The organism is Paenibacillus sp. OK060 (genome assembly GCF_900101205.1).
In the GTDB taxonomy this organism is placed as follows: domain Bacteria; phylum Bacillota; class Bacilli; order Paenibacillales; family Paenibacillaceae; genus Paenibacillus; species Paenibacillus marchantiae.
The window spans coordinates 230,685-288,355 of record NZ_FNFR01000008.1 but is presented as its reverse complement, the minus strand read 5'-3'; the positions used below and the strand labels follow the sequence as shown (position 1 = coordinate 288,355).

Below are 57,671 nucleotides of genomic sequence, written 5' to 3'. Positions count from 1 at the left end.
TGCTGGAGCTAAATATTCGTGCTCGTTTCGGGTGTAACGTGATGGCGATCCGCAGTGGGAATTCGATGAATATCTCTCCGTATGCGGAAGATCGGATTGCGGACGGGGATGTGCTGATCATTGTTGGTCACAAAGACCATTTGACGAAAATGGAGCTTGCGTATCCAAAGTGATAAGTATAATGATGGGATGATGGAACATTCTTTGGTCGGATAATTTCAATTCGTCATGTAACATGTTGATAAAAAATCCCGCAGACGGGAAGGATGGAAAGATGGATATTGTATCACCGCAAAATACACGTGTGAAGGAATGGGCACAGCTGCTGGAGAAAAAGCACCGTACCCGTCAACATAAATATATTATTGAAGGTATTCATCTCGTACAGGAAGCGCTGCGTGCGGGGGCAGATCTGGAATGTATCGTTTACGATGGGGAGCAGGGTGTACCCAAGGAACTGGCTGGACAGGAGGCTCCACTTCAGCGTGTGGAATGGATCAGTGTATCCCCTGCGGTTATCGCCAAGTGTACGGATACGATGACCCCCCAACCTGTTTTTGCCGTTGTACATAAAGGTCGTGAGCCGCTTCAAAGCTTGTTATCTTCCTCCAAGGGGCTGGTCGTTGTATTGGACAATGTTCAGGACCCTGGTAATGTGGGAACGATCATTCGCAGTGCGGATGCAGCGGGAGCGGCAGGAGTTGTGCTCGGTGCGGGTTGTGCGGATGTCTATAATCCGAAAACGATCCGTTCAACGATGGGGTCATTGTTTCATTTGCCAATTGTAGAAGGTCAGCTGGAGTCGTTGCTGCCTGAAGCGAAGGCTGCGGGTGTAAAGTTGGTTAGTACGTCTTTACAGGCGGAGTATTCGTGCTACAGTTATGATTTTACACAATCGGTGTGGCTTGTGATCGGTAATGAAGGCAAGGGCATATCGGAGTCTACTGCACAACTGGTGGACGATGCAATTACAATTCCGATGCAGGGACAGGCAGAGTCACTTAATGCCGCGATGGCGGCGACGATCTTGTTGTTCGAGGCGATGAGGCAGCGGATGGTTTAGCCCATGAATAATATACTTCATGTTCATATGAAGTAAGAAATATAAGCTTATTCCTACTCGACCGATGAGTGAGGAATAGGCTTTTTTTGTATAGTCGGAGAAGTTGAAATAAATAAATCGAACGATATGGAGCTGGTATGCCAATATATAGTGTAAGGAGGAAGGGGATGGATAATGAGTGAGGCAGAAAAGTACATAAAACTTGTGGAATTAACCCGGGCTGGAGATTACGAAGCATACGGGGAGTTATATGAGCAAACGGTGAAGGATGTGTATCGCACTGTGCGTTTTCTGATTCGTGACTCATCTGACGCGGAAGATCTGGTACAGGAAATTTATATTCAGGCCTACCGGTCCTTAGAGGGATACGATTCGGAGAGAGCGTTTCGTCCCTGGTTAATGGGTGTGACGATGCGGCAGGTTCGAAGTTACCGGCGCAGACGATTGACTCAATTTCGTTTTAGCAAGCGGATGGAGAAGTCTGATACGGGGCTGGAATATGATTTTTCCGGTGACTTAATCAACAAACTGGCAAATCGCCCTCTGCTTGAACAAGTGCACCGATTGCCGTACAAGCTCCAGCAGGCCATCACTCTTCACTATTTGAACGAGTACACACAAGAAGAGATTTCATGCATATTAGAAATTCCACTAGGAACGGTGAAATCGCGTATTCATGCGGCATTAACCAAGCTGAGGCAGAATCAGAAGTTGGACCTAGGTACTCGGGGAAAGGTGGAGGATTTACATGAATCTCGATGAACAGCTGCGAACAGCCTACCAGAAAGAGACTAAAGACTGGACAATTCCTGAGAGAACAAAACATAAAATCATGAATGCTATACGAAGTGAATCACATCTCAAAAGACATCGGAAAAAATGGCTGGTTACTGTGCTGCTGGCTGCTGTGCTCATCATTCCTACGGGAGCCTATGCGGGGTATACTTATTTGGCTAACGAAATGTATGGTTCACAGGAAAATATATCAGCGGTGGGTGGAACATCGGAGGATTATATGAGACTGGAAGAGAAGCTCCAGACAGCCAAAGCACATTTAAGTGAAGAGGAATTCATTCAATTTATGGATCTGATGAAGCAAATGGGGCAAATGGCTTTGAAGTATGCGGATCAACAGGGAGAGATGCATCCTGAGCAATGGGGTGTCACAGAACAGACGGAATTTAATCGTCTTACTGCAGAACTGGAACCATTTTTTAAAAAGCTGGAAGCAGCAAGTGTAGACTCTCCAAAAGAACCTTTGGACCAGGAGCAATTTTGGAAGGAACAGCTAGCAATGGCAGAGACGAAGTTTTCCAAGGAGCAGTTTACCGAGTTCAAATCGTTATATGAACAGATGAAGCAATATGAAGCCATGGTGATGGATCAGGATGGGAACATGCATGAAGAACGATTGTCTGCGGAGCAGAAAGAAGAACTGAAGCAGGTACGTGAGCAGATTTTTCCCTTCTTGGAGAAGTTGGGACTGGATGTACGCAAACCGGGTGAGTAGCTTAGGTAGTGTTAGGGGCAGAGGAACGAAAGGGATTTTATTCCTTTTTCTCCTTTTTTATTTTGTAGAAATGATTTTGTAGATAATCTTCTTATCTGCGTTGCATATTCAGCCGATATTGATGCGGCGTAGTGCCTGTTGCATTGCGGAAGACTTTGCAAAAATAAGATGGGCTGGATATGCCTACACGGTGGCCAATTTCCGGAACAGTATGTGTGGTACTTGTGAGTAACACACAAGCATGACGAATACGTGTAGCTTGGGCGTAAGCAACGATGGTGGTACCGGTAGCTTTTTTAAATATATGGGACAAATGATAAGGCGAGAGATGCAGTGTATCTGCGATATCCTCCAGACGAAACGGTTCATTGTAGTGCTCTTCAATCCACTGCATGACAGCCTCAGCATGAGGATGCAGAGCGGGAGGACTCGTTGGGAGCGTAGTAGAGCTGGGATACTGCCTGTCTTTCCAAAGGTAGCGAAGTTGTGCGAGCAGTCCAAGTAAAAAGACTCGTGTATCCTCCTCCGCTTCATGTGGAAGCAATGTAGGCAGAATATCGGCAAATTGCTCAATCATTTGAACCAGTGGTGATGAAGTGGAAAGACAGATCGGTTGAATTGGAGATGTATGTCCCAGAAGGTCCATTGTAAAACGATTTGATACGGCAAATTGCCGAGAGTGGGGGTTCAGCAGGTGCTGCTCATACATTAGTACGCTGCGGATAAAGGGATGTTCTTTCGTGACTTGAATCTGGATCTGATGCAGCTGAAAAGGGCGGAATATCATCAGCATACCCGGTTCAAGGGAGAATGCCTGACCCTCGGTTATTAGCTGTCCATATCCATCATGGATATACGTGATTTCCATCTGTGAATGAGCGTGAAAAACCTCTCGGAACGCAGTGGTGGAGGTGCGACGGCATGCCAGATTAAATTGATCCTCAGTGATGATGGCCATTAGGAATGCCTCCCCTTCAAGAGCGCAATATAGTTTCATTTTATCACAAGATGAACGCATAAAAGCGCTTTATTATTGTGTATTGTGAAGGGAATAAGGGAGGTATGCATTCATGTTAAAAGTAGCCATTATTGGAGCAGGCGCGATCAGTGCAGCGCATATTACAGCGTATTTGGCATTTCCTGAACGATGTCAGATCGTAGCTGTGGTGGATATGTACACGGAAAAAGCACAGAAACAAATTAACGAATATGGATTGAAAGGAGCACGAGCTTTTACCGATTATCATGAATTGCTGGATCAAAACATTGACTTGGTTTCGGTATGTACCCCTCCGTATACCCATGCACCGATCACATGTGATTTTCTGCATGCAAGTACACATGTGCTTGTCGAAAAACCAATGGCCTCTTCTTTGCAAGAGGCGGATATGATGCTGGAAGCGGCGCAAAAGAGTGGTAAGCTGCTATCGGTTGTGGCGCAGAATCGTTTTACGACACCGATGATGAAACTAAAAGATGTGTTGGATAGCAAACTTATGGGTCCCATTGTCCACGTACAGGTCGATTCGTTCTGGTGGCGGGGCCATAATTATTATGATCTGTGGTGGCGTGGTACATGGGAAAAGGAAGGTGGAGGCTGTACTCTTAATCATGCGGTACATCATATTGATGCGATGCTTTGGATGATGGGTCCTCCGGTGGAATTGCAGGCCATGATGGCGAATACGGCGCATGATAATGCCGAAGTAGAGGATATTTCCATGGCGATGCTTCGATTCCAAGAAGGAGCACTTGGTATGATCACCAGTTCCGTGGTACACCACGGAGAGGAGCAGCAGTTGATTTTTCAGGGTAAAGAGGCCAGGGTATCTGCGCCTTGGAAGGTCGTTGCTTCTACGGCACGAACGAATGGATTCCCAGAATCCGATCCAGATCTGGAACAACAGATTCAGAAACTCGCTGACGAATTACCAGATGTTACTCATGTGGGGCATACCGGGCAAGTAGAGAATGTGCTAAACGCCATTGAGACAGAATCACCGCTTCTGGTGGATGGGAAGAGTGGTCGGAATACACTGGAACTCATTGTTGGTATCTATAAATCGGCTAGTACGGGAGAGAAGGTTACTTTTCCACTAGAGGCAGAGGATGCTTTCTATACAAGGGAAGGGATTATGGAAAATGCGGTGCATTTTTATGAAAAAAAGACAGCCGTGGAGAACTTCGAGGATGTGGATATTACGTTAGGGAGAAAGTTGGAGTCGTAGTTAAATAAACATGGAAAAGAGGCCAGTCCCACAGATATTGTGAGATCTGGCTTCATTTTATTGGAGTCCTACTCACAAAACAAAATCAATACACCCGATGTTTCCATCCATTCAACTTCGCGATGGCCTCCAGATAATAATAATCTCCATAGATCAGGGAGACATCGATGAAGGAATTGCCGCTGCCTGTGGCATGCAGCAGAATCGATTCATGCTCTGGCTGATCCCAGACCGCATAGTTCTCTGTTAAGGAACGTAGGATTCGTTCAGCTGCATCGGCATAGAGTCGTTTCTCACCTTCAGGAACGGTGGCGGCCAGTTCCAGCAGACCGGATGCAGCGATTGCTGCGGCAGAGCTGTCCCGGGATTGATCATCCAGGGTAGGAAGTCTGAAATCCCAGTAAGGTACATGATCCTCTGGAAGTGCAGCAATAAAGTAATGGGCGATTCGTTTCGCTGTGTTCAGGAAACGCTCATCCTGGGTATAACGATACGTATTGGCAAACCCATATAATCCCCATGAGGTACCACGACTCCATGAGGATTCAGGAGCATATCCCTGTCCGCCAAAACATTCAATATAACGACCATCCTCCGGGTCAAAGGAAAGGATATGTTTGGTCGATCCGTCTTCACGAACACCATACTGCATGGTCGTCTCGGCATGGCTAATGGCAATATGTTTGTAGCGGGGATCTCCCGTCACTTCTGAAGCCCAGAACAACAAAGAGATATTCAGCATGCAATCAATGATGGCCCAGCCATATTTGTCTTCATTCCACGCACGAATGAATTTGCCTGCCGGGTTATAGCGTCCTGCAAGGAAATTGGCTGCCTCCAGACCACGTCTGAGAGCGTCTTCATCACCTGTAATTTTATGTTTGATAACAGCAGTAGAGAGAAACTGGAAGCCAACATCGTGATGAAGCTCTCCTGTTGGTCTTATAAACCATTGCTCCAAAGTTTCATCCCACGACCATGCCGCATCCCGGTAGCTTTCCTCTCCTGTCATATCATACATAATCCACAGCATACCCGGCCAGAAACCTGAAACCCACCAATCGGTATTGATGTTATCATACTTCCCATCATCACCGACAAAATGAGGACATTTATCCCCAATGTTTTTTTTCATCTCTGGCAATTTATTTTCGAGCTTCTGCATGACTTCCTGCCAATAAGTCGTAGTTACGGCGGATTCTACCTTGGCCATGAGATAACCTCCTTAGGGTTAATTAGAAATAAAGATAACGCTTTCCTATAAGGAGATTATATCTTTTTAAAAACCTTAAAAGTTGTGTTAGGATATGAAGAAATGTTGCTCTGTTGTCATTTGTGAAGAAGGGGGAACGAGAGTGTTTGAACCTGTGAACTTTGAGGGAAATACTTTGGTATGGGATTATCAAATTAAATCGGTAAACGAATTCAAAGGATATTATCATTGGCATCAATGCGGGGAAATTCTCTATGTCCATGAAGGGCAAGGCATTGTGGTATTGAATAATCATACCTATCCCATTCATAAAGGCATGTTCTTCTTTTTTCAGCCATATCAGCTGCATCACGTCTATGCCGAGGTTCATCCAGATACACCATATGAAAGGAACATTTTCTATGTAGAGCCCATTGTAATGGACCGATATTTGGGAGCGTTCCCACATCGCCGTGCTTTTTTTTCGAGGTTATGGAAAGGAAGAAATCAACAGCAGGTTTTTGATCTAAGTTCATCTATGGATCAGGTGGATTGGATATACAAAAGTTATCACCAGTCACGCAGTCGGGTTGGGGGAGAATGGGAGGAATCGGTGCTGTTTTTGCTACAACTATTGAATATTTTGGATCAACAAAATGACGGGGAACAGGCGAGTCAACCACACTTGGTCGAATCACGTCAATTAAGGCATGCGGAGAAGATGATGCATTGGATTGAAGAGCACTACATAGATGAAATCAGACTGGATCATATGGCGAATGATATTCATTTATCCAAGTCTTATGCTTCCCGTATCTTTCAGCAAGAAACAGGAAGCAGTATTACGGACTACGTCACCGCCCGAAGACTCAAGCAGGCATATCTTCTGCTGGAAACGACAACTCTTTCCGTTGAAGAGATTGGCAGACGAGTTGGATTTCCCAATGGATCTTATTTCATTCAATTATTTCGCAAGTCGGCAGGAACCACTCCGCTACAGTATCGGCAGCATTTTGAACGCAGCAGCAGACATTAAATTACATGAGTGTAACTGCTGATGTTATTAAAAGTAGCGTCAGCACATTATCGTAATGAAATTTAAAGCGTTATTTTAAAATTCTCAATATGTCGTAAGTAAAAGTGAAATAAGTTCCTTCTCTAAAATAGAATGAGACACCTATACTTTCCTCAAAAGTACGTGCTACAGCCACTTATCGGCCCATCGTTCTACGGAGCTTAATGCGCGCCCCAGCTCTGTGCCTTTGCGGGACAACATATATTCTGTCCGAACAGGGCGTTCCGTAACCACATGACGCACGACAAGTCCCTCTTCCTCCAGTTCCTTCATCCGTTCATTAAGTACCCGTTTGCTCAGGTCCGGGATATAAGCGTGAATTTCACTGAATCGTTTGGGTTCTTCCATCAAAGTATGAATAATGAGGGCTACCCATTTCCGGCCAATGATCTGATAAGACTGTTCCACCTTTTCGCATATTTGCTTGGCATTCTCATCATCGCTCATAATAGTACTCCTTTGATTTAGTTATGCTTATTATAGCATTAGTATACTTATTGTAACCTGAGTGTCCACAAGCCCTATGTGTAAAATGTCACATACCAATTGTTCTTAATGTTACCACATAAAGCGTTAACATTAAATAAAAACCCTATAAACACTGGTGTTCACAGGTTGGACACGATTGTTGACGAATTGTGACGACAGGTGTAAGATGGGTAACGTCAATTCAATTGGTTACAATTTATAACCTTGATTAAGGTTGTGGAGAGAAGGAATGTTCCATGTTTAATTCAGGTCAGATACACAAGCGGAGGTAAGGCGGGGAACTCCCCCACTAATTCCGTCTTTTGTCATGCTTGGATTTGAACATTTTGTATCATCATATACTATACTGCACAGATCACAGGAGGCACTCCAATGGACGCAATGACATTTGTCCTCTTCGGGGCAACAGGCGATTTAGCCAAACGTAAGATTTACCCTGCATTATATAATTTGTACATTGATTCGAAAATGCCGAAATCCTTCTCCGTTATTGGTCTTGGACGGCGTGAATTGTCGGATGCTGACTTCCAGGCGAATGTCGAAAAGTCATTGCATACCTTCTCCCGTCAAACACCGGAAGAAGAAGCTCAGGTTCGCGACTTTATTGGTGCTTTCCGTTATTGTTCTTTAAATAATACGAAGCTTGAAGATTACACCAAATTGCTGGAACTGGTTCAGAAACGTGAACAAGAGCTCAATATTCCCGAGAATCGCATGTTCTACATGTCGGTTGCACCGGAATTCTTTGAGCCAATCGCACTGAACATTCAAGAAAGCGGCTTGGGTAACACCAAAGGCTGGAAGAAACTCATCATCGAAAAACCATTCGGACACGATTTGCAATCTGCTCGTGATCTGAACGAAAAATTGAGCAATACTTTTGCGGAAGAAGAAATTTACCGTATTGACCATTTCCTTGGTAAACCGATGGTTCAAAATATTGAAACCCTCACTTACGCGAATCCGGTTATTCAGGCTTTGTGGTCCAATCGTTACATTGCAAATGTACAGATTACAGCAAGTGAAACGGTTGGTGTCGAAGAGCGTGCCGCGTATTATGACCAAAGCGGTGCCCTTCGTGACATGTTCCAAAACCATATGCTTCAGTTGCTGATGATGATTGGTTTGCATTTGCCAAAACGCTGCACACCAGAAGAAATTCAATTCAAAAAGCAGAAGATCGCTGAAGCTCTTCGTCCATTGACGAAAGAGAATATCGCTTCCGAAGTCGTTCGTGCCCAATATGGAGCAGGCGAACTGCAAGGTACTTCTGTTGTTGGATATCTGGACGAGCCTGACATTCCAGCTGCTTCTCAGAATGAAACATATGTTGCGGCGAGACTGTGGATCGATGATCCATTCTGGAGTGAAGTTCCATTTTATATTCGTACAGGCAAACGCCTGGCTGAGAAATCAACCAGAATTGTTGTTGAATTCAAGGCTCCACTTAAAACAGGTCATGAATCCGAAAATACAACAGAGCCTAACTTGCTGACGATTGAAATTGGTCCGAAAGAAAGCATCTCGCTTCAATTAAATGCGAAAAACCCACTCAACCAAGGCGAAGTGGAACCTATGCATATGAGCTTCAACTCAGGTGAACGCAACATTCCGGAAGCTTATGAAAACCTGATCTTTGACGCGATGCGTGGCGATTCTACATTCTTTGCTCACTGGAACGAAGTTGAACTGGCTTGGCAATGGGTACAGCCGATCTTGGAAGCATTCCAGGAGGGCAGTGTGCCACTTGATACGTACAGCGCAGGTTCGCAAGGACCGGAGTCAGCAGAGCGTCTGATTGCAGAGAACGGCTACCGTTGGTGGTAAAAGTATTGTAAGAGCAGCATCAGAGAAGAGAACACTACTATCTATTTGCTCGATAATATACAAATTTTTATGAATTACACCGTTCCAATTTTGCATAAGTCCTTCCGGTAATACCCGGAAGGCTGTGAAAATTTTTGATATAGATTAGTTGGCTCAATCTAAATCAGTTCGTAACAATTACGCGCGAGTAGTGTAGGGGACGAGATCGATTCTGAAGAAGCGAAGCTAAAAGCTTTCTGAAAGAAAGCTACTTCGGAAGCATATGCCTCGCCTTTGTCTCCATATTTTAACCATAAACATTATTAATCAAGGAAATTTGGAGACAACAGCGATCGAAAGAACGATTCGTAACCGGAACGGTTACTGCGCCACATGGTTAAGCACTATTTTGGAATTGGCCAGATAAAAATTAGAAATGTTCATAACAGGAGGAACTTAGCAATGAAACTTGGACTTATTGGATTAGGTAAAATGGGATTGAACCTGGGTAGAAACCTGATTGACCACAAACATGAAGTGGTTGCTTTTGACCTGAACGCTGAAGCTGTTAATGAAATGAAAGAATACGGCGCAGCAGGCGTATCTTCTTATGCAGAAATGGTCGCTTCTCTTGAATCCCCACGTGTATTGTGGATCATGGTTCCTCACAACGTGGTTGACGCTGTACTGGCTGAAGTAAGCCCACTGTTGTCCAAAGGCGACATCATCATCGAAGCGGGTAACTCGCACTACAAAGAGTCCATCCGTCGTTACGAAGAAATGAAACCTAAAGGCATTCACTACATGGATGCTGGTACATCCGGCGGTATGGAAGGCGCACGTAATGGCGCATGTTACATGATCGGTGGCGATCCTGAAGCTTGGGCAGTAGTTGAGCCTGCGTTCAAGGATACTTCCGTTGAAAATGGTTACCTGTATGCAGGTAAAGCAGGTAGCGGTCACTTCCTGAAAATGGTTCACAACGGTATCGAGTACGGTATGATGGCTTCCATCGGTGAAGGCTTCGACGTATTGGAGAAAAGCGGCTTCGATTTCGACTTCGAACAAGTTGCTCGCGTATGGAACAACGGTTCCGTTATTCGTTCTTGGTTGATGGAATTGACAGAGCGTGCATTCTCCAAAGATGCTAACCTGGACGAAATTAAAGGGGTTATGCATTCTTCCGGTGAAGGACGTTGGACAGTTGAAACAGCATTTGATCTGCAAACTGCTACGCCAGTTATCGCGTTGTCCCTGTTGATGCGTTACCGCTCCCTGGAAACAGACACGTTCACAGGTAAAGTTGTTGCAGCATTGCGTAATGAATTTGGCGGTCACGCTGTAGAAAAAAATTAATTCATATATAACTGTTAACATATACGGATAATCGGGTAATGATGAGTATAGTTGTTTATAAAATTCATCAAGTGGAGGGAACATATCATGAAATTTTTCTTAGATACAGGTAATGTTGAAGAAATCAAACGGATCGAACGTCTGGGTCTGGTGGATGGAGTCACGACCAACCCGTCTTTGATTGCCAAAGAAGGTCGCGTATTTAAAGAAGTGATTCAGGAGATCTGTGGCGTTGTTAAAGGCCCGGTCAGTGCTGAAGTGATCGGACTTAAAGCCGAGGATATGTTGAAGGAAGCTTATGAAATTGCAGAATGGGCACCGAATGTAGTGATTAAACTACCGATGACCGAAGATGGACTCTATGCTTGTCATGAACTGACCCAAAAAGGAATTAAAACCAATGTAACGCTGATCTTCTCTGCAGCACAGGGTCTGATGGCGGCAAAAGCTGGCGCAACATACATCAGTCCATTTGTTGGCCGTCTGGATGATATTGCGGTGGATGGCATGAAGCTGATTCGCGATCTGCGTCTCATTTTGGATACGTATGATTTGCCTTCCGAAATTATTGCAGCAAGCATCCGTAATATCAAACATGTCGAGGATGCAGCTCTTTCTGGTGCGCATATCGCGACCATTCCGGGTTCGCTCCTGCCAACATTGTGGAAACACCCGCTGACAGACAGCGGCATTGAGCGCTTCCTGAAAGATTGGGAGTCCGTTCCGAAATAATAAAATGTGGACAGGGATCTGATTCCTCAGATCCATTAAAAAGCCTTCCGTCTTGCAGACAAAATCTGCTGGCGGAAGGCTTTTTTAGTTGTAAGTGATGATATCCCCGTACGAGCAGGTGCTGTCCTTCTTTTTCGGGACAACAATGCATAAGGATAGTATATAGCCTATAGCTCATCCCGCAGGGGAGGGACGCCCGATGATGAGAAGACGATGGCGAAGCCGAAGACGCCGCAAGCCGCCAAGTGGCAGGCGCAAAATGTGGTTGATTATTTTATTGGTAACAGCGTTTTGTTTGATGCAGGGTTTTGCCTATGTGGATAAGAAAATGAAACCACCCATCATGCATCTGGCCAAAATCAGAGTAAAGCAGATTGCAACGGAAGCGATCAACAAGGCGATTACAGCGCAGGTTTCCGAAGGCAAATCCACCGAAGGATTGATTGACTGGAAAACCGATACGGCTGGGAAAGTGTCCGGATTCATGCTGAATTACGATGAGCATATGCGGATCACTGCGAGTACGATGAACATCGTGCAATCCACTTTGCAGAATGTGCATATGTTAAAAGAAAAAATTCCGCTGGGGCAGGCGTTGGGCAGCCCGGTACTGGCATCCTTTGGTCCAAGTATACCGGTTCGTATTGAGCCTCAGGGAGCCGTCAAGGTGGATCTGAACACCCGTCAGCAGAACGCCGGTATAAACATGATTCTGGTGGAAGTGTACATTCACATCATTGCCGAAGTCGCGGTAGTGGTGCCCTTTGACATGGAACCTGAGACCGTTGATACGGAAATTCCGATATCTTACCTGTTGGTGGTCGGGGATGTGCCGATGTACTACTACGATAATCAGGGCAAACCGGTAGGCAGCAACGGCAGCAATGCACCCGCGATTGCACTGCCATCGGGTCAGACGGGTGTTTCAAGTGGTCATGGAGGAACGCCTAATTCACCCTCTCCCAATCAGCAGCAGGCTCCAGCAAACGGTCTGAACGGAAATGGACTGGAGGTTGAGCCGGATTTGTCTGATCCCAATGAGGGATTGCAGCTTGACGTGGATGTAAACCACTAATGAGTCAAAGGTAAATATCGAATACAAAACGGGGCCCCTAAGATAGAGGTCCCGCTTTGTATTAAAATTCATTTGAATACTAAGTAGATACTTTTTATCCTTTATTCCAACCTCATTTTGCCTCATTTGCTTTTGGCTTTCTTCTGTTTGCGTTCTTCCTGCTCCCAATGCTTCAGATTCGGGTAAGGGTCGAACGACCATTCATTCAACCCGCTATCACGATAGATGCCATAGTGCAGATGAGGAGGAAACTTACCTTGTGTACCTGGTTTTCCATACCCTGAACTGCCCACCCAGCCCAAAACCTGACCAGGGGTAACCACTTCGCCGATATGGGCGTTTTTGTCGAAGCCGGATAGATGAGCGTAATAGTGGTAATGGTTGTTCAGATCACGAATACCGATACGCCAGCCGCCAAACGGATTCCAGCCTTTGATTTCCACGACACCGTAACAGGTACTGCGCACAGGCAGGCCATGCGGTGCAAAAATATCTGTGCCCTCATGAATACGGTACCCGCCCCAACTGCGTTTGGTTCCCCAGGTGCTGCGATATGAATAGTTGGTTCCGAGAGGGACGGGAAAGGCGTGACCAAAGAGATCGAGGCTGTCAAAATGCTCATATAATTTCGCGAATTGCTGAATGCGCTGCACAGCCCGGGAGTTATGATAATATTCCCACAGAGCGATGTTGAAGTCCTCCGGCTTGTTCCCATAATTCTGAACAATGGAAGCCATGCTGTAAAGTACGTCCAGGTCATTATTGGCATCTGCTACGCCATCACCAGAACCGTCACGACCATATCCATTGAAAAAAACAATGGAACCCGGTTGTTGATCCGTTTCATTCGGATTTAGCCAGCCTCTCCAGGCTGGGGAGGTCATGAATATGCCGGTCAGCCGTTCCGGATGTTTACGATCTTTCGGATGAGCACGCGAGATGGTTCGTTCATATTGATCAATCGCTGCGAGCCTGTACCAGGGAATTTGGGTCATCTGACCAATGCTTTCATATAGATGTCGGCGCGATGCGAAAATGTCCGCTGGTTTTTGCTCTACAGCCTGAGGTTTGGAATCAGCGGCGGTGGGTTCACCGTAAACATCAACAGGCAAGAATGGGAGAAGCAGTGTGCCTGCAAGTAATGTTTTGATCCAAAAGGAATAAGTTAACCGCGATGTAAAGCGATCTTGCACAGGGAAGCAGCCCCCTTTCCAATGAGATGATGCACATGGTGCCCGATGAACCAAGCTATAACCTAGCGTTCTTCAAAAGTCTTCATTTTATCCATGTAAGACATGAATGCACAAGATGTGACAAATGGGGGTTTTTCCAGCGCTTTCATGGTATAATATGTTCCGAGCAACAGCCTAACTTCAGTAGAAAGAAGGTTTATGCATTGGCTAAACGTGTTAAAGAACCGAAACCGGACTGGATTCGGATCAAATTGACAACCGGCGATAACTATCAGGAAATGAAAACGATGATGCGTTCCAAAACGCTGCATACAGTATGTGAGGAAGCACGGTGCCCGAATATTTACGAATGTTGGGCTAATCGGACGGCTACTTTTATGATTTTGGGCGACATTTGCACACGGGCATGCCGTTTTTGCGCGGTAAATACCGGCTTGCCAACGGAACTTGATTTGCAGGAACCAGAACGCGTGGCAGAAGCGGCAGAACAGATGAATCTGCAGCACTGCGTAATTACGAGCGTGGCGCGTGACGACCTGAAGGATGGAGGAGCGACGATTTTTGCGGAGACGGTGAAGGCCGTTCGTCGTCGTTTGCCTTTATGTAGCGTAGAAGTGCTGATTCCGGACTTTTTGGGTGACCGGGATTCCTTGCAGATTGTGATGGATGTCAAACCGGACATCTTGAATCATAACATTGAGACAGTAGAGCGGCTATCGGACAGAGTCCGTGCCAAGGCGAAATACAAGCGTTCACTCGAACTGCTTGCTCGTGCCAAGGAAATGCAGCCAAATATCCCGACGAAATCGAGCATCATGCTTGGTGTAGGGGAAGAATATCATGAAATTCTGCAAACGATGGATGATTTGCGAGCTGTGGATTGTGATATTATGACGATTGGTCAATACCTGCAGCCATCAGAGAAACATCTGTTTGTGGAGAAGTACTATCCGCCAGAAGAGTTCGCAGCATTGAAGCAGGAAGGACTAAAGCGTGGATTCAGCCACGTTGAATCTGCACCGATGGTACGTAGTTCCTACCGTGCGCACGAACAGGTAAAATCTGCTACAAAACATGCTGAACAGGCGGCAACACACGCATGATGGAGGATACCGGATTGGAAGAAGATAATAGCACAGAACAGGTTCAGGAATTAGCCCAAGAATCGGCTCAGGACAAACCCCAAGAACCGGTTATTGTTCAAATCGGCGGAAAGAATTATGAAATCGTACAAAACCACAAAGAAGGCTGGAATCCTGAAGTCTTCCGTGACCGTTACAGCGAAGTGCTGGAGCGGTACGATTACATTATTGGGGACTGGGGTTACAGCCAGCTGCGGTTGAAAGGTTTTTACCGGGACAACCATCCCAAAGCAACGAAGGATTCCACGATCTCCAGCATGGTGGACTATATCAATGAATATTGCAACTTTGGATGTGCGTACTTTGTGCTTCAGAAGAGCAAAGATCAGCCTCAAGCCAAAGCAAAAAGCGGTTCCTGAGAAGGACCGCTTTTTTTGTTGCGTATATTTTAGTCCAAAAAAGCTGTGCGAACTCTGTTCCAAAACGGATAGGGCCGGAAACGGGCAAAACTGACCTTGTGACGGGCCACCTGGCAGCGTACGGATATGAGATCTTCCACCATAACGTTTACGTGGTCAATGGTAAGCAGCAACCGCTGATCCTTGCGTGAGAAGATATCACAGTGATGATGCTTGGGCAAAATAACCGGTGAACCCAGCGTCCGATAGACGCGGTTATTAATTGAAGCAATCTCGGCGATCTGAATAGCCTCGATTGTGGGATGCACCATAGCGCCGCCAAGCGCCTTGTTGTATGCCGTACTGCCTGAAGGTGTTGATACACAGATACCGTCTCCCCGGAACATCTCAAACGTCACGTCATTAATGTCGACCTGAGCAACGACTGTACCGTCTACACCTTTTAACGTAAATTCGTTCAGTGCGATATAAGAGGTATTGCCCGACTTTTTACGAATCTCAAGCTCCAGCAGTGGATACTCCACAATTCGTGGTTTGAGTCGTTCCGGGTCGCCTTTGCCGCTCATCAATCGAACCAATTCACGTAATTCTTCCTTCTTCCAATCGGCATAAAAGCCGAGATGGCCTGTATGAACCCCAACAAAAGCAATGTCCGGGATGCGGTCGATGAAATTGTGAAATGCTTGCAGCATCGTACCATCGCCTCCGATGGAGATGACAATCTCCGGCGATTCTGCATCCAGCTTAAACCCTTCCTCTTTTGCCAGCGCATGAAACTGCTGACTGAGATCAATCGATAACTGGTCTCCGCGGTCTTGAACATAGTATCTCAAGATGAAAGCTCCTTTGTGGTCATTATACTACCGATGATAATCAATTCCAGGGAAGAACACAACGTTGGATTGATATTCAGTTGTATATAAACGCACAGGAGGGCTTATTTTTTTATACGTCGAGGTAAGAAAAAGGGACTTAGTAGAGAAAGTATCAGCAGGAAAAGTAATACGCCTCCAAGTACACCTACTCCCGAAAAAAAGATCTGTCCCCAGTCTGGTGTATACGAAAATAATTCTGATTTGGCACCGGTTTGGAACAAAACAGGCCATTCCGAATCACCCATCATCGGCATCCATAACAAAAGTACAAGTATGGGTGCAATGAGAGCATGGATTGCTCTGGCAAACAGAAAGGGGCCATATCTCATGGGTGTGTTGCTCAGGACACTCATGATCTGGGCATGAACGGATAATCCTCCCCAGGAGAGGACAAATGCAACAGCAGCAGCTTTGTACACGAGCGGAATGGATATGCCCGCCCCTCCTGCTTCTTTAGCTCCCAAAGTGACTTCAAATAATCCGCCTACGAGGCTGTGGGATAAGGCAGGGGGGAATCCTGTATATAAAAGCAGTTGTTCCGTAATGGCGTATAACCCGCCTAGCCATCCAGTTTGAACGAGTAATTCCATCATAACGGAGAAGAATACAACTAACCCTCCTACGATAATAATAAGGCGAAGGGATGAGGAGACTGCCTGGCGCAGCAATTCACCAAATGCCCGTCCATCAGCCTTTCTTGCCTCGTGCATGGCATAAATGGCTCGGAGCAGTCTGTTTTTGTGTACCTCCTCAGAGTCGGAGGGAGAGTTGTTGTTCGGCTGTTTATCCTTTGCGGAGATGCCGCCATGGAACCGCATGAGCAGGCCCACAAGAAATGCAGCACCATAATGTGATGTGACCAGTATGGGAGCAATAGCTACATTATGAAAAAAACCGACCGATACGGCTCCAATCATGAAGATGGGATCGGATGATGTGGTGAAAGCAACGAGGCGTTCACCTTCTTCCCGAGTAAGCAATTTTTGTTCCCACAATTGTGCAGTCAATTTGGCTCCAGTGGGATAACCGGAGGCGCAACTGACGGCAAACACAAAGCCGCCGCTTCCGGGAACGCGAAATAGCGGACGCATCAATGGATTTAAGAGTGTACCCAAAAAATGAACAATGCCGAAGCCAAGAAGCAGCTCGGAGAGCACCAGAAAGGGAAAAAGGGAGGGAAACAGCACGTCCCACCAAATGGATAGTCCACGTACACCTGCATGCCAGGTTTCCGCAGGAAACAGCACCATCAACACACACAGGATCAGGAGAGCTAGTGGGATCAGGACATGGGTGATTCGTTGTGAAGCGGCCATGAATTCTTCTCCTTTATTTTTGGAATGGTCAGTGTGCAGCAGAACGCAGGTGCTTTTGCCATCAATATATGAGACAAAGCGGACAAACAGTACAAATTAATGTTTAGAAAGCGCTTGCAAAAGTGGCTGTGTTTTTAGGAGATGTATGCTAAAATGATAAAAACGCCTGAACGTCACCTAATTACCTTGAAGGTGGAATTAAATCGGATGGAGTGATGATTATGAGTCTTGTCACCGGAATCCTGGTTTGTGCTTTTGTTTATGTTATACGTGCCTCGCTTGTGCGCTCTGAAGAAGAGGACTGGCGAAGTTATTAATGAAATATCTGGTGCGCCAAACCTCTTGTTTGGCGCTTTTTTTGTGCCTTCAGCACGAGATAGACCTGTATGAGTCATGGCTATGTGGGACCATAATCCTTTCATGTTATATAGGACTTTTGGGATTTTTTTGATAGAATGAAGATAAAGGCGTTCGTGGCCTTGTTCTTCAATCTCCTTTCATAATTAAGCATGGGAGTGTAATATATGTCAAAATTCGACACCTGAAAGGAGGGAAAAGCGGAATGAATCCTAGTTTAAGCATCTACGACAATCTTGGTGGAGAGGCAGGCGTTCGTGCACTGGTCGAAGCTTTTTATCCGATTGTTCAGCAGAATGAGAAGCTGGCACCTCTTTTTCCGGAGAATATTCAGCCGGTAATCGACAAGCAATACATGTTTTTGTCTCAGTTCTTCGGTGGTCCTGCATTGTTTTCCGAGGCTTTTGGTCATCCGATGATGCGTGCCCGCCATATGCACTTTGAAGTGACAGTTGAACGGGCAGAAGCTTGGCTTGCATGTATGGATCAGGCGTTGACACAAGTTGGTGTGGAAGAGCCGTTGCATTCTTTCGTCCTGCAGCGATTGTCGGGGCCAGCACATCATTTTGTGAATACACCTTAGTTCCGATTACAAGCTTGTGGGAGAGGGATGGAATGAGTGGAATTAGAGCCTCTGTATAAGGTAAAGGTGAAGTGTCATTATTGCGAGACTGAGTATGATACCTCACGCGTAAGACCAAGCTTAAAACGGCCATATCGGACGGATTCCGATTTTTGTGCGTACTACAAGCGGGAAAATCCGGATTTCTATGTTGTTCGAATTTGTCCTGAGTGTGGATTTGCTTCGACAGAGAATTCGACAGAACAATTAAACGATAAACAGCGAAAGGCTTTTAAAGAGCAGATCGGCAATCGTTGGGTGAAACGAGACTATAGCGGAGCACGGACACTGGAACAGGCGATGGATTCGTACAAGCTTGGACTGTTGGTTGCGCAGGTTATTCAGGAGAAAGATCGTGTCGTTGCGGGTCTGCTGCATCATATTGCCTGGCTGTATCGGTACATGGAGGATCATACCCAGGAAAACCGTTTTCTTGAATTTAGCCTTGAGGCTTATGTAAAGGTTTATGAACGGGAAGGTACTGGCGGGAATGAAGCCAAGCTTCTTTATCTATTGGGAGAGTTGAACCGCAGAGTAGGTCGATTCCATGAGGCTGTAAAATGGTTCGGCAGGGTTATTCATGACAAGCGCATTACCGATGCTGCCATGATTCGGGCTTCGCGAGAGCAGTGGGCATTACTGCGGGAACAGATGATTTCGAGCAAGCTGGAATTGCCAGATGAAATGATTGAAGCAGACAAAGAGGCTGCGAAACGCAGCCCCATTTGATAAGTGACAGTTGTTCTCTAATTGCGGACAGGACGACTGGACAGCAGGTAATCACTATCATTGTCGATCACAGTCATGCTGGCATTACAACAAGGAAAGACCAGCAATTTCTTTTTGCCTTCGCGAATGCGTACAAGCTCCTTCGGTTTGAGCGGCAGGAGTACATTGTTTGCATGGCAGTACGGACATTGCTGTACATAAATGTCCCCCATTACAATATCGTAAGGCCAGCTGTTCTCAAAGGGGATCATTCTTGCTCGCCTTCCGTAGAGGCAGGTTTAGCCGCTTCTTCTTTGGCCAACTCGGCGATTTTCTGCATCAGAATATGCTGCGGCATATGCATCAGATGTTCGAGGGGAACACCCAGGGATTCTGCTAATTTGACGGCTGTGTCAGCCGAGACTTGTAAAGGTTTCATACGATTACCTCCTGAAAATAGCTTAAACTATTTCTCTAGTATAGAGATATAGCGCTTATAAAACCAGTTCTAATTCAAGGTTAATTATCCATTCTACTGAGAGAGGTGCCTTATTTAAATGAAAACACCATTACAACCCGTCTGGGATCTGGAATCCATTTTTAGTGGAGGTTCTGCCTCCGAGTCGTTCGCTGCGTATTTGATTGAGCTGGAGCAGGATGTACGCAAGCTGCAAGCTCTTTTGAAAGAAACACCTGCACCCAAGTCGCTGGAAGAAACGAATGCATTTGATCCGATCCTTGAACTGCTTCAGAGCTGTTATATCCGAATTTCGGAAGGGTCCGCATTTGTGTCCTGTCTTTCTTCACAAAACCAAAATGATAAAAAAGCAGTTCAGCTTCAGGGAACCATGAGTTCTCTTGGCGCGATGTTGAACAGTACCAAGTCCCAATTCGATAATACGCTTAGCCAAACTACAGACTCTGTATGGGAAGCATGGATTGCTCGGGAGGATATTCAGCCGCTTGCCTTTGCATTGAATGAGAGCCGCACGCAAGCTCGTGAGAAACTGTCTCCTGAGCTTGAAGGCCTTGCGCTTGATTTGGGCGTCGATGGTTACCATGGCTGGGGCAAATTCTATAACACCATTGTGAGCAAGGTTAACATTCCCTTTGAGCAAAATGGTGAAACGGTTATGCTGTCCGCAGGCCAGGCTTCCAACAAGCTGAGCGACAGTGACCGGAATGTACGCGAGACTGTATTCGCCAATTGGGAACTAGCCTGGACCGATGTCGAAGACTTCTGTGCAGATACATTAAACCATCTCGCAGGCTTCCGTCTCAAATTGTATGAGAAGCGCGGCTGGGATGATATTCTCAAGGAACCTTTGGCGATCAACCGGATGTCGCGTCAGACGCTTGATACGATGTGGGACGTAATTAACGGTGCCAAACCTGCGTTGGTTCGATATTTGGAGCGCAAGGCGAAACTGCTTGGAGTAGAGAAACTCAGTTGGAGTGACGTTGATGCACCCGTAGGCAAGTCGGGTGGAAAAGTCACATATGACGAGGCAGCCATCAATATTGTTGATCAATTCGCCAAGTTCAGTCCCAAACTTTCCAAATTTGCAGAGATGGCGTTTGAGAAACGTTGGATCGAAGCAGAGGACCGTCCTGGCAAGCGTCCAGGGGGATTCTGTACGTCCTTGCCACTCAGCAAAGCAACACGTATTTTCATGACCTTCTCTGGGACGCCGTCGAATGTGTCGACACTTGCCCATGAACTTGGTCACGGATATCATCAGCACATTATGGAAGAACTGCCAGCTTTGAATCAACGCTACGCCATGAATGTGGCAGAAACGGCATCTACCTTTGCTGAGTTGATTGTAGCTGATGCACTGGTTCAGGCAGCAACGGATGAGCAAGAGAAGCTTGCTCTGCTCGAAGACAAGATTCAACGAAGCGTTGCGTTCTTCATGAATATTCACGCTCGTTTCCTGTTCGAAAATCGCTTCTATGAGCAACGCAAACAAGGTTTGGTAAATGCAGATGAGTTGTCCAAACTGATGGTGGAAGCACAACAAGAAGCGTTCTGTGGTGCGCTTGCATCGGATCATCCGCATTTCTGGGCTTCCAAGCTGCATTTCTATCTGACAGGTGTACCATTCTACAATTTCCCGTATACGTTCGGATATATGTTCAGTGCAGGCATCTACGCCAGAGCACAGGAGGAAGGCACGGCATTTGCCGATAAATACGATGATTTGTTGCGAGATACAGGCCGAATGACGGTAGAAGAACTGGCTCAGAAACATCTGGGTACAGATCTCACACAACCTGGTTTCTGGCAAAATGCAGCGAACCTGGTCATTGCCGATATTGATCAATTTCTTGAGATGACAGAATCCGCAAAATAGTATTCCTATATATGAAATGAGGCTGCAATCCTGTGTAAATGCATACGGGGTTGCGGCCCTTTTTGTGTTTTTTAAAGTTAAGGTCCGACTAAATATTTTGTCGCAATTGAGAGAAATAACTCGCTAAAAGGACGCAAAATGGCAATTAATTGTGCAAATTATAGTTATAATTACCCAAGTTTGTTTGACTTTGTTGAATGACCACATTTGTTGTCATATAATGAGTCGTAAGTCCTTGTTTTGTAGGATGAAGTGCATAAAGGAGGAGCGTTATGGTAAAAATTGACCAGCTTTCATTAGCACGACAGTTGGATTTGGTGTTCAAAGAGCTTGATCATGAATTATCAGGGTTAGATTCAGGTGTGGTTTTTGTGCAAATACGAAATAATGTAATTGGGAAGTTTGGGATTCGACATAATCCGATAACCGGACGTGACGGTCAAATGGAAGTGGAGGACGGTGGATTAAACGAAACCCAGCGCTCTTCTTTCCGCGCAATGGCACTGGAGACTTTGAAATTCAAGCGAAATTGGACTCATGGAGAAATTGCATATGATTTTACAGTAAGACAAGGCATGATTCTGGTTGATGCCACGATGGAGTCCAACTATAATATGGCGAACCTGATGATTCGTTATCCAAGAACCAATACATACATGGATTCAGGCATGGAGTCGTCTTCATAATTGTGATGAGCACAGGAAAGCGGCACTTCCGAGGAAGGCCGCTTTTTGTTGTTGCATATACGAGCACAAATTACGAGCTTACGAACGACCCGATAATTGCTGCTCAGCGATTTGGACCAGACGTTTAGTGATGTAACCACCCAGAGAACCTGTCTCACGGGAAGTGTAGTTACCGTAGTAACCGTCTTGGGGAATAGTTACACCCAGCTCTTGTGCAGCTTCAATTTTCAATTGTTGCAATGCTGCGTTTGCTTGGGGAACAACCAGATTGTTGGAGCGGCTTCCGCTACCTTGGTTTTGACCTCCGTACATGTGTGTCACCTCCTTATGGCTTGGTGATGTTAGTATGGTTAGAGAATGAGGAAATATGCATGATATGGCGTAAGGGAAAATTTGGATAATAGAAATGAGATATAACATGAAAAAAGCCGACCCAGTATGGATCGGCTACGTAGAATAAAAGGGAAAAATAGGGGTTATGGTCCCTAGAAGATCCCTGAGAGTACAAGATTACTACTCGGTTGGCGGAACAATCTCAATACGTGTAAATAGCTCAACGGGCTGTTCAGGTTCTAGACGAATCAGTCCCGTTTGCTCGTCTGTTAAATTCAAATTGGGTGCATCAGGAAGCCAGGTATAAGGTTCAATGCATAGAAATTGATCGGATTCGCCCTTTGTAAAGAGGACCCAATGTTTGAAATATGCCTCATCCGCTGAATATTTCAGCGTATATCCATCCTGTCTGCGCAAGTGAGCTACTGCTGGTTGACCTTCGGCAGCTTTCAAAATGGTATCCCAGTTTCGTCCTTGCATGTTCATGCCTTCGTTCAAAGAAGACCATTCTCCGAGAGATTCAATCTCACCAGTAGGCAGTTGTTCTTCATTCTGAGCGTAAATTCCGGACACAGGAAGTTGAAGTGACCATTCGGCAGGTTTGCCGTCAAGCAGAAACCATGTATGATATCCCATTCCAAAAGGAGCAGGAGTAGAGCTCAGATTGGTCACACGCAGACGCTGGCTTAACACCGCGTTTTGTAGTCTGAACGTCATCTCAAGCTTCAAAGGAATTGGAAATTGAGCCATCCAATGCTTTTCATTTTCAGTTAATAATTCCGTTGTAATTGCACAGCCATCTTCATCTTCTTCGATGTCGCTGACACACCAGGACTGGCTGCGGTGGAGGCCGTGAATATGGTTGTCATTGGCCGTATTCTGATCGAATTGGTAATGAACTCCCTCATATTCGAATTGTCCTCGATGAATGCGGCCTGGCGGAACAAGAAGCGGAACGCCGAAGTGATACGGCTTCTGCAAATAAAAGGCAAGTTCGTCTTCTTCCGGACTGCGAACGACATCGCGGCCCTGCACTAAATCGCGAATCGAAATAATATTATTTCCAAGACGTGGCAGCAGGGTAATCTCCAATTCACGGCTATGTAGGATATACGTGTCGTAACCATTCCATTGGCCTTTGGTCACTTTTTTCATATCGATGCTCCTTTTCCCACTTGAAATCTGTCTGCAAACGACCATTCCTATCTGCCGTTGCAGGCGTGTCATTGTGTACATGCCACTTATCCCATTAGCATACCGAATGAATGCTGGTGATTAGGATAAGCAATTCCATCATAACAGATTTCTGTTAAGTGGGTAAAAAAAGCTATTCCCATTTTGACATTCTGCTTCGTGCGGATTAAGATGGTATTCTGAACGATGCGTTTTATCCAATGAATGATAAGCAAAGCGATGACAGGGACAAGTAAGCCAAGAGAACTCTCTTCAGAAAGCCGGTGGGTGATGTGAACCGGTGTGAACTCTTTACCGAATGGACCCTTGAGTGCTGGTTTGAACAGGCGAAGTCTGATCTTGGGCTATCCTTAGTAGAATTGGACGTATACTCCACGTTACGGAGAAATGAAGGCATTTCTTCTACATGATTTAATCAGGTCTAGAGGAATGGAGAAATGCGAATAAGGGTGGCACCACGGTCTCACGTCCCTTGCGGATGTGGGGCCTTTTTGCGTTCGCGGAGAATAGGAACAAAACAAATAGGAGGCGTTATGTGAAATGAAAACAGTACTTTCGGGAATTCAGCCGAGTGGCAAGCTCACATTGGGCAACTACATCGGAGCAATTAAAAACTTTGTGAAATTGCAGCATGACTACCAATGTCACTTCATGGTGGTTGATCTTCACGCTGTAACGGTAGCTCAAGAGCCAGCAGCGCTGCGTGAGCAATCTGAGGCGGTAGCTGCCTTATTCATCGCAGCAGGAATCGATCCTACGAAATCCAATGTGTTTCTGCAATCCCATGTACCGCAGCACGCGGAATTGGGCTGGTTGATGACTACACTGACATCGATGGGCGAGCTCGAACGCATGACTCAGTTCAAGGACAAATCATCCGGTAAAGATTCCGTTGGCGCCGGGCTGTTTGTCTATCCTTCATTAATGGCTGCTGATATTTTGCTGTATAATGCTGATCTTGTACCTGTAGGAGAGGATCAGAAGCAGCATCTGGAACTGACACGCGATCTGGCGGGACGCTTTAACCACCGTTATGGTGAGTATTTCACGATTCCAGACCCTTATATTCCACAGGTGGGTGCTCGTGTAATGTCACTGGATGATGCATCTTCCAAAATGAGCAAAAGTAATCCCAATGCAGGCAGCTACATTGCCTTGCTTGATCCGCCAGATGTCATCCGCAAAAAAATCAGTCGTGCCACAACCGATTCCGGTCGTGAAGTTGTATATGATCCGGCAAACAAACCTGAGGTCAGCAACCTGATGAGTATCTACGCTGAATGCGCAGGTCTGTCATTGAAAGAAGTAGCGGAGCGCTATGAAGGCAAAATGTATGGTCCGTTCAAAAAAGAACTGGCTGAAGTGGTCGTATCCGTTATTGAACCTTTACAGGAACGGTATCGTGAGATTCGTGAGTCTGGCGAATTAGCAGACATCCTAGAAACTTCAGCTCGTCGGGCAGAAGCGGTGGCTTCTCAGACACTTAATGCGGTTAAAGAACGTATGGGGTTTGTTCCTAGACGTACGTTGTAGTTGGACGAGGCAAGTAACTTAAAGTAGATGAATCGTTCACATAATAAAGAGGAGCCCTGATGGGGCTCCTCTTTATTATCGTTTCGTACTATACCTATGAAGTTTACCGGTCAAGAGGCGGTTTCCGAGGTGGTACGTGCTTCACGACGCTCTTTTTTTGCACGAATAACGAATCCCCAGCCGATGTTGGCAACGGACACGACAAACAGCAGCGTAGCCAACCAGCCGGAGTAAGAGATCATAATCGCCGTAACCGCTAACAACATAATCGAAGAGAATGCAAACCATAGCGATAAACCTTTGCTCATTGGGAAAAACCTCCATATAGAAATTTGATGAAATTCCGTATAACCTGAAGCGCACGAGCCATAATAATCTTGCAAGCTTGCAATTACATTACAGACACAGATTGAAGGGAGATTTTAAATATGGCTCAAGGATCTCGTTCTAACAACTTGGTGGTACCTCAAGCAAACTCAGCACTGCAACAATTGAAAATCGAAGCTGCACAAGAACTGGGTGTAACTATCCCACAAGACGGTTACTACGGTAACTACACTTCCCGTGAGACAGGATCTCTGGGCGGGTATATCACCAAACGTCTGGTACAAATCGCTGAGCAGTCTCTGGCTGGGTCTGGCAAATAATTATTATAACCAAAAAGCAACAAGCAGAAGCCCGGAGCGGAAACGCTCCGGGCTTTCTCGCGCGCATTCGTTCCTATGTCTGATTGTGCCCTTCCATGCACCTTTCGTCAAGAGCGTGCGGATAAAAGTTTTTTATCCATTTTCTCGTCACTTAACCAGCCGACATACGTATCAATCGTTTCGAAATTTCGATCCATAACTACTACAGCGACAAATGGATATTGTTTGCGGTGTCGATAACGCACATCTGCCCAGCGAACCTTGTATCCTGCTGGTAATTCTTCCACCTCTGCAACAGCATAGGAGGTGAAGTACAGAAACGCAGTGACTTCAGGAGATTTGCGTGAGGCGGCGACAGCCGCGTGAGTGGACGATGAAGCATGGAGATTCCAGGTTAGGACGGAATGATCCATTTTGCCAATCTCATAACTGCCGTCTACAAATCTTTTCACCACATGCCAGCGGTTCCAGGATATCGTTGGGATGACCATATAATGAGCCTCAGAATTATTTTTGTCGAGTCGTTTCACCTGTCTAACAGCCATAGCACGTGCTATTGTCCGCCATACATAATACAAGCCAATCAAAATATACAGTGAAACAAAGAGTGGAGCAGGGGCGATCAGATCGAAAGCCCATAACAAAATGGCCAGCACATGTGTGGTAAACAGAAACGGATCAAAAATATGAATGATGTTCCAGGCAATCCAGCGTTCTGTAAAAGGTCGTGCTGCCTGGGTTCCATAGGTATTGAATAAATCGGTAAAAACGTGCACGCCTACGGCGACAGCAGTCCAGGCCGCGACGTGTCCAACAGCGACACCCGGGAAGATCAGTGCAATGACTCCGGTGATGAGCAGAACCCATAACAGTAGAAATGGCAATGAATGAGACATACCCCGGTGATTCCGAATGTAGAGCGAGTTACTTTTGAGACGTAACGCAGTGTCGATGTCAGGAGCCTGCGAGCCTGCAATGGTACCAACCATGACCGCAGCTGCGAGCATGGGACTCGTCGCGACAACAGGATCGACATAAGCCAGACCGGCCAAACCAATCCCCATGACAAAATGTGTAGAAGTATCCATAAACGTCTCCTTTGTGTGGTGTATCGTTAATGCGAGTTGCTTCTCTATCTAGGTGATACCCATATATAGTGTATATTATCCGCCTACCGGGAAGCAAAACACCCTAATTTCCAAAGATATGACAAGAACCTGCTCAATTGACAGCAATTGTACGAGCATTGTCAAACTCTTTTTCCTTTTCCTGTGATAAACTTTATATCGGAGGCAGAGAGAGAAACCTCCATGAGATCAAGAAGAAGGAGGATTCACAAGCGTGGACAATCCATTGAGATACCAGGCTTCTTCCGATTCGGCAACACGATCTGCGCCTCCGATGAAATCAGGGACGTGGAAAGATTTTATCCATATTACGAAACCGGGCATTCTTCGAACCAACCTTATTGCGGTTTTTGGTGGCTTTTGGCTTGCATCCCAGTGGGACGTCAACTATGGCAAGATGGTGCTGACCCTGCTTGGAACGGTGCTGATTATGGCTTCTTCTTGTGTATTTAACAATTACTTTGACCGTGAACTTGATCTCAAAATGGAACGTACCCGCAACAGGTCCTTGCCAACAGGACGTTTAACACCCAAAGTCGTTCTATCCTATGCCATTATTTTGGGTGTGATTGGATTATCCGTACTCTTTTCCTTCTCCGGGGTACTTGCCGGATTATGCGGCATTTTTGGCATGTTTGTCTATGTGATTATGTACACCCTTTGGTTAAAACGTTCGTCGACATGGAGCACCTCCATTGGTGGTCTGTCTGGTGCAATGCCGCCAGTCATCGGGTATGTCGCAGTAACCGGGCGTATGGATCTTGGTGCATGGCTGCTTCTGGCCATGTTGTTTTTATGGCAACCTCCACACTTCTGGGCGCTCGCGATCCGCAGGGTGGAAGATTATCGGGCTGGTGGATTTCCACTACTACCGGTTGTAAAGGGTATTGAACGGACCAAGATTCAGATGATTCCTTATCTGGTTTTGCAAATCTTTGTCCCGGTCCTCATGTATGCTTACGGGTATGCAGGAATCTTCTATCTTACCGTCTCACTGATACTTTCCGTACTGTGGCTGTACTACGCACTTAAAGGCTTTCGTGCACAAAATACAGATGCCTGGGCCAAAAAGGTATTCCTTTACTCCATTAATTATCTTTCTTTGAGTTTTATATTGATGATTCTGGATACAGTGCACAAATGAGCAGCATGAAATGCTTTAATAAACATTAGATGGGCACGGGTCCGTGGAACAGTTACAATAACAAGGGGCCCATTGTCGGTTGGGTTCTTGGTATACATATGCATCAAAGTGGTATGGGAATGAGGAAAAGTCATTAAAAACACGATCCAAGACCATGAATTTATAGATAACCGTTAAAACTTTATGTATGCGTATTCATATGATCTGGTAGTCGGAAGGGACGATAATGATGCTAAAAAAGTATAAATGGACATGGATGCTGTTAGGGCTTGCACTAATTATGGCGGTGTATTTAATGTGGGGCACCGTATTTGCCAGCAAGGAAAAGTTACCCGAAATTCGGGAGATTCAATCCTTTTCGATGGAAAATGTGGATGGAAGCACAGTATCTCTGGATGATACCAAAGGCAAGGTGCGTTTGTTCTACTTTTATTTCACCAGTTGTCCGGATGTGTGCCCAATTACGACGTTTACGTTATCCCAGGTGCAGGATCTGTTAAAAGAGGACGATACCTTTGGTAAGGATGTCTCCTTTGTATCCATCTCGTTTGATCCGAAAGTGGATACTAAGGAGAAGATTAAGGAATTTGCAGATCGATTCCATGCGGATTATAATGGCTGGTACTTCCTGCGGGGGGATATGGATCAAACGAAGCAGCTCGCCAAGGATTCATTCCAGATCCTCATTCAGGGTGAGAACAAGGACGATTTTGCCCATATGAACATGATTGGATTGGTGGATCGGAATAACCAGTTGCGCAAGGTATACAATGCGTTTAATACAGAGGATGTTGAACCAGCAGTCATTGCGGAAGACATTCGCAATCTGATCAAGGAATAAAAAAGCGTTCATAATAACAAGCCAATAAAGAGGCTGCTTCCTGGGATGAATGAATACCCCGGCGAGCAGCCTCTTACGGTTTAAAACGATGGGAGTTCAGGATATTGGATATACGATTCCAATCCGGCTTTCTCCAGCTGGGCGATGATGTATTCATCGGGAGTTCCCTCTACACCAGCGTAACCGCGTCGTGTATACATCTGTACTGCATCTGGGAAGGCATCTCGCAGCACACCCCTGATTTTTTTGCCCGAACTGTCATTATCCATAAATAAGTAGACCTCGTCATAACCAACCTGTTTGCGCAGCGACTCAAGCTTGAGGGAATTCAGTGTTCCAAACGTGCACAAAATGTTGATTTCGGGTCTTACAAGACGTTTTAGTTTGCTGCGGTCGTTTTTACCTTCCACAATGACATGAATAGGCATCATATTCACCTCTTGATCGAGAGCTTATGTCGACATTCCCCGGGAAATGTTGCAGCGAAAATCGACTGGATTATATAAAATGGACCTTCTAATTTTTACACGTGCGACTACGCTGACAGAAACATCTTTGATTTTCAACTTCTTTTCCACATTCTGAGGTGAGTGTCTGTCCGTTCCGTTTGTGTGTAAAACATCAGTCCATTTTATATAGTTTAGCTGTAAATGGGGGAATGATGCAAAGCCAAGAAAAATACAAGCCTTTCTGTTGTCAAAGGGTATGGATATGGAGCGTTCTGATATGGTTAACCCAGTATGCTTTTGGGATCAGATAGGGCAGCTTCGCGTCTGGCTGTGAAATAAGGGAGCAGCATAATGCCGATCATCAATAATACAAAGGCAATGAAATACGGCGATAAACCCACACGAAGCTGTCCTGCTGTGATGGGGCCGATGAAAGAACCGATGGAGGTAGCAATGGATTGCAATGAGAAGATGCGACCCAGCTTGTTTCCACCGCTTAAATGAATAAAGAGTGTTGCCATGGCTGGGAAAATAATGCCTTTAGACATCCCCAGAACGAAAAGCACGGATGATAACGGAATCTGTGGTATGGCCGCCATAGCAAAGAAACATAAAGACATTAGCAGTACACCTGCAATCAACCGCAGTTTGGGGGAATAACGGTTGAGAAATAGCAAGCTCAGGGTAAATAGTGCTCCAATACTGATAATGGAAAACAAAAGCCCGGTAGACATCATGGACGAATGTCCGCCTCCGCGCAGTGGTAGTTCAAAAAAAAGAATTCCTTGGGCACACGCAATGACAAGGGGCAGAGCAAAGTATCGCCAGGATACGGGCAGGAACTTTCTTTTTTCTCCGACTGGGTTGCTAGGCATGGCGGGCTCGGTCACTTTTTCGTGTTGAACCTCAGCGAGGCCTTTGGGCATGGATAACCATGCGATAACGCCGGACAGAATGAGCAGATAACCGAGACTCGCAAAGGTGGCGGAAAATCCTAAAGCTCCGACGATCAATGCGCCTGCGGCAGGGGACACCACGGATGCCAGCGTATGTACGACGCCATGGCCTGACATATACTTGCCTTGCTTGATTGGATCACTTGACAGTTGCGCAAGCAGTGCGAGACAGGCCGGAGAGAGAAAAGCAAGTACAAACCCGCTGATGGAGCGCAGGGCGAGCAGCTGCCATGGCGTATGGATTTGTGCCTGAATAAGCAAAATGATGCCTGCACCCAGCAAACTGAATACAATGTAACGACGGCTGCCATGTTTGTCGATTTGGGTTCCGGCGATCAGATTGCCTGGGAGATGAGTCAAGGAATAGATGCCCATCATCCAGCCGATGAAGGTCGGGGCCGCCCCGAGCGAGATAGCGAAAGGGGTCAAGATTGGATACTGGGCGTGCAAATCAAAAACAGCAAGGAACAAAAATAGATATAGCCAGATGGCCGTTTTCACAGAAGCCCCTCCTTGTTAAGCGATGCATATTCAATAACTGGTCATGACGTGTTCCCCATTCCTTGGACAGAACCTCATGGTACTACTTGTACGCCCGGCGGGACGAACTTAGACCGTTTATTTTTACATAGGAGGGCTTAGCTGACAGCAGCTTCGGAAATCATGTATAATATTCGGGAAGTGTTAATAATCAACTCTAATACGGAAGGTGTAGTCATGAACATAGAAGTAATCAAAGAGTTTGTGATGCAGAACTGGCTGGTGATCGTGGTTGCGTTGATCATTTTGTTCTTTGTTCTGAACGTGGTCAAAACCGTATTGAAATGGGCGATTGCCATCATCATTATTGCGGCTCTACTGATATACAGCGGCATCTCCATTGATCAGATCAAACAGACAGTTACTGACGTACAATCAAGTACGATGGACACATTGAAGAAGGAAGCGACCAGCATGATGCTTAAGGAAGCTTCCAAAGCTAAATACGTCAAAGGACAGGATGGGGCGTTCACCATCACAAGTCCCAATGTGGAGATTAAAGGCAGAACTCAATCAGATAAAGTCGATGTGACCTTCCGCGGAATCTCACTTGGCGAATGGAAACTCGACAATGACACCATACGTACGTTTGTCGAACAGGCACAGGAGAACGGAACAGCACCGTCTTCGTAGTAAAGGAGGAATGGACACGTGCTGCAAAGTTGGCTGGATAGTCTGAAAGAATTCAACGGCATAACGATTATGCTGCTGCTGATTGTGGCCGCTTCATTGCTTCAGGGGTGGTCCAGAGGTGCTTCGCGTTCGGCAGGAAGACTCTTTGGGTTCCTCATGGATGGCATTATGGCGGTCATTGGTATTTTGTTATCCATCGGTTTAACATTATGGCTTGCGCCATATGTTCAACAATGGTTGTCTGTGCATGCGGCAGACATGCCAAACCGTGAATTGAACCGATGGGAGCAGATGTATTATACATTGATTACGGCCATTGCTGATTTCCCGCTGATGCGGTTTGCCGTGTTGTTTGTGCTTAGTTATGGCTTCATCCGATTGATTCTCGGATTGCTCTCTTCCCTTATTTTCAGCAGAAGATACAGTTCAGCAGAGCAAGAGAGCAGACCCAAAGGATTTTTCAGCCGCTTTACAGGTGCTGTGATTGGTACAGTCATTGGCTCCGTCCGCGGGATGATTGTGATTGCCGTGTTGTTCATGATTGTAAGTCTCTATCCGGGCAGCATGTTTAGTCGCTATGTAGAGGCTTCACCCATTTATATGCAAGGGGCCAAATCTGTTATAGAGCCATTATCAGGTACATTTATTAAGGACAAGCTGCCCGTATTTACGCAAGCCGTGCAAAAGGAACTTGGCGCGATCCTGCAACGCAAATATGAAGTCATTGACCATAACATTCCGGCGGATATTGAATCTGCGGCAAAAGAAATTGTGAAAGGTCAAACGACAGATGAAGCCAAAGCCAGGGCATTATATGACTGGGTAGGTTCTCGCATTCAATATGACTATGGTAAAGTGGATGATTATGAGCAAAAGGGCATATGGCACGAGCAGACGCCACAAAATACATTTGATACACGTGAAGGCGTATGTATCGATTACGCTCGTTTATATGCAGTCATGGCTCGTTCACAGGGTCTGGAAGTCAAAGTGGTTACAGGACTTGGTTATAATGGGCAGGGTGGATATGGTCCACATGCCTGGAATGAAATATATTTAAGTGATTCGGAAAGCTGGATTCCGCTTGACCCCACTTGGGCGATTAGTGGTGATTGGTTCAATCCTCCTAACTTTGCCGATACCCATCTGAAAGATCAATCAGCTTAATATTACGCCGGACATGGGTCCGGGAGATGACGACGTTGCCAGGTTATCATGCCGAGGCTGTACAGCCTGGACGGTATGCATCAAGTCATGAAAGAGGTAGGATGAATGAAAAATCATTCAAAAGAGAAGGACGAACTTACGGACAAGCGGCGCTTCAGTTACCGGATGAACGTATTTTTCTTCGCTTCCTTTGTTATTTTTAGCGTTATTATTGTACGGCTGGCATTTTTGCAATTCGTGGAAGGCCCTGAGCTCAGTCAGGAGGAAGCGAGTAATATTACCAAAGATGTACCACTCGCTCCCGTGAGAGGAACCATCTATGATTCCACGGGCGAGGTAAAGCTGGCTTACTCCAAGCCGATTCAATCCTTGTATCTGACTTTATACAAAAACTATGGGGATGTGGATGGTAAGCCAAATCCGAATATAGCGGAAGTGGAGGACATCGCAACTCGGTTGCATGATGTTTTTGAGCAGTATAAGAAAAAGGATTCCGAGGCCCTTACGGTCGATAACATCTTAGAAGCAATGGACCTCAATTCGCGTAAAGCAAACGGGTTCATGCCACGTCTGATCAAGAGTGATCTGTCCGATGAGGAAGTGGCTTATTTCCTGCAGCACAAGGATGAATTCAAGGGAATTCAGATTGTAGAGGAAAGTGTGCGTTACTATGATCCGGATACGGTAGCCGTTCAGACGATTGGTTATCTCAAAAAGTTCAAAAGCTCTAAAACACTCAATAAATACAAAGAGGTCGATGAGGCCAATAAAAAGCAAACGGACCCAGGTCTTGTATATACCGAGAATGAGTTTGTTGGTTTTGATGGACTGGAACTGCAATATCAGGATGTTCTGCGAGGGAAAAGCGGTTATAACTCCGTGGACGTTGACTTACGTAACTTGCCTGAAGGTGTAGCAGGCTCTACCCCACCCGAAAAAGGGTATGATCTGATTACAACGATTAACAAAAATGTTCAGGTGAAAACGGAACAAGCGATACTGGATCAACTAAGCTGGCTGCACACACATCAGGTCTCCGGTAAGCTTCATCCCAATGCAAAAACAGGCTTTGCGGTAGCGATGGAAGTGGATACAGGGAAAATCGTTGCTGCTGCCAGTATGCCGGATTACGACACGAACGTATGGAGAACTGGCGGTATAAGTACTGAAGATTACGATAGAATAAAATATATTTATCAAAATGGTACCATTCGTGGATTCCCGCCAGACGATTCAGGTAAACGGGCGGAATCTGTTGTATTGCTTGGTTCCACAATCAAACCACTTAGTGTATTGATTGGTTTGAAGGAAGGTTTTTTCACAACAAATACAGTATATTCAGACAGAGGTTCAACGACTTTTGGTGGGGATAACCGCAGAGTACAGAATTCCTCCGGTCACGTGTATGGTTCGTTAACTCCTCGTGATGCGATTCGACATTCCTCGAACGTGTTTATGATCGACGAGATCGGGAAGAAACTGTACTCGAAGTATGGTGCAGAGGGTATTGGCGTATGGGATAAGTACATGGAACAATTCGGTCTTGGTGTGTCTACAGGAGTAGACTTGCCTAATGAGAAGCCTGGTCTCAAAGAATATGAGAATGAATTGGAAAGTTCTTTAACACGTCTGGTATATGCCTCCTTTGGACAACAAGGGAAGTATACAACAATGCAGCTGGCACAGTATGCTACGATGCTAGCGAATAAAGGAAAACGCATGGAGCCACAATTAGTCAGTGAGTTCCGTGATTCGGAAGGCAATGTGGTTGAGAAAATGAAACCGAAAGTGCTCAGCACAGTCGATTTTAATGATGCTTACTGGAATGAAGTACAGCGAGGCATGGCAACCGAAGTAACAGCGTTTAGTGGATTCCCTTATGACTTTGCAAGAAAAACAGGTACATCCACACAGTTAGTCGGAGGCAAATTGGTGGATAACGGGGTATTTATTGCTTACGCTCCACGCAACAATCCGAAGCTGGCTGTAGCCGTGGTTATTCCTGAAGGGGGCTTTGGTTCGAGTAGTGCTGCCCCTGTTGCACGTGCGATCTTCGACGCCTATGACGAGGAGTTTGGTCTGGACGGTGTACCGAAAAAAGATAAAAATAAAGAATCTGATACACAATAATGTAAGTCATTGATTCCAAAAGAAGGGACCCTTTCGAGGGTCCTTTTTTCGTTTGCCAGGACTGAGAGGCCACTTTCCCAAAAGCTGCTTCAAATCAATATGTAACAAACATCGTGCATGCCACGTTTATATAAGAGAATGTTCACGAAAATGTAACCAAAATCTGGAGGACATGGCAGTTGACCTTTGATAGACTTGTAGAAGGAAAGGTATGTTATTTGAACCGATTGATGCAATATGCGTGATAGATGAATCTACTTTTACATAAGAACGGAGAGGCTTATCCCATGTTTAACCGATTGAGGAAAAAGAAAATGTCCAATGAAGATACACCAGTCAACAACAAGCCATCTAGTGTAAGAATGAATATGTTTTTTTTCGCTGCGTTTGTGATATTCAGTATCCTAATTTTCAGATTGGCCTTTGTGCAATTTGTCGAGGGACCTGAACTGACCTATATGGAAACCAGCCGAAATACTAAAGATATTCCGCTCGCTCCTGTTCGTGGGCCAATCTACGATGCGACAGGGGAAGTCGCGCTGGCTTATTCGGAGCCTGTACAATCCCTCTATGTGTTGTTGTATGAGGATTATAGAAATGATGACCGCAAGCAGGAGGCACAGGAACTTGCTGATGAACTGGCGGCTGTATTTAAGCAGTTTAATCCGGGGGACAAAGAACAACCAGATGCAGCAGAAATCTTAAAACGCCTGGATCTGGAATCTCAGAAGGCACATGGGTATACTCCTCGTCTGGTGAAATCGGATCTCAACATGAAGGAAATTGCTTATTTTATGGAGAAAAAGTCTGAATATCCAGGTGCTATGGTACTTGAGGAAAACGTAAGAAAGTATGATCCGGATAGGGTCGCAGTTCAGGTGATCGGATATACAAGAGAGTTCAAAGGCCAACAGGACAACTTGGATAAGTATAGAGAAATCAGCAAATCGGAAGCAACAGAACGCGACCCAGGATTGCGCTATACCCAGCAAGAAAAAGTTGGAGTTGATGGCCTTGAATTTCAATATCAGGAAGAGCTTCGTGGGCGTAGCGGCTACCAATCCATTGATATTAATTTGCGTAATTTGCCAGAGGGTACGATGCAACAGACTCCGCCGGAGAAGGGATACAGTCTGGTCTCCACAATCAATAAGGAAATTCAGATGGCAGCACAGCAGGCAATAACGGATGAATTGCGTAAACTTCCGAACGCCGTTACGGGATATGCGGTAGCCATGGAAGTGGATACAGGCAATGTAGTGGCTATGGCGAGTATGCCTGATTATGATCCGAATGACTGGGATTATGACAAGATCAAGTACGTTTATCGCAACGGAACAATGGCTTCCTTCCCGCCGGACGATTCGAAAAAACATACGGAATCCGTTGTTTTGTTGGGTTCCGTTATTAAGCCACTTAGTGTACTAATTGGATTGAAAGAGGGTCTGTTCAGTACAGGGCAAACCTACTATGACCAAGGGTATGCTACTTTAGGTAAAGATGGGAGAAAGGTTAGAAATTCACACTCGGCATTTAACGGCTCTATTACAGCGAGACGGGCTATTGAGAAATCTTCCAATGCCTTTATGATTGATATGGTGGGAAAGGGCCTCTATAACAAATATGGGGCGACCGAGGGCGTGGAAGTGTGGGACAAATACATGAAAAAGTTCGGTTTGGGCGTGTCTACAGGAGTGGATTTGCCGAAAGAGTATCTAGGTACACTAGAATACAATAGTGATAATGACGAATCAGGCTTGACGAGGTTAGCGTTTGCTTCATTTGGACAGCAAGCGAAATATACAACGCTTCAACTCGCACAATATACGACAATGCTTGCCAATAAAGGCAAACGGATCGAACCTCATTTGGTGAAGGAAATCCGTGACGCAGAAGGTAATGTGGTGAAGAAAATTAAACCAAAAGTGTTAAACGAGGTTGATTTTGCTGATGCATACTGGAATGAAGTGCACAAGGGTATGGTCACCAAAGTAAGTTCGTTTAACGGTTTCCCCTATGATTATGCGAGAAAAACAGGAACCTCGGAGCAGGGAACAGGACCGAACAAAAAGGAAAACGGAGTATTTATCGCATTTGCACCACGGGATAATCCGAAGCTGGCTATAGCGGTTGTTGTGCCCGAAGGTGGCTTTGGATCGGTCAGTGCGTCTCCGATTGCACGTAAAATTTTCGATGCTTACGATGAAGTGTATGGCCTTGATGGGACTCCAAAAGGGAAGAAAGATCAGGGGAAAGATACAGAGTAACGTGAAGAAACGCAAATGAATTAGCACAGATAAGCGAAAAAAGACAAACAATCTAATTAAATCGCCCATCTACTCTATTGGACAGGCAGGGGAAATTATCCCTTGCCTTTTTATTTTGCATCGGCTAAAATTTGCACAAGGGAAACATTATTAGTCTTGTATAAATTTTAATACCTTGTACAACAAAATTAGATGAGGACAATTATGTTAGGAGAGGGAAAGGGGCGGTATGAATTGTTGATGGTGAAGATGAGGAGCATTCAGAGAGGGTTGATGACACTGGCAGATGTTGTTCTGGTTATCGTGCTAACAGCGTGCTCAGGTGCAGCGGAAACAGGAGGTAGTGAAGGGAAGGTGCAGGTCACAGCCACAACAGGCATGATTGCGGATGTAGCGCGTGAAGTCGGCGGGGCATATGTTGATGTGACCGGGCTGATGGGCCCAGGGGTAGATCCTCACTTGTACAAGGCTTCACAGGGAGATATTAGGAAGCTGGAGCAAGCAAAAGTTATCTTCTATAACGGATTGCATCTTGAAGGCAAAATGACAGACATCTTGGAGAAAATGTCCAAGAGCAAAATAGTAACAGCTGTCTCGGAGAACATTCCGGTGGAGGAATTGCGTTCAGGAAAAGATACAGGCGGAACGGAATACGACCCACACGTCTGGTTTGATGTTAGCCACTGGATGCATGCCACAGAGGCTGTGCGCGATACACTCGTGGAAGCAGACCCGGAACATGCAGAAGAGTACAAGGCCCAGGCAGAGCAGTATCTAACCAAACTGGAGGCATTGGATTCCGAGGTGCGGGGAAAAATCCAGGAGATTCCGGAAGCCAGCCGGGTATTGGTTACGGCGCATGATGCCTTTGGATACTTTGGCCAAGCTTATGACATGAAAGTGATGGGGCTTCAAGGAATCAGTACAGCAGCAGAATATGGTGCAAGAGATGTCAGTGAGTTGCGAGATTATCTTGTGGACAACAATATCAAAGCGGTATTTGTAGAATCCAGCGTCCCAGCAAAAGCGATGGAAGCAATTATTGCCGGTGCGGCCGAAAAAGGACATACCGTAAGCATTGGTGGTGAACTGTTCTCGGATGCCATGGGTGCTGAGGGAACAGAAGAAGGAACGTATATCGGCATGATCCGCCACAACACTCAGACGATTGTAGAGGCATTAAAATGATAAACGATATGAAGAGAGGAGTGGACAGAGCATGAGCGATACAATTTTATCCGAAAAATCTCAATCACAACCAAATGCTAACCTTCTGAAGGGAACACAGCCTACATCAGCTCCGCTTAGCGTTCGGGACCTGGCTGTGGCTTACCATAAAAAGCCGGTGCTCAGTGGGGTGTCTTTTGATATCCCGGAAGGTCAGCTGATTGGCATTCTTGGTCCCAATGGGGCAGGGAAATCAACCTTGATCAAAGCCGTTCTGGGACTTGTTCCAAAAATGCACGGCGAGGTGAAAATTTTTGGTCAGTCCTACCGAGAACAGCGACGCCGGATCGGCTACGTACCTCAGCGTGAATCTGTTGATTGGGATTTCCCGACTCACGCGCTCGATGTAGTCATGATGGGGCGTTATGGACATCTGGGCTGGTTCCGCCGTCCAGGCAAAAAAGAACGGGATCTGGCAGCTCACTGCCTGGAGCAAGTGGGAATGGGTGATTATATGTACCGCCAGATCAGTCAGCTTTCTGGAGGACAGCAGCAGCGTGTCTTTCTGGCAAGAGCACTGGTACAGGATGCGGAATTGTATTTCATGGATGAGCCGTTTGCAGGTGTGGACGCCACAACGGAGAAAGCTATCATTTCATTGTTGGAACAGCTAAAGAAGCAAGGGAAGACCGTACTGGTTGTTCACCATGATCTGGCGACAGTGGAGGAATATTTCGACCATGTCTTGCTGCTTAATGGACGGTTGGTTGCAGGTGGACCGACGAATGAAGTATTTGTACCGGATACTTTGCAAGAGACGTACGGAGGCCGGATAGCGATGATCGGCAGCCGGTCGGAGAAAGGCCAGGTGTAGTGCATGTGGAACTGGATAGTAGCCATTTTGTCCGATCCCAATACACGCTGGATATTGCTTGGCTGCTTGTTACTCGGATTCAGTAGTGGAATTATTGGCTCTTTTACATTTTTGCGTCGTCAAAGTCTCATGGGGGATACGTTGGCTCATGCAGCTCTGCCAGGAATTTGCATCGCGTTTATGTTGACTGAAACCAAATCAGTAGGATTATTTCTGTTCGGTGCGCTTGTGGCTGGAATCATTGCGACCTTCGGCATATCGTGGATTACACGGTATTCCCGGATCAAGCAGGATGCGGCAATGGGGATTGTGCTGACTGTATTTTTCGGTATTGGTGTAGTGATGCTTACTCGGATTCAGCACGGTGCAAGCGGCAGTCAGAGTGGACTTGATAAATATTTGTTTGGTCAGGCCGCCTCCATGGTGATGACGGATGTGTATGTCATGGGCGGTGTCTGTCTTGTATTATTGATCGCTTGTCTGGCATGGTTCAAGGAATTCAAGCTGGTGAGTTTTGACCCGGGATTCGCACGGGGTATGGGACTGCCGGTTGGCATGCTGGAACAACTGATTCTGCTGTTGACCGTGATTGCGGTTGTTGCGGGAATTCAGGCGGTTGGCGTGGTGCTTGTCGCCGCTTTGCTGGTGACTCCTGCAGCAGCAGCTCGCTGTTGGACGGACTCGCTCTCGCTTATGGTACTGTTGGCCGGCGTATTTGGAGCACTGAGCGGTGCGACAGGTACAATCTTCAGCACATTGGTGCCTAATCTGCCTACAGGGCCAGTAACGGTACTGGCGGCGACAGTGCTATTTGCAGGTTCCGCATTGCTTGCTCCACGGCGCGGACTGTTAGCACGCCGTTTGCGAAGTATGCAGGCGAAATCCGCTTACTTGAGAGAAGAACATGCCAGGCTACAGACACTCTCTGCACAGCGAGCACAGCAGGAACGGGGTGAGTTGTAATGGCAACGTTTTGGATTCTATTAACGGCCATCCTGGTATCCTCCGCTTGCGCAATTCTTGGCTGTTTTCTCATATTAAGGCGGATGGCTCTGGTTGGAGATGCGATCAGTCATGCGGTTCTCCCAGGTATTGCGATTGCTTTCCTGTGGAGCGGTTCACGTGATTCGTTATGGATGCTGCTTGGGGCAACCGTATTTGGATTACTGACGGTGTTCTTCATTCAAAGCTTACAGGCTGGAGGACTATCATCGGATGCTTCCATCGGAATAGTGTTTACGGCACTCTTCGCAGTGGGTGTGATTTTGATCAGTTTGAATGCCGGGCATATTGATCTGGATCTCGATTGTGTCTTGTTCGGTGAGATCGCTTATGTCCAGTGGGATACCTTAACGCTTGGAGGGACGGATGTAGGCCCAAGGGCGGTCTGGATGCTGGGCATCACCTTGCTGGTCATCCTCCTTGTAATCGGCTTGTTCTACAAACAGTTCAAGTTGTGTGCCTTTGATCCGGCGCTGGCTGCGGCCTGCGGCATTCCGGTGGTGCTGTTCCACTATTTGCTTATGGGGCTCGTTTCCATGACATCTGTGGCTTCATTTGAGAGCGTAGGATCTATTCTCGTGGTAGGCATGTTGATTGTACCTGCAGCGACGGCTTACTTACTCACGGATCGACTGGGCAAAATGATTCTGTACAGCGTGCTCGTAGGAGCAGCTTCCTCGGTTGGAGGGTACATCATGGCTTACGCGCTGGATGCTTCCATTGCAGGTTGCATGGTGGCGGTAGCAGGAATTCTGTTTGTGCTGGCCCTGTTGCTGTCTCCAAAGCATGGTATTGTCTTCCGATATGCTCGTCGCAAATTCGCGGCACGTTAATGGATAAAAAAGTAGCAGCCGTCTGCATTGCAGGCGGTTTTTTCATGGATACGGGTAAGTTTTATCTTATACCAGACTCTTACACGAATTGGAACAGACACCTGTGCCCTTGTTGCAAAGGTTCACCCGTATCGCGGGTTACTTTGTTGCAGGCCGACGATCTGTGGTAAAATGTCGTTAGCTGTGACGTCCGGAGTATCCGCCTACGCGGATGCCGGGCGATCTTTTTGTGAGAGTATTTGGATAGGGAGAAGTAGAGAGACAACTGAGGAGGAAATACGGTATGAGTGAACTAAAATACAAATTGCTTGCATTGGATATGGATGGAACATTGCTTAACGATAATCATGAGATCACACAGGAAACCGCCAAATGGATTCAGATCGCCATTCGTCGGGGAGTGCATGTGTGCCTTTCGACGGGAAGAGCTGTTTTTCATGCGATGCCTTATGCGGTACAGCTTGGGCTGGAGACCCCGATGGTAACGGTCAATGGCAGTGAAGTCTGGAAAGCTCCGCATGATCTGCATATGCGCCATCTGATGGACCCGGCATTGATCCGCAAAATGCAGGAGATTGGCGAAAAATATAATAGCTGGTACTGGGCATACTCCGTGGAAGAGCTGTTCAACCGTGATCGCTGGACGGACAATATTGAAGGTCTGGAATGGCTGAAATTCGGATTCAATACCGAAGTAGATGAAGTCCGTCACCAGATTATGATGGAGCTGCAACAAATGGGCGGCTTGCAAATGACGAACTCCTCACCAGTTAATATTGAGATTAACCCTGCTGGTGTATCCAAAGCGAGCGGTGTAGCTGAAGTCTGCAAGCTTCTGGGCATAGAGATGTCCGAAGTGGTTGCTGTTGGAGACAGCTTGAACGATCTGGCGGTTATTGAAGCTGTGGGTCTTGGTGTTGCCATGGGCAACGCGCAGGAGCAAGTGAAGGAAGCGGCTGACCTGATCGTAGCGAGCAACAACGAAGATGGCATTGTCGAAGTCATCCGTGATCATATTTTGAAGGGGGAATAACCTTTGCTCGCAACCGTTGGCTGGATTTTAATTGTACTGCTGTTTGCGGTGGGGATGGCCGGAACGGTATATCCCATACTGCCTGGTGCTGTAGCGATTTTCTTCGCGTTTCTGGTCTATGGCTGGTTCTTCAGCTTTGTTCCGTTCGGTGTATGGTTCTGGATTATCCAGATTTTGATCGTAGTGGTGCTGTTTGTGGCTGATTATGTCGTCAGTGCCTGGGGTGTGAAGAAATTCGGCGGCTCCAAATTATCGACGACTCTCAGTACGATTGGTGTCATCATAGGCCCATTTGTTATTCCGGCATTCGGACTGGTACTGGGACCATTTATCGGTGCTTTTATCGGGGAACTGATCGGAGGGTCTTCACCTGCCAAAGCTTCCAAAGTCGGATTTGGTTCCGTGGTGGGGCTGTTTACAAGCACCGTTATGAAAATTATTTTGCAAATCGTCATGATTGTTCTGTTTATTATCTGGGTGGTAAGATTCGCATAGACGTTCGGGAGCGGCTTCATCTGGATGCACGTCGGTGTGGGGGAAAGAAGGGGAATTGGTTTGTCTAAGAAGGAAACATTCATTAGAGGTACGCTCATCTTGGCGGCAGCTGCGCTAATTGCGAGGGTACTCGGATTGGTTCAACGGGTGCCGCTGGAGCATATCCTCGGCGATATCGGTAACGCATCGTTTACCATCTCCAATACGGTATATTTAATGCTGTTAACCGTAGCTACAGCAGGCATACCGAGTACACTTAGCAAAATGGTCTCGGAACGTTATGCACTGGGACGCGCAGGTGAAGCTCAACAAATCTACCGTGCAGCCCTGATCTTTGCGGCTGTAGCCGGGGTAGTGATGTCTACTTTATTATGGTTCGCAGCACCTTATTATGCGACGTACGTATCCAAAGTACCGGAATCGGTGAGCGCCATTCGGGCCTTGGCTCCAGCGCTACTGCTCTTCCCGGCCATCGCAATGATGCGTGGATATTTCCAGGGTCGCGGCAATATGACGGCAGGCGGCATTTCACAGATTGTGGAGCAGTTTGCACGTGTAGGTACAGCGATCATCGTGGCGTTTGTTATGCTGCAATGGAATTATGATGATCAAACCATTGCTGCAGGGGCTTCATTTGGGGGCGTATTCGGAAGCATTGGCGCTTTTGCGGTCATGTTGTACTTCACCTTGAAACTTCGCAAAAATGACCGTGCGGCGCAATTGAATTATGAGCGTGCGGAGCAATTGCCCATGCGGGGTATCTACAGCGATATATTCAAACTTTCGATTCCAATCGTTTTATCTTCACTCGCTGTTCCGGCGATTAACTTTATCGATTCATCGCTGGTAGTTCCATTGCTTAGCGGACGAATCGGGATGGATGAAGCGACAGGAGTTCTTGCCATTCTCGGTGCCAAGGCCCAAAGTATTGCAGGCATTCCTCCGATTTTGGCTATCGCACTGAGTCAATCACTTGTGCCAGTCATTTCGGCAGCTTTTGCACGCAAGGATGAAGTTCATCTGAAAAATCAGGTGACGCTTGCTTTGCGCATTTCGATTCTGACAGGAATGCCGATCGTTATCGCTCTGTGTGCGGCAGCGTATTCCGTTAACGGTTTACTGTTTACCAGCCCAGACGGGACACCAATCATTACATTGCTGACGTTCGGTACCATTTTCCAAATTACGATGATGACCACCAACTCCATTTTGCTTGGGGTAGGTAAACCACGGATTACAATGATCAGTGTAGCTACCGGTATCGTAGTCAAACTCGTAGCGAGTTTAATTCTGGCTCCAATCTTTGGCATTTACGGGATCATTATTGCGACCGCATTGTGTTTCCTGGTTATTACGTACCTCAATTTGCGGGTGCTTCGCAAAATTGTTGATTTCTCGATCATGGGTGATCGTTGGAAAGGATTCATCATTACCGTGCTGTGTGCAGCGGGTTTTGGTTTTGCGGCGAACTGGGCTGGGAACTCTATCTTTGATTTATTCCTGCCAACACGTGTATCCTTCCTCGTTACCTGTCTGTTTGTGGGTGCGCTTGTGGTTATCGTGTACTTGGTACTCATGGTTGTTCTACGTGTACTTCGTAAAGACGAACTGGGCAGTTACCCTCGTATTTTGCAAAAAATACTCCGTCCGCTCATGCGTCTACAACGTGGAGCCGGGCAACGTGGATAATCGATTCAACACACAATACCCACTTCGTTATATTGTTTGAAATAAGTACAAGCTCTGTCTGCTTTCATAGCGGACAGAGCTTTTTTGTAATACCGAAAAAAGGTAGTCCATTATTGACTTCTAGACGTTCCTTTTTAAGGCCTCTGTCCTTAATGAGTTAAGGTTTTGGCATCATGCGCCAATGCAGTTTTCAGCATTCCATACCGATGCTCATGACTCATCTCAAACAGCCAAGGGCGGCGCGGGGCCGTGAGATGACCGAGACAATCGCGATTTTGCAGCCAATCCTGCCTTGTAATCGGTTCATACGGCGTATCACCCCATACAGCCAGCAATTCAGGACTATATAACCGTTGTCCTTCCGCTAGCCATTCTTGATCCAACAGCTCCTGACTATAGAGCTCAGCTTCTCCGGGTTCATCTTTATGTGCGGTGAACAGACCAGGCCAGTATTCAGCACGTGAGCCACGGTGGGGAACCGAGCGCACAAACTCCAATACTTGTGTGTACACTTGTTCTACTCCAAACAGCATTGCATATAAGCCTTTGCCAAACATAATCCGCTCATCCAGCTTGCCAAAATGTTCAATAACCCGGCCTGCAAGACCTTTTTCCCGCCCGAGTGGAAATACGATATGGTTCAGCCCAGCCAGATTATGCAGATGGAATGCGGGTTTGGACAGCACTTGTTTTTGAAAATAAGGATGCTGCACGACACGGCTCTCGATATAGTTCTGCTCATTAATAATTAATGCCACACTAAGCAGCGAGCTGCATCGCTCCAGCCAAAATCGTTCCCAGAACGGTGTCATGAACGCCGATACATGAAAATGGGACAACAAATGAAAACAGCTCCGGCCGATCCGGCGGCTATTCATATATAACAGAAGCTGGGGATAAGCATCTTGGAAAATGAGGGCATTACATCGCTCCAGTAGTCGATACATGTGCTCACGGTCTGTTTGATTTTGCAGATTATGCATAAGGTCACTTTGAAGATCGGTCATGTGATATCCGCCGTTACGGGATACCATATGGGCAAGCAGGGCCCAATGCAGCTCTGGATACTGTTCGTAACATTCCAGGTATGCTGCTGTGCGAGTGATGTTACTCCGGTTGTTTTCCTGCGTTAATGTCTTGATCTCTTCCAGAATGATGCAGTCCTCTTCACAGACCAGTGCACTGAGCGTATTTCGGGCAAAAGAACTCTCGTTTCCAGGCAATAGGCGCTCCACCTCTGCTTGTAAGGTTGCAGCCATGTCAGAGTCCCAAGCCATATCACGCAAGGGATGACGAAGCTGTGCAGAGGCCTGCCAAGCCGCCTGTTTGCCCCTCCACACTTCCCGGGCCGCACCGGGGATGGATCGAACCATCTGTAATATTGACCCATGATGGGCAGACTCGGAGGAATCCGATTTAACGGAAGTCATGACATGACCTCCTTTCCTGATATTCTGATTACGCTTTTAGTTTAAGAAGCTGTTGATGTCAGTATGCGCCGAATATTTGACTTCCACTCCGCAATTTGCTTCACTTAGAGGATAAGACAAGGTATAGAAAGGAAGATGTTGTAATGGAAAAGATTACATCGAAACCGGAATTTGATGTGGCAATCCAATCTCCGCGTTTGACTGTAGCTGTATTTAAGGCAGATTGGTGTGGTGATTGCAAGTACATCGATCCGTTTATGCCTGAAGTTGAAGAGAAGTTTGCTCGTGAACTGAAGTTGGTTGAGGTCGACGTAGATCAGGTGGGTACAGTGAGCGAAGAGCAAAATATCCTCGGCATCCCCAGCTTTGTAGCTTACACAGATGGCCGGGAACTTGTTCGTTATGTGAACAAACTGCGCAAGTCGAGAGAAGAGATTGAGCAATTCCTGCAGCGTGCAGTTGAGGTGTATAACACGATTCATAAATAAAGCATGACAGGTTAACCATGTTAAAGGTTATAATTAAAGGAACGCCATTTCTCTTGAAATAGGGAAGTGGCGTTTGTATTTTCCGAGTTTTCGGGAGAAACTAAGGTTGTAATAATGTACATATTTGTCGATGACCTGTGGGTCAACTTCTCGACAGACGTTAACATTTTGTCACAAAGCGCGGCGTCAATGACACATTTATCCGGTATAATGAATTTAGTTGTGAAATAAGTGTCAAAGTAACGAATCAAGCGGAGGATGTAGTTCTTCGCCATCTTAAACCAACAGCGGGTGAGAAAAAAATTGAAGCACATAACCTTGTTTAAATGGTTAACCGTATTAACCTGTCTTGTCATGTTTCTGGCCACATTTGGCGGAGGCGTAGTGACCCGAACGGAATCGGGCCTCGGCTGCGGCGCAGAATGGCCTTTATGTAACGGAAAACTTGTGCCTGCACATACTGTTGCCTCACTAATTGAATTTTCCCATCGCGCCGTCAGCGCACTGGCAGGGCTTTTGTCCATAGCCTCTTTTGTAGCATTTTTGCGGTTTGGCAAATCACGCCGTGATCTGCAATTGTTTTCATTGTTAACACTGATATTTGTTATTGTCCAGGGAATTATGGGGGCTTTTGCAGTCGTATTCTCCCAATCTTCCGCAGTCATGGCACTGCATTTCGGATTTGCCTTAATTGCTTTTGCCAGCTCCTTGATGATGGCGCTTGGTATTCGGCAGGAAGCTCGCCATGGTGGATTGGAAAGACTGAATCGATATCCGCGAGTTAGCAAAGGGTTCCGAAATCTGGTGTGGTTTTCCACGATCTATACGTACCTCGTGGTATATACTGGAGCATTTGTGAGCCATACGGATTCTGCTGGAGGCTGTTCAGGCTTTCCGCTCTGTAACGGGCAGATTATTCCTGAGCTCTCGGGAGGCGTAGCTGTTGCTTTTGCTCACCGGGTGGCGGCTGTTTCATTAGTAATCGTCATTGCAATTCTCGGTCATTTTGCGTATCGCAAACATCCGGATAACACGGAATTAAGAGCGCTAGGAGTCATTTCTGTTGTACTGGTTTTGTTGCAAGTGGTGATTGGTTTTGGTCTGATGCTCACGATGAACCGTCCGGAAGTGTATATGTTCGTAGCGCTGGCGCATATGCTTGATATTGCCATTTTATTCGGTGTATTAACGTATATGAGTTTCCTGGTGTACAAGTTGCATCGGCCCGTTAACCGGTTCTAATCTATATCCGAATTATTGTAGTTCAGGGGATGTATCCAGTGAAGTTCACCATCCGATGATGTACATCATTGGACAGGTGAACTTTGTTTGATGTCAGGCGTGTCAGGGCACCCTATTGTAAGCAGCGGTCATACGTTTACTCTGATTCCGATTTTGTTTAATATGATGAATTATTATTAATTTGATGATCTGCAGAGTGGAAAGAGGAGGCTATATATGCTGCGAACGTTGCTGGGTGAAAAGCCGCGTAAGAACGAAGGCATACTAAAGGACGCGATGGAAGCGATGGCGGATACACTTGAGCTATTTCAGCGACAGATGCATGTGGACCATGATCCTACCCATGATTTTCGTAAACTGTATATATGGACCCAGGGACTGATCTCTTCGCTGGATGAATTGGAACAAAGCTGTTTTGCAGCTTCCCATTTCCGTCAGAAAGTCAAAGCGGGCTCTACGGATGATATGACATTACTAGAAAAAGCGGAGTATGCCCGTTACGTCTATTTTTATAAGGATGGCTTCATCCGATGTTTTGCCATTCTGGATAAGTTAGGTACAGTGTTGAATGAAATATTTGAGCTGAATACAACCAATGTTAAAACTCATTATTCATATTTCACCGTATTAAGACAGTTCGGATATGATAAGCTGCATTATGTTCTTGCCAACGAACTAATTCGGATCAAGGACTCTTACCGTGAGCCAATGAGCAAATTGCGCAAACGACGAAACATGGAGATTCATTACATGAACTCCGAAATGCAGGATGATCTGTGGCAGTTACACCAGACTTTGCAAGGGAAAGTGAAGCTGGAGGATCTGGATCAACATGTCGTGGAACTCCGGCAGGGTGTGGATATGGTATGTGAGACGTTAAAAGCAGCGTATGGCTACATCAATGAGAAATGGCATAAGCAGGTATTGCATCAACCGAAGAACTGATTGGATAGTAATATTTGCCTTTGACAAATCGGAATACTTGGATTATACTGAGTTCCTGATCGACAGTTAGATGGAATTAACATTTATGACATTAACATTATAACTACTACTGAACTTATAAATTAAATATTTCTTATCGAGAGCGGCGGAGGGACAGGCCCGATGAAGCCCGGCAACCGATTTATAACTGCATGACAGCTGTGTCATACTTTATAGATGTTAGGTGCTAATTCCTACAAAATGGTGCAAGGCACGATTTTGGCAGATGAGAAGGTATAATCTTTCACGTGAAGAGCCCTTTTTGTTTCTGCAAAAGGGGCTCTTTTTTTGTACGATGAAGGGGAGTTTTCCTTTCATTCGGGTAAAGATACATGTAGGCAGTGGGAAGGAGCAGTAATTTTGATTGAATTAAAAGGTTTAACCAAGAAGTACGGTAAAGGTTCAAAAAGTACGACGGCCTTATCGGAACTAAATTTGAATATCCGCAAGGGTGAAATATTCGGAGTTATCGGTCATTCCGGTGCAGGCAAGAGTACATTGATCCGTTGTATCAATTTGCTCGAACGCCCCACGGCAGGCGAGGTTTGGGTTGATGGAATCAACCTAACCGATCTCAATAAGTCCGATTTGCAACAACAACGGCGTAAGATCGGCATGATTTTTCAACATTTTAATCTGTTATCCTCAGCTACGGTATATGACAATGTGGCTTTTCCTTTAAAGCTCGTTAATACGCCCAAGGCTGCAATTGATCGAAAAGTGAAGGAAATGCTCGCATTGGTTGGACTGGAGAACCACAGCAATAAATATCCGGCCCAGCTGTCAGGCGGACAGAAGCAAAGGGTAGGTATTGCGAGAGCGCTCGCGAGTGATCCGAACGTGCTGCTGTGTGATGAGGCCACATCGGCACTTGATCCCCAGACAACTGATTCGATTCTGAAGTTATTGCTGGATATCAATGAAAAGTATAATCTCACGATTGTTCTAATCACCCATGAGATGCACGTGATCCAGAATATCTGTGATCAGGTGGCGGTTATCCATCAGGGAGGCATCGTGGAGCAAGGGCCAGTGACGGAAGTATTCCTCAAGCCGCAGCATGCCATTACGCGTGACTTTATGATGCGGGACCATGAGGTGGGAATTGCATTAGAAGAGACCGCTCTGGCGAGTGCAGATGTCTCATTACAGAAGGATGGATCTTCTAAGCTTGTGAAAATATCCTTCTTGGGCAATAAAACCTATGAGGCGATTTTGTCCAGAACGGTTCGTAAAACAGGAGTGGATTTCGCCATTTTGCAAGGCACCATTTCAACGATCAAACAAGTTCCCTATGGACAGCTGACCGTTCGGTTTGAGGGGCAGTCAGATGAGATTAATCTCACCATTAAAGAATTAGTGGATCAGGGACTTGATGTGGAGGTGCTTCGTTAAATGGATTTTTCAACAGTGCGTTGGGAAGAAATCGGTAAGGCTTCAATTGAAACACTGCAAATCCTAGGAGCATCGGGCCTGTTCACGATAATCATTGGTTTGCCGCTAGGCGTATTGCTGTTTATGACGGCAAGGTCGACTTCGATTCAATCTCAAGTGGTGTACACGATACTATCGTTTATTGTAAATATTCTGCGATCAGTGCCTTTTATCATTTTGATTGTTGCACTCATTCCATTTTCGCGTTCACTGGTCGGTACAGCTACGGGAGTGCTGGGCGTTATACCACCACTCGTCATTGCCGCAGCTCCATACTTTGCCCGGTTGGTGGAAACTACACTGCGTGAAGTGGATCGTGGCGTCATTGAAGCCGCACAGGCGATGGGAGCTTCAACTGGACAGATTGTAAGGCGTGTACTTCTGCCAGAGGCATTGCCGGGTCTGATAGCTGGTATCACCATTACAATCGTAACTCTCGTTTCCTACACGGCGATGGCGGGAATGGTCGGTGGTGGAGGTCTTGGAACATTGGCAATTAATTATGGCTACTATCGATATCAGAATGAAATTATGATTATATCCGTTGTATTTATGATCATTTTGGTGCAAGTGCTTCAGATGGCTGGCGATCGTTTGGTTAAATGGTTCACCAGGAAATAACACATATATAGCATTTACCTGATTCGGTATCGATTTGGGGCAAAATGCAAAAAAATTTATTGGAGAAGGGGTTTTACACATGAAAAAATGGTCTTTTGCTCTACTTAGTATTATGCTGATTGCGGTTCTAGCGGCTTGCGGAAACAACAAGGATTCCGATAGCGGCGCTGATAATGCTGGAGGCGCACCGCGCACCGTAGAATTGAAAGTGGGAGCATCCCCTACACCACATGCAGAAATTTTGGAAAGCATCAAGCCTGAACTCGAAGCTGAAGGTATTCGCTTGCAAATCGTGACTTTCAATGACTATGTTCAACCGAACCAACAGCTTGAAGATAAACAACTGGATGCGAACTTTTTCCAACACCAACCTTACCTGGATACAGAGAACAAAGAACGTGGTTTCCATCTCGTTGCTGTAACACCTGTGCATGTTGAGCCATTTGCTGGCTATTCCAAAAAAATCAAATCATTGGATGAGTTGAAAGACGGCGCAAAAGTAGCCATTCCTAATGACCCATCCAACGGCGGTCGTGGACTGTTGTTGCTTGCGAAAGAAGGACTAATCACGCTGAAAGACAACACAAATATCACTTCTACGATTCAGGATATTACAGCCAATCCGAAAAACCTGAATATCATCGAGCTGGATGCAGCCATGATGCCTCGTCAACTGGATGAAGCAGATCTGGTATTCATCAACGCCAACTACGCGCTGGAAGCCAATCTGAACCCAGAGAAGGATGCGCTGTTGATCGAGGACCTGCAAGGTAACCCTTATGCAAACATTCTCGTATCCCGTGAAGATAACAAAGATGCAGATGCCATCCAAAAACTGGCTGCAGCCCTGCATTCCGAAGAGGTTAAAACATTCATCAAAGAACGTTATCAAGGTGCTGTAGAACCGGCGTTTTAAGCTGAACGATTAAGCTGAAAATATATTGTATACTCGGCTCCACTTGTTATGGAACTACTAAAGAAAGCCCTGCATTCTCTTTATGGAGAATGCAGGGCTTTTTGTTTTGTACATCATGTTAAAGAGTGCTTCAATGTAAGAGCACTTTAAGTACGTTACTTATAAGCTTTAATGTTTATTCGGATTCGGATCAGTATCTGAATGTCCATCTGTCTGTTGGCTATCAGAGCCTGCGGACTCCTGTCCAGTAGCATGCTGTTGGTAAGCTTCCTCTGCAGGAGATAGCGAATTCTGATCTCCTGGGTCAGCATCTTTTTTGCGGCCGGTCAGCTTGCGACGAATCCATCCGAAAGCACCGACAATAGCGGCCACGATGACAAACCATCCTTTTTTAAGTAAAAGCAATAATCCAACTTTCTTAGCTACAGCTACACCAGCACCACCGAGAATCAGACTGGTCAGGCCAAGTTCTGATTTTTTGTCTACGGATGCATCAAACTCTTCATAGGTATTTCCTTTGATCACGTTGAGCTGGTTAAGCACGGAGCTTTCAAACTGTTTGCGATTTTCTTCAAAATTGGCACTATCCGTAACGAGGATAACACCGATGTATCCTTCGCGGGTGAGTACATTCACATTATAATTGACGAGTTTTTCCCGCTCTGCATCCTCAAGACCAAGAGAATAGATCAATTGATGTTTGCTGCTGTCATAGGTGGGCTCAATTTCCCATCCGGTGATAAACAATTGATTTTCGGGGGTTGTTTTCTCATTTTGATCTTCTGTACCTCTTTTGTAGCTATCGAGCAGTTCATCGGCATCCAGATCGTCTTTCTCACTATCATCGACATGACCGGTATCGTTATATTCAAAGATAACATACCAGTTGGAGTTTTCGCCGGCGCCATAGATACTTCCAATTTCCGTTCCATTGGGGAAGGAGTCCGTGTCTTCCAGGAACCTTTGGGTGTTAGCTGCATCGAGATAGGAGAGATTTTCAGCTACGTTTAATGTTGCTTTGTTATCAAGGACTACGTCTGAAGGCCCATCAATCCATTGATAATCTTCGGTGGAGCTATTGCTTTCACTTTCTGCAGATGCTGTGGTCGAGAATGGAGCTTGAAATGAGGCGATAAGCAAAATTGCGAGTAGAGAGGCTAACCATCTTTTCATTTACGCTGTATTCCTTTCGAAGGTGTCATGCAATGTTGTCATTTACATGAACATATGTATTGTGTCGTTATATTCATAAGAAAATAAGGACTTATCGACATTAACATAGGCATCCAGACCAGACAAGGTAATTATGGATATAAAGGGTTAATTTTCCTACAAAAGACCTAATTCATTTTATTTCAATGGTTTGAAAGATAAGTATTTAGTCCTTAATTTACACTTTTTTGCAAATGGTACAGATTGGTGGGAAACACGAGTTGTGGGGGGATGATAAATCTTTTATACTGAATGAGTGACTGCTCTTTGAAGAGGGGGATGAACGTGAAGGGAAAGATTGCCCTCATAACGGGAAGTGCCAAAGGTCTTGGTAAAATGACGGCTCTCAGTCTGGCGGATCAGGGTTGCCATATTGCTCTCAATTACGTACATAGCCGTACGGAAGCTGAGGCGTTACAGACTCAGATCATAGCCAAGGGTGTGCGGTGTATTGCCATTCAGGCCGATATTTCCAAGACAGAAGAGATCACTATGCTCGTTGCTCAGGTCGAAGAGAAACTGGGCAGCATTGATATTCTCGTGAACAACGCGGGTCCTTTTGTCCGTGAACGTCGACTGTTTGCCGAGTATTCCGAAGATGAGGTTCAGATGCTTGTGCAAGGAAATCTGCTTGGACCGATGCTGCTGGATCAGCGTGTATTGCCGGAGATGCGGCGCAAGCAGTGGGGACGAATTATACATTTTGGCTTCAGTCATGCAGGAGAAGCGAGGTCATGGCCTCATCGGGCGGTTTATGCTGCTGCGAAGGTAGGTCTGGTTTCATTTACAAAGACACTTGCTGTGGAGGAAGCTCCCTACGGCATTACGGTTAATATGGTCTGTCCAGGTGATATTCGCGGTGCCAACAAAGAGAAAACGATTGATGAGATGGCAGGTATAACCGACGAGGAAACGCCGAGAGGACGTCCTGGAAGCGGGGAAGATATTGCACGGGTGATTACCTATCTGTGTCTGGATCATTCCGATTTTATAACAGGTAACATTATGGATGTATCTGGAGGACTTGACCCGATTCGTCCTAACATACAGCGTGAGGATGCATAGCACAAAAAAAGAGCCCTTCGCTTCATGTGAAGCGAAAGGCTCTTGAGGTTTATTTCGTGAAGGATTGATTAGAATACTTGTACGACTTCTTCAACACCCTCAACTTCTTCGAGAAGGGCGCGTTCAATCCCGGCTTTTAAGGTAATGGTGGAGCTTGGGCAGCTACCGCAGGCACCGACCAGTTTCAGCTTAATAATGCCGTCCTCCACGTCGACCAGTTCCACGTCACCGCCATCGCGTTGCAGGAACGGACGAAGTTTGTCAAGCACTTCAGATACCTCATCATACATGGTGCTTTGTGCGTTTTCGCTCATTTTTTTCAACTCCTTTCCTCACTATAGTATATTACAATTGGCCACAAATTAAAATGGTCAAACAAAGCAGGTGAACCTACATGAGACCGATTATTGAATTTTGTGCCAATAATATGCATTTTGGCACAGATGAAGTCATGGATCAACTGGAAGAAAATCCAGACTATGATGTGATAGAATACGGCTGCCTCAGCAACTGCGGCCAATGTTACATGACTCCATTTGCACTGGTGAATGGCGAGCTTGTCATCACCGACAAAGTGGAGGATTTATATAACGCTATATTGGCCAAAATTGCCGAAGCCGATGCCTGGGATGAGCTGGATCTCGATTAACCGAGATGACGCTTGGACATCCAGAGCACGCCGCTTTTTAGAATACGTGGCACACGTCCCATCATGGACGTTTTGCCCATCAGCCCAAATCCAGCCTTCTTGCCGAGTGCACCGAGTGTGCCACGAAGCTTGAGTGGCTGCGGATTGGGCTTTTCGCCTTTCCAGAGGGCATGCTGAATATGGGCGATTTGTTCACCCTGTACTTCGGCAGCCTGACCGCTTGGTGCATAAGGCACGCTGGCACAGTCACCTACTACATAAACATCGGTATATTCTGGAATTTGATAATATTCGTTCAGTACGACACGACCTTGTGGATCCTTGGTCACATCGAGATCCTGTACGACTTTTACGGGCTGAATGCCGGCAGTCCAGACTACCGCATCCGTCAGAATTTCTTCATCCCGGTTGAAAATGGCGTTCGGTTCAAGTCGGGAAATGGCAATATGCCCACGTGTCTCGACCTGATGTTCACCAAACCATTCATGAACATAAGCGGACAAGCGCTGCGGAAAAGCGGATAATACACGTTCACCACGGTCCAGGATGCTGATGTTCAGATCCGGTCTGCTCTCACGAAGCTCGGCAGCGATCTCGACGCCGCTCAATCCACCGCCGACGATATGCACGTTACCATAAGCTTTGACTTCGTTAAGACGTAGGTAGGTTTCCCGTGTTTTGCTAAAGCTTTGAATCGTACAGCTATATTCCTCCGCTCCCGGTGTATTGTGGAATCGGTCTGTACATCCAAGCCCAATCACGAGCTTGTCATATTCCAACGGGTCCTGTCCTTCAAATTCAATCTGACGCTGTTCCAAGTCAATCGAAGTTACTTCTCCGTAACGATAAGTGACTTTGTCGCTGACTGGAAATTGGATACGCAGGTCATAATCGGATACGGTCCCTGCTGCGAGTGCGTAATATTCAGTTTTCAATCCTTGGAAGGGACTGCGGTCCACCAACACGATTTGTGTATCTGACGGGATCTTGCCTTCCAGAAGTTCCTTGATAATCGTGAGGCCACCGTAGCCGCCTCCGAGAATGACGAAATTTTTCATGACTCGGCTTCCTTTCTGCATCAGTCCCGTGTGAACGGGGCTGTAACCTGTGGAGCAGCTATGCAATAACATAGCTGCTCCTGTTTTTTTAATCTGGATTTGAAATGATTGAAAATGGGCATTTAAAATTACAGATATGTTTCAGTAATCCGCACCACTCCATGCCAAACGCTCCCGAGTTGAATGAAAGTCGCTTATGGGAATGATGCTCATACTACATGCTATTCGTACACTTGAATTTCATTGTAGAACGTATCACGTTCAACCGGAATGCGTCCAGCACCCTTAATTAACCATATAAGCTCTTTGCGGGTGAGGCCTTCAGGCGTTAGTGCGCCTGCTGCATGACTAATCCGTTCGCGAACGATAGTTCCGTGTGCATCCGAAGCACCGAATCCAAGGGCGACTTGAGTCAGCTGTGGACCGATGTTGATGAAGTATGCTTTGATATGATCGATGTTATCCAGCATCAGACGGCTGATCGCAATCGTTTTGAGATCTTCGTATGCGGAGTTACGACGCATGATGCTGGCGTTTTTGCTTTTCGGCTGCATGGAGAGCGGGATAAATACCATGAATCCGTTGGTCTCATCTTGCAGTTCACGAATTTGTACCATATGGTTCACGCGATCCTCATAAGACTCAATGGATCCATAAAGCATCGTTGTATGGGTACGCATGCCCAAATGATGAGCAGTACGGTGCACTTCCAGATAACGGTCAACGTTCGCTTTGTCTACACGCATTTTTTTGCGGTATTCATCGGACAGAATCTCAGCGCCGCCACCAGTCAGTGATTTCAGACCTGCTTTTTGCAGTTCTTGTAGTACTTCCTTGATGCTCAGTCCGCTGATGCGAGTGAAGAAATCAATCTCGGCAGCCGTGTAGGCTTTCAGCGTAACATCCGGATATTTCTCGTTTAAAGCACGCAAGGAATCGACATAATATTGAAAAGGAACATGGTTGTTATGTCCGCCTACAATATGGAACTCGCGTACACCTGGGTGAATATGCTGTTCTACGTAATCGATCATTTCTTGACCGGACAACGTGTAAGAGCCATCTTCGCCCTGATCTTTGCGGAAGTTACAGAAAGCACAGTGGGCTTCGCATACGTTGGTAAAATAAAGGCTCATGTTTTCAATAAAATAAACTTTCTTGCCATTCTTACGCAGGTTGGCCTCATTGGCCAGTTGGCCCAAAGTCAGCAGATCATCCGTTTCATACAGATAAACGCCGTCTTCTACGGTCAGCCTTACGCCGTTCTGCACTTTCTCAACGATTTCAGCCATTCTTTTGTCTGTGAACGGTGTTACCAATGTAGACATTTTGTATCCTCCTATTCTTAACCGGAATCGAGTTGTGTGTAGGACTTACTTACAGAACTACATAGAAAAGATGCGGTCATCTGCCGCTTCTTATATGGACTAACTCTTATTTACCCGGTGCAGCCTATGCTGCGTACGTAAAGCTGATTTTTCATCAAAATGAGTCTTGTGACTCTATATGCATTGGGGACTGCGTACAGTCTCGAAATGTGAAAAAAATTACAACTCTATATATGACCATCGCCTGAATAAGTCATGACAAAATATCGACATTTCAAAGCGATCACCTACTCATTATAAACCTCGTGTCCCGGGGGTTCAATACACTGGGAAGAAAAAGGAGTTAAGGGGGAACGCGGAAACAGGCAAAGATGACTTGAGCCCCTTGACGGGGTGGAGTATAATTTAAAGAAGAGTTAACGAAAGGTTGTTCAAAAAGTACGCTTTTGATTACGAAGGATGCCTAGCGGCATCTCAGCGTCGAATATGGGATTCAGCCGAAATGTCCGTTGCTCACGTAGTTTTGCCTACGCTCCGCTACTCCATTTCTATCTTCATCCCATCTTCTTGGTACTGAAAAGCGCCCTTTTTGAACATGATTTTATATGAAAAAGGAGAGTGACCTGGCATGATTAGCATCAGCGAAACGGCTGCAGACAGATTGAAAGAAATGCTTGAGCAGCAAGAGACACCTGGTATGTTCTTGCGTCTTGGCGTAGCACCGGGCGGTTGTACCGGATTTTCGTACGCCATGGGCTTTGACGATAAAGAGTCCGATGAGGACCTCTATATGGATATTCAGAACATGAAGGTTGTTGTAGAGAAGGAAAACCTGAAATATTTGAATGGACTGGAAATTGATTTTGAAGAATCCGGCATGTCCGGTGGTTTCACCATTCACAACCCGAACGCAGTGGCAACATGCGGCTGTGGCTCATCCTTCCGGACGAGAGAAGAAGCAGGCGTACCGGATAAAGATTGTTAATATTTGTGAATTGCGGCCTCTATAGCGGATTAGTCTTGTACTAATCACGTTATGGAGGTCTTTT

General features: G+C 46.1%; 59 protein-coding genes, 1 riboswitch and 1 other annotated feature (1 of these 61 only partly in view). Of the genes, 40 read left to right on the top strand and 19 right to left on the bottom strand.

What is annotated here, in order from left to right; translation table 11 throughout:
• From BLS14_RS26630 to BLS14_RS26615, 4 genes are all read left to right on the top strand, one after another.
• On the top strand, window positions 1-173 hold the 3' end of the coding sequence (locus tag BLS14_RS26630; protein ID WP_064635682.1) for a potassium channel family protein. Its footprint begins 490 nt before the window's first position; only the last 173 of its 663 coding nucleotides appear in the window; its start codon lies beyond the left edge, outside the window; its stop codon occupies window positions 171-173.
• Window positions 174-274: 101 nt separating this feature from the next.
• Window positions 275-1,063 carry a TrmH family RNA methyltransferase gene (locus BLS14_RS26625; protein ID WP_090954714.1) on the top strand — a complete coding sequence of 263 codons (789 nt, stop codon included), beginning with the start codon at window positions 275-277 and terminating at the stop codon, window positions 1,061-1,063.
• A 174-nt stretch (window positions 1,064-1,237) separates the two neighbouring features.
• On the top strand, window positions 1,238-1,825 hold the full coding sequence (locus tag BLS14_RS26620; protein WP_090810570.1) for a sigma-70 family RNA polymerase sigma factor: 588 nt from the start codon (window positions 1,238-1,240) through the stop codon (window positions 1,823-1,825).
• Window positions 1,812-2,573 carry a DUF3600 domain-containing protein gene (locus tag BLS14_RS26615; protein ID WP_090954712.1) on the top strand — a complete coding sequence of 254 codons (762 nt, stop codon included), beginning with the start codon at window positions 1,812-1,814 and terminating at the stop codon, window positions 2,571-2,573. Before BLS14_RS26620 ends, BLS14_RS26615 begins: the two co-directional genes overlap by 14 nt.
• Window positions 2,574-2,664: 91 nt before the next feature.
• Here the strand turns inward: BLS14_RS26615 and BLS14_RS26610 are convergent, their stop codons facing one another.
• Complete coding sequence (locus BLS14_RS26610; protein WP_176854770.1) at window positions 2,665-3,531, bottom strand: AraC family transcriptional regulator; 867 nt, start codon at window positions 3,529-3,531, stop codon at window positions 2,665-2,667.
• Between the two features lie 112 nt (window positions 3,532-3,643).
• Between BLS14_RS26610 and BLS14_RS26605 the strand changes: the two genes are divergently transcribed.
• Window positions 3,644-4,801: a Gfo/Idh/MocA family protein gene (locus BLS14_RS26605; protein ID WP_090954708.1), complete on the top strand. Its 1,158-nt coding sequence runs from the start codon at window positions 3,644-3,646 to the stop codon at window positions 4,799-4,801.
• A gap of 85 nt (window positions 4,802-4,886) precedes the next feature.
• On the opposite strand, the gene BLS14_RS26600 is transcribed toward BLS14_RS26605, so the two are convergent.
• The gene (locus BLS14_RS26600; RefSeq protein ID WP_176854768.1) at window positions 4,887-6,014 is read right to left on the bottom strand and encodes a glycoside hydrolase family 88 protein; all 1,128 of its coding nucleotides are present in this window, start codon (window positions 6,012-6,014) and stop codon (window positions 4,887-4,889) included.
• Window positions 6,015-6,156: 142 nt separating this feature from the next.
• Between BLS14_RS26600 and BLS14_RS26595 the strand changes: the two genes are divergently transcribed.
• Window positions 6,157-7,029 (top strand): AraC family transcriptional regulator, encoded by an 873-nt coding sequence (locus BLS14_RS26595; protein WP_176854766.1) that lies wholly within the window; start codon window positions 6,157-6,159, stop codon window positions 7,027-7,029.
• Between the two features lie 165 nt (window positions 7,030-7,194).
• Here the strand turns inward: BLS14_RS26595 and BLS14_RS26590 are convergent, their stop codons facing one another.
• On the bottom strand, window positions 7,195-7,515 hold the full coding sequence (locus tag BLS14_RS26590; protein ID WP_063566151.1) for a winged helix-turn-helix transcriptional regulator: 321 nt from the start codon (window positions 7,513-7,515) through the stop codon (window positions 7,195-7,197).
• 414 nt (window positions 7,516-7,929) lie between these two features.
• Between BLS14_RS26590 and zwf the strand changes: the two genes are divergently transcribed.
• The 4 genes from zwf (at window position 7,930) to yunB (ending at window position 12,526) form a co-directional block, all read left to right on the top strand.
• A complete protein-coding gene (gene zwf, locus BLS14_RS26585) occupies window positions 7,930-9,384 on the top strand; it encodes a glucose-6-phosphate dehydrogenase (protein WP_090954704.1) in 1,455 nt (484 codons plus the stop codon).
• A 441-nt stretch (window positions 9,385-9,825) separates the two neighbouring features.
• A complete protein-coding gene (gene gnd, locus BLS14_RS26580) occupies window positions 9,826-10,719 on the top strand; it encodes a phosphogluconate dehydrogenase (NAD(+)-dependent, decarboxylating) (RefSeq protein ID WP_063566149.1) in 894 nt (297 codons plus the stop codon).
• Between the two features lie 87 nt (window positions 10,720-10,806).
• Complete coding sequence (fsa, locus tag BLS14_RS26575) at window positions 10,807-11,451, top strand: fructose-6-phosphate aldolase (RefSeq protein ID WP_024632668.1); 645 nt, start codon at window positions 10,807-10,809, stop codon at window positions 11,449-11,451.
• Between the two features lie 199 nt (window positions 11,452-11,650).
• Window positions 11,651-12,526, top strand: a complete 876-nt coding sequence (yunB, locus tag BLS14_RS26570; protein ID WP_079696688.1) for a sporulation protein YunB — start codon at window positions 11,651-11,653, stop codon at window positions 12,524-12,526.
• A gap of 122 nt (window positions 12,527-12,648) precedes the next feature.
• Here the strand turns inward: yunB and BLS14_RS26565 are convergent, their stop codons facing one another.
• Window positions 12,649-13,719 carry a M23 family metallopeptidase gene (locus tag BLS14_RS26565; protein WP_063566147.1) on the bottom strand — a complete coding sequence of 357 codons (1,071 nt, stop codon included), beginning with the start codon at window positions 13,717-13,719 and terminating at the stop codon, window positions 12,649-12,651.
• A 203-nt stretch (window positions 13,720-13,922) separates the two neighbouring features.
• Here BLS14_RS26565 and lipA point away from each other — a divergent pair, with 203 nt between their 5' ends.
• A complete protein-coding gene (gene lipA / locus BLS14_RS26560; RefSeq protein ID WP_063566146.1) occupies window positions 13,923-14,822 on the top strand; it encodes a lipoyl synthase in 900 nt (299 codons plus the stop codon).
• Window positions 14,819-15,220 carry a YutD family protein gene (locus BLS14_RS26555; RefSeq protein WP_240321485.1) on the top strand — a complete coding sequence of 134 codons (402 nt, stop codon included), beginning with the start codon at window positions 14,819-14,821 and terminating at the stop codon, window positions 15,218-15,220. Before lipA ends, BLS14_RS26555 begins: the two co-directional genes overlap by 4 nt.
• 29 nt (window positions 15,221-15,249) lie before the next feature.
• On the opposite strand, the gene BLS14_RS26550 is transcribed toward BLS14_RS26555, so the two are convergent.
• Complete coding sequence (locus BLS14_RS26550; protein WP_024634403.1) at window positions 15,250-16,053, bottom strand: NAD kinase; 804 nt, start codon at window positions 16,051-16,053, stop codon at window positions 15,250-15,252.
• Between the two features lie 104 nt (window positions 16,054-16,157).
• Window positions 16,158-17,411, bottom strand: coding sequence for a sporulation integral membrane protein YlbJ (ylbJ, locus tag BLS14_RS26545; protein WP_072735505.1), 1,254 nt, complete (start codon window positions 17,409-17,411; stop codon window positions 16,158-16,160).
• Between the two features lie 562 nt (window positions 17,412-17,973).
• Here ylbJ and BLS14_RS26540 point away from each other — a divergent pair.
• Window positions 17,974-18,351 carry a globin domain-containing protein gene (locus BLS14_RS26540; RefSeq protein ID WP_024634405.1) on the top strand — a complete coding sequence of 126 codons (378 nt, stop codon included), beginning with the start codon at window positions 17,974-17,976 and terminating at the stop codon, window positions 18,349-18,351.
• Window positions 18,352-18,387: 36 nt separating this feature from the next.
• Window positions 18,388-19,119: a DUF2225 domain-containing protein gene (locus BLS14_RS26535; protein ID WP_063566144.1), complete on the top strand. Its 732-nt coding sequence runs from the start codon at window positions 18,388-18,390 to the stop codon at window positions 19,117-19,119.
• Between the two features lie 17 nt (window positions 19,120-19,136).
• On the opposite strand, the gene BLS14_RS26530 is transcribed toward BLS14_RS26535, so the two are convergent.
• Both BLS14_RS26530 and BLS14_RS26525 read right to left on the bottom strand, forming a co-directional pair.
• Entirely contained in the window at window positions 19,137-19,370 is a 234-nt protein-coding gene (locus tag BLS14_RS26530) for a hypothetical protein (protein ID WP_063566143.1), read from the bottom strand.
• Complete coding sequence (locus BLS14_RS26525; RefSeq protein WP_064506463.1) at window positions 19,367-19,537, bottom strand: YycC family protein; 171 nt, start codon at window positions 19,535-19,537, stop codon at window positions 19,367-19,369. Before BLS14_RS26525 ends, BLS14_RS26530 begins: the two co-directional genes overlap by 4 nt.
• 118 nt (window positions 19,538-19,655) lie before the next feature.
• Here BLS14_RS26525 and BLS14_RS26520 point away from each other — a divergent pair, with 118 nt between their 5' ends.
• Together BLS14_RS26520 and BLS14_RS26515 are read left to right on the top strand one after the other, a co-directional pair.
• Complete coding sequence (locus BLS14_RS26520) at window positions 19,656-21,455, top strand: M3 family oligoendopeptidase (RefSeq protein ID WP_072735504.1); 1,800 nt, start codon at window positions 19,656-19,658, stop codon at window positions 21,453-21,455.
• A 272-nt stretch (window positions 21,456-21,727) separates the two neighbouring features.
• A complete protein-coding gene (locus BLS14_RS26515) occupies window positions 21,728-22,141 on the top strand; it encodes a hypothetical protein (protein ID WP_063566141.1) in 414 nt (137 codons plus the stop codon).
• 78 nt (window positions 22,142-22,219) lie between these two features.
• Here BLS14_RS26515 and BLS14_RS26510 read toward each other — a convergent pair whose 3' ends face one another.
• Window positions 22,220-22,453, bottom strand: a complete 234-nt coding sequence (locus BLS14_RS26510; RefSeq protein ID WP_063566140.1) for an alpha/beta-type small acid-soluble spore protein — start codon at window positions 22,451-22,453, stop codon at window positions 22,220-22,222.
• A 201-nt stretch (window positions 22,454-22,654) separates the two neighbouring features.
• On the bottom strand, window positions 22,655-23,629 hold the full coding sequence (locus tag BLS14_RS26505) for an aldose 1-epimerase (protein ID WP_079696682.1): 975 nt from the start codon (window positions 23,627-23,629) through the stop codon (window positions 22,655-22,657).
• Window positions 23,630-23,878: 249 nt separating this feature from the next.
• Window positions 23,879-24,144 (top strand) — a binding site (T-box leader).
• 64 nt (window positions 24,145-24,208) lie between these two features.
• Between BLS14_RS26505 and trpS the strand changes: the two genes are divergently transcribed.
• Window positions 24,209-25,201, top strand: a complete 993-nt coding sequence (trpS, locus tag BLS14_RS26500) for a tryptophan--tRNA ligase (protein ID WP_072735502.1) — start codon at window positions 24,209-24,211, stop codon at window positions 25,199-25,201.
• 110 nt (window positions 25,202-25,311) lie between these two features.
• On the opposite strand, the gene BLS14_RS26495 is transcribed toward trpS, so the two are convergent.
• Window positions 25,312-25,509 (bottom strand): hypothetical protein, encoded by a 198-nt coding sequence (locus BLS14_RS26495; protein WP_063566137.1) that lies wholly within the window; start codon window positions 25,507-25,509, stop codon window positions 25,312-25,314.
• Window positions 25,510-25,629: 120 nt separating this feature from the next.
• Here BLS14_RS26495 and BLS14_RS26490 point away from each other — a divergent pair, with 120 nt between their 5' ends.
• Window positions 25,630-25,848 (top strand): alpha/beta-type small acid-soluble spore protein, encoded by a 219-nt coding sequence (locus BLS14_RS26490; RefSeq protein ID WP_017692386.1) that lies wholly within the window; start codon window positions 25,630-25,632, stop codon window positions 25,846-25,848.
• A 107-nt stretch (window positions 25,849-25,955) separates the two neighbouring features.
• Here BLS14_RS26490 and BLS14_RS26485 read toward each other — a convergent pair whose 3' ends face one another.
• Window positions 25,956-26,936: a metal-dependent hydrolase gene (locus BLS14_RS26485; protein ID WP_063566136.1), complete on the bottom strand. Its 981-nt coding sequence runs from the start codon at window positions 26,934-26,936 to the stop codon at window positions 25,956-25,958.
• A 253-nt stretch (window positions 26,937-27,189) separates the two neighbouring features.
• On the opposite strand from BLS14_RS26485, the gene cyoE reads away from it, so the two are divergent.
• Window positions 27,190-28,119 carry a heme o synthase gene (gene cyoE, locus BLS14_RS26480; protein WP_072735501.1) on the top strand — a complete coding sequence of 310 codons (930 nt, stop codon included), beginning with the start codon at window positions 27,190-27,192 and terminating at the stop codon, window positions 28,117-28,119.
• Between the two features lie 229 nt (window positions 28,120-28,348).
• On the top strand, window positions 28,349-28,960 hold the full coding sequence (locus BLS14_RS26475) for an SCO family protein (RefSeq protein WP_079696718.1): 612 nt from the start codon (window positions 28,349-28,351) through the stop codon (window positions 28,958-28,960).
• A gap of 80 nt (window positions 28,961-29,040) precedes the next feature.
• Here the strand turns inward: BLS14_RS26475 and BLS14_RS26470 are convergent, their stop codons facing one another.
• Both BLS14_RS26470 and BLS14_RS26465 read right to left on the bottom strand, forming a co-directional pair.
• The gene (locus BLS14_RS26470) at window positions 29,041-29,388 is read right to left on the bottom strand and encodes a toprim domain-containing protein (RefSeq protein WP_090954700.1); all 348 of its coding nucleotides are present in this window, start codon (window positions 29,386-29,388) and stop codon (window positions 29,041-29,043) included.
• 302 nt (window positions 29,389-29,690) lie between these two features.
• On the bottom strand, window positions 29,691-30,866 hold the full coding sequence (locus tag BLS14_RS26465; protein ID WP_063566132.1) for an MFS transporter: 1,176 nt from the start codon (window positions 30,864-30,866) through the stop codon (window positions 29,691-29,693).
• A gap of 216 nt (window positions 30,867-31,082) precedes the next feature.
• Here BLS14_RS26465 and BLS14_RS26460 point away from each other — a divergent pair, with 216 nt between their 5' ends.
• The 11 genes from BLS14_RS26460 (at window position 31,083) to BLS14_RS26410 (ending at window position 44,195) form a co-directional block, all read left to right on the top strand.
• Window positions 31,083-31,538 (top strand): hypothetical protein, encoded by a 456-nt coding sequence (locus BLS14_RS26460; protein ID WP_063566182.1) that lies wholly within the window; start codon window positions 31,083-31,085, stop codon window positions 31,536-31,538.
• Between the two features lie 69 nt (window positions 31,539-31,607).
• Window positions 31,608-32,705 carry a transglutaminase domain-containing protein gene (locus BLS14_RS26455; protein ID WP_063566181.1) on the top strand — a complete coding sequence of 366 codons (1,098 nt, stop codon included), beginning with the start codon at window positions 31,608-31,610 and terminating at the stop codon, window positions 32,703-32,705.
• A gap of 105 nt (window positions 32,706-32,810) precedes the next feature.
• Window positions 32,811-34,835, top strand: coding sequence for a peptidoglycan D,D-transpeptidase FtsI family protein (locus BLS14_RS26450; RefSeq protein WP_064635701.1), 2,025 nt, complete (start codon window positions 32,811-32,813; stop codon window positions 34,833-34,835).
• Window positions 34,836-35,122: 287 nt separating this feature from the next.
• Complete coding sequence (locus BLS14_RS26445; RefSeq protein ID WP_090954697.1) at window positions 35,123-37,102, top strand: peptidoglycan D,D-transpeptidase FtsI family protein; 1,980 nt, start codon at window positions 35,123-35,125, stop codon at window positions 37,100-37,102.
• Window positions 37,103-37,342: 240 nt separating this feature from the next.
• Window positions 37,343-38,290, top strand: coding sequence for a metal ABC transporter solute-binding protein, Zn/Mn family (locus BLS14_RS26440; RefSeq protein WP_090954741.1), 948 nt, complete (start codon window positions 37,343-37,345; stop codon window positions 38,288-38,290).
• Window positions 38,291-38,321: 31 nt separating this feature from the next.
• Window positions 38,322-39,143, top strand: a complete 822-nt coding sequence (locus BLS14_RS26435) for a metal ABC transporter ATP-binding protein (protein WP_256336684.1) — start codon at window positions 38,322-38,324, stop codon at window positions 39,141-39,143.
• 3 nt (window positions 39,144-39,146) lie between these two features.
• Window positions 39,147-40,106 carry a metal ABC transporter permease gene (locus BLS14_RS26430; protein ID WP_090954695.1) on the top strand — a complete coding sequence of 320 codons (960 nt, stop codon included), beginning with the start codon at window positions 39,147-39,149 and terminating at the stop codon, window positions 40,104-40,106.
• Entirely contained in the window at window positions 40,106-40,978 is an 873-nt protein-coding gene (locus BLS14_RS26425) for a metal ABC transporter permease (protein ID WP_072735495.1), read from the top strand. The genes BLS14_RS26430 and BLS14_RS26425 overlap by 1 nt, the downstream gene beginning before the upstream one ends.
• A 283-nt stretch (window positions 40,979-41,261) precedes the next feature.
• Window positions 41,262-42,011 (top strand): Cof-type HAD-IIB family hydrolase, encoded by a 750-nt coding sequence (locus tag BLS14_RS26420; RefSeq protein ID WP_063566126.1) that lies wholly within the window; start codon window positions 41,262-41,264, stop codon window positions 42,009-42,011.
• Between the two features lie 54 nt (window positions 42,012-42,065).
• Window positions 42,066-42,506 carry a DUF456 domain-containing protein gene (locus tag BLS14_RS26415; RefSeq protein WP_063566179.1) on the top strand — a complete coding sequence of 147 codons (441 nt, stop codon included), beginning with the start codon at window positions 42,066-42,068 and terminating at the stop codon, window positions 42,504-42,506.
• Between the two features lie 60 nt (window positions 42,507-42,566).
• Window positions 42,567-44,195, top strand: a complete 1,629-nt coding sequence (locus BLS14_RS26410) for a putative polysaccharide biosynthesis protein (protein ID WP_090954693.1) — start codon at window positions 42,567-42,569, stop codon at window positions 44,193-44,195.
• A gap of 149 nt (window positions 44,196-44,344) precedes the next feature.
• Here BLS14_RS26410 and BLS14_RS26405 read toward each other — a convergent pair whose 3' ends face one another.
• On the bottom strand, window positions 44,345-45,625 hold the full coding sequence (locus BLS14_RS26405) for a DUF2515 family protein (RefSeq protein WP_090954691.1): 1,281 nt from the start codon (window positions 45,623-45,625) through the stop codon (window positions 44,345-44,347).
• Window positions 45,626-45,768: 143 nt separating this feature from the next.
• Between BLS14_RS26405 and BLS14_RS26400 the strand changes: the two genes are divergently transcribed.
• The 6 genes from BLS14_RS26400 to BLS14_RS26375 all read left to right on the top strand — a co-directional run bounded on the left by BLS14_RS26400 (window position 45,769) and on the right by BLS14_RS26375 (window position 51,310).
• Complete coding sequence (locus tag BLS14_RS26400) at window positions 45,769-46,113, top strand: thioredoxin family protein (RefSeq protein WP_063566123.1); 345 nt, start codon at window positions 45,769-45,771, stop codon at window positions 46,111-46,113.
• Window positions 46,114-46,425: 312 nt separating this feature from the next.
• Window positions 46,426-47,355 (top strand): COX15/CtaA family protein, encoded by a 930-nt coding sequence (locus BLS14_RS26395; protein WP_371121674.1) that lies wholly within the window; start codon window positions 46,426-46,428, stop codon window positions 47,353-47,355.
• Between the two features lie 216 nt (window positions 47,356-47,571).
• Window positions 47,572-48,300 (top strand): Cthe_2314 family HEPN domain-containing protein, encoded by a 729-nt coding sequence (locus BLS14_RS26390; protein WP_076290915.1) that lies wholly within the window; start codon window positions 47,572-47,574, stop codon window positions 48,298-48,300.
• Window positions 48,301-48,430: 130 nt separating this feature from the next.
• Window positions 48,431-48,572: riboswitch (SAM riboswitch) on the top strand.
• A 127-nt stretch (window positions 48,573-48,699) separates the two neighbouring features.
• Window positions 48,700-49,734, top strand: coding sequence for a methionine ABC transporter ATP-binding protein (locus BLS14_RS26385; protein WP_072735492.1), 1,035 nt, complete (start codon window positions 48,700-48,702; stop codon window positions 49,732-49,734).
• A complete protein-coding gene (locus BLS14_RS26380; protein WP_090954687.1) occupies window positions 49,735-50,394 on the top strand; it encodes a methionine ABC transporter permease in 660 nt (219 codons plus the stop codon).
• A 79-nt stretch (window positions 50,395-50,473) separates the two neighbouring features.
• Entirely contained in the window at window positions 50,474-51,310 is an 837-nt protein-coding gene (locus BLS14_RS26375; RefSeq protein ID WP_053783256.1) for a MetQ/NlpA family ABC transporter substrate-binding protein, read from the top strand.
• 168 nt (window positions 51,311-51,478) lie between these two features.
• On the opposite strand, the gene BLS14_RS26370 is transcribed toward BLS14_RS26375, so the two are convergent.
• Window positions 51,479-52,483: a DUF2167 domain-containing protein gene (locus tag BLS14_RS26370; protein WP_090954685.1), complete on the bottom strand. Its 1,005-nt coding sequence runs from the start codon at window positions 52,481-52,483 to the stop codon at window positions 51,479-51,481.
• Window positions 52,484-52,807: 324 nt separating this feature from the next.
• Here BLS14_RS26370 and BLS14_RS26365 point away from each other — a divergent pair, with 324 nt between their 5' ends.
• On the top strand, window positions 52,808-53,587 hold the full coding sequence (locus BLS14_RS26365; protein WP_072735488.1) for an SDR family oxidoreductase: 780 nt from the start codon (window positions 52,808-52,810) through the stop codon (window positions 53,585-53,587).
• 68 nt (window positions 53,588-53,655) lie between these two features.
• Here BLS14_RS26365 and BLS14_RS26360 read toward each other — a convergent pair whose 3' ends face one another.
• Window positions 53,656-53,901, bottom strand: coding sequence for a NifU family protein (locus BLS14_RS26360; RefSeq protein ID WP_024632664.1), 246 nt, complete (start codon window positions 53,899-53,901; stop codon window positions 53,656-53,658).
• A gap of 80 nt (window positions 53,902-53,981) precedes the next feature.
• Here BLS14_RS26360 and BLS14_RS26355 point away from each other — a divergent pair, with 80 nt between their 5' ends.
• On the top strand, window positions 53,982-54,236 hold the full coding sequence (locus tag BLS14_RS26355) for a YuzB family protein (RefSeq protein ID WP_063566116.1): 255 nt from the start codon (window positions 53,982-53,984) through the stop codon (window positions 54,234-54,236).
• On the opposite strand, the gene BLS14_RS26350 is transcribed toward BLS14_RS26355, so the two are convergent.
• Both BLS14_RS26350 and mqnE read right to left on the bottom strand, forming a co-directional pair.
• A complete protein-coding gene (locus BLS14_RS26350) occupies window positions 54,233-55,294 on the bottom strand; it encodes an NAD(P)/FAD-dependent oxidoreductase (protein ID WP_063566178.1) in 1,062 nt (353 codons plus the stop codon). The genes BLS14_RS26355 and BLS14_RS26350 overlap by 4 nt on opposite strands.
• A 221-nt stretch (window positions 55,295-55,515) precedes the next feature.
• Entirely contained in the window at window positions 55,516-56,622 is a 1,107-nt protein-coding gene (gene mqnE, locus BLS14_RS26345) for an aminofutalosine synthase MqnE (RefSeq protein ID WP_072735487.1), read from the bottom strand.
• A 628-nt stretch (window positions 56,623-57,250) separates the two neighbouring features.
• On the opposite strand from mqnE, the gene BLS14_RS26340 reads away from it, so the two are divergent.
• Window positions 57,251-57,607 (top strand): HesB/IscA family protein, encoded by a 357-nt coding sequence (locus BLS14_RS26340; RefSeq protein ID WP_063566114.1) that lies wholly within the window; start codon window positions 57,251-57,253, stop codon window positions 57,605-57,607.
• Window positions 57,608-57,671 lie beyond the last annotated feature (64 nt).

Bases quoted from the DNA above. Each gene is read 5' to 3' on its own strand.
- BLS14_RS26625 (WP_090954714.1), top strand. From the start codon at position 275: ATGGATATTGTATCACCGCAAAATACACGTGTGAAGGAATGGGCACAG.
- BLS14_RS26620 (WP_090810570.1), top strand. From the start codon at position 1,238: ATGAGTGAGGCAGAAAAGTACATAAAACTTGTGGAATTAACCCGGGCT.
- BLS14_RS26615 (WP_090954712.1), top strand. From the start codon at position 1,812: ATGAATCTCGATGAACAGCTGCGAACAGCCTACCAGAAAGAGACTAAA.
- BLS14_RS26610 (WP_176854770.1), bottom strand. From the start codon at position 3,531: ATGGCCATCATCACTGAGGATCAATTTAATCTGGCATGCCGTCGCACC.
- BLS14_RS26605 (WP_090954708.1), top strand. From the start codon at position 3,644: ATGTTAAAAGTAGCCATTATTGGAGCAGGCGCGATCAGTGCAGCGCAT.
- BLS14_RS26600 (WP_176854768.1), bottom strand. From the start codon at position 6,014: ATGGCCAAGGTAGAATCCGCCGTAACTACGACTTATTGGCAGGAAGTC.
- BLS14_RS26590 (WP_063566151.1), bottom strand. From the start codon at position 7,515: ATGAGCGATGATGAGAATGCCAAGCAAATATGCGAAAAGGTGGAACAG.
- zwf (WP_090954704.1), top strand. From the start codon at position 7,930: ATGGACGCAATGACATTTGTCCTCTTCGGGGCAACAGGCGATTTAGCC.
- gnd (WP_063566149.1), top strand. From the start codon at position 9,826: ATGAAACTTGGACTTATTGGATTAGGTAAAATGGGATTGAACCTGGGT.
- fsa (WP_024632668.1), top strand. From the start codon at position 10,807: ATGAAATTTTTCTTAGATACAGGTAATGTTGAAGAAATCAAACGGATC.
- yunB (WP_079696688.1), top strand. From the start codon at position 11,651: ATGATGAGAAGACGATGGCGAAGCCGAAGACGCCGCAAGCCGCCAAGT.
- BLS14_RS26555 (WP_240321485.1), top strand. From the start codon at position 14,819: ATGATGGAGGATACCGGATTGGAAGAAGATAATAGCACAGAACAGGTT.
- ylbJ (WP_072735505.1), bottom strand. From the start codon at position 17,411: ATGGCCGCTTCACAACGAATCACCCATGTCCTGATCCCACTAGCTCTC.
- BLS14_RS26540 (WP_024634405.1), top strand. From the start codon at position 17,974: ATGAATCCTAGTTTAAGCATCTACGACAATCTTGGTGGAGAGGCAGGC.
- BLS14_RS26530 (WP_063566143.1), bottom strand. From the start codon at position 19,370: ATGATCCCCTTTGAGAACAGCTGGCCTTACGATATTGTAATGGGGGAC.
- BLS14_RS26525 (WP_064506463.1), bottom strand. From the start codon at position 19,537: ATGAAACCTTTACAAGTCTCGGCTGACACAGCCGTCAAATTAGCAGAA.
- BLS14_RS26520 (WP_072735504.1), top strand. From the start codon at position 19,656: ATGAAAACACCATTACAACCCGTCTGGGATCTGGAATCCATTTTTAGT.
- BLS14_RS26515 (WP_063566141.1), top strand. From the start codon at position 21,728: ATGGTAAAAATTGACCAGCTTTCATTAGCACGACAGTTGGATTTGGTG.
- BLS14_RS26510 (WP_063566140.1), bottom strand. From the start codon at position 22,453: ATGTACGGAGGTCAAAACCAAGGTAGCGGAAGCCGCTCCAACAATCTG.
- BLS14_RS26505 (WP_079696682.1), bottom strand. From the start codon at position 23,629: ATGAAAAAAGTGACCAAAGGCCAATGGAATGGTTACGACACGTATATC.
- trpS (WP_072735502.1), top strand. From the start codon at position 24,209: ATGAAAACAGTACTTTCGGGAATTCAGCCGAGTGGCAAGCTCACATTG.
- BLS14_RS26495 (WP_063566137.1), bottom strand. From the start codon at position 25,509: ATGAGCAAAGGTTTATCGCTATGGTTTGCATTCTCTTCGATTATGTTG.
- BLS14_RS26490 (WP_017692386.1), top strand. From the start codon at position 25,630: ATGGCTCAAGGATCTCGTTCTAACAACTTGGTGGTACCTCAAGCAAAC.
- BLS14_RS26485 (WP_063566136.1), bottom strand. From the start codon at position 26,936: ATGGATACTTCTACACATTTTGTCATGGGGATTGGTTTGGCCGGTCTG.
- BLS14_RS26475 (WP_079696718.1), top strand. From the start codon at position 28,349: ATGCTAAAAAAGTATAAATGGACATGGATGCTGTTAGGGCTTGCACTA.
- BLS14_RS26470 (WP_090954700.1), bottom strand. From the start codon at position 29,388: ATGCCTATTCATGTCATTGTGGAAGGTAAAAACGACCGCAGCAAACTA.
- BLS14_RS26460 (WP_063566182.1), top strand. From the start codon at position 31,083: ATGAACATAGAAGTAATCAAAGAGTTTGTGATGCAGAACTGGCTGGTG.
- BLS14_RS26455 (WP_063566181.1), top strand. From the start codon at position 31,608: ATGCTGCTGCTGATTGTGGCCGCTTCATTGCTTCAGGGGTGGTCCAGA.
- BLS14_RS26450 (WP_064635701.1), top strand. From the start codon at position 32,811: ATGAAAAATCATTCAAAAGAGAAGGACGAACTTACGGACAAGCGGCGC.
- BLS14_RS26445 (WP_090954697.1), top strand. From the start codon at position 35,123: ATGTTTAACCGATTGAGGAAAAAGAAAATGTCCAATGAAGATACACCA.
- BLS14_RS26440 (WP_090954741.1), top strand. From the start codon at position 37,343: ATGGTGAAGATGAGGAGCATTCAGAGAGGGTTGATGACACTGGCAGAT.
- BLS14_RS26435 (WP_256336684.1), top strand. From the start codon at position 38,322: ATGAGCGATACAATTTTATCCGAAAAATCTCAATCACAACCAAATGCT.
- BLS14_RS26430 (WP_090954695.1), top strand. From the start codon at position 39,147: ATGTGGAACTGGATAGTAGCCATTTTGTCCGATCCCAATACACGCTGG.
- BLS14_RS26425 (WP_072735495.1), top strand. From the start codon at position 40,106: ATGGCAACGTTTTGGATTCTATTAACGGCCATCCTGGTATCCTCCGCT.
- BLS14_RS26420 (WP_063566126.1), top strand. From the start codon at position 41,262: ATGAGTGAACTAAAATACAAATTGCTTGCATTGGATATGGATGGAACA.
- BLS14_RS26415 (WP_063566179.1), top strand. From the start codon at position 42,066: ATGGCCGGAACGGTATATCCCATACTGCCTGGTGCTGTAGCGATTTTC.
- BLS14_RS26405 (WP_090954691.1), bottom strand. From the start codon at position 45,625: ATGACTTCCGTTAAATCGGATTCCTCCGAGTCTGCCCATCATGGGTCA.
- BLS14_RS26400 (WP_063566123.1), top strand. From the start codon at position 45,769: ATGGAAAAGATTACATCGAAACCGGAATTTGATGTGGCAATCCAATCT.
- BLS14_RS26390 (WP_076290915.1), top strand. From the start codon at position 47,572: ATGCTGCGAACGTTGCTGGGTGAAAAGCCGCGTAAGAACGAAGGCATA.
- BLS14_RS26380 (WP_090954687.1), top strand. From the start codon at position 49,735: ATGGATTTTTCAACAGTGCGTTGGGAAGAAATCGGTAAGGCTTCAATT.
- BLS14_RS26375 (WP_053783256.1), top strand. From the start codon at position 50,474: ATGAAAAAATGGTCTTTTGCTCTACTTAGTATTATGCTGATTGCGGTT.
- BLS14_RS26370 (WP_090954685.1), bottom strand. From the start codon at position 52,483: ATGAAAAGATGGTTAGCCTCTCTACTCGCAATTTTGCTTATCGCCTCA.
- BLS14_RS26360 (WP_024632664.1), bottom strand. From the start codon at position 53,901: ATGAGCGAAAACGCACAAAGCACCATGTATGATGAGGTATCTGAAGTG.
- BLS14_RS26355 (WP_063566116.1), top strand. From the start codon at position 53,982: ATGAGACCGATTATTGAATTTTGTGCCAATAATATGCATTTTGGCACA.
- BLS14_RS26350 (WP_063566178.1), bottom strand. From the start codon at position 55,294: ATGAAAAATTTCGTCATTCTCGGAGGCGGCTACGGTGGCCTCACGATT.
- mqnE (WP_072735487.1), bottom strand. From the start codon at position 56,622: ATGTCTACATTGGTAACACCGTTCACAGACAAAAGAATGGCTGAAATC.
- BLS14_RS26340 (WP_063566114.1), top strand. From the start codon at position 57,251: ATGATTAGCATCAGCGAAACGGCTGCAGACAGATTGAAAGAAATGCTT.